Source organism: Nocardiopsis sp. TSRI0078 (assembly GCF_001905145.1).
Classification (GTDB): Bacteria; Actinomycetota; Actinomycetes; order Streptosporangiales; family Streptosporangiaceae; genus Nocardiopsis.
In genome coordinates this window covers 230,686-287,988 of sequence record NZ_LWLB01000036.1, presented here as the reverse complement: position 1 = coordinate 287,988, position 57,303 = coordinate 230,686, and the positions used below count along the sequence as shown (strand labels likewise).

General features: G+C 73.1%; 47 protein-coding genes, 1 tRNA gene and 2 pseudogenes. 38 read left to right on the top strand and 12 right to left on the bottom strand.

Annotation, left to right across the window (positions count from 1 at the left end; all coding sequences use genetic code 11):
* Window positions 1-734: 734 nt before the first annotated feature.
* The gene (locus A6A08_RS25845; RefSeq protein WP_073705242.1) at window positions 735-12,512 is read right to left on the bottom strand and encodes a hypothetical protein; all 11,778 of its coding nucleotides are present in this window, start codon (window positions 12,510-12,512) and stop codon (window positions 735-737) included.
* A gap of 372 nt (window positions 12,513-12,884) precedes the next feature.
* Here A6A08_RS25845 and A6A08_RS25840 point away from each other — a divergent pair, with 372 nt between their 5' ends.
* The 14 genes from A6A08_RS25840 to A6A08_RS25780 all read left to right on the top strand — a co-directional run bounded on the left by A6A08_RS25840 (window position 12,885) and on the right by A6A08_RS25780 (window position 25,418).
* Window positions 12,885-13,523: a DeoR family transcriptional regulator gene (locus A6A08_RS25840; protein ID WP_242422909.1), complete on the top strand. Its 639-nt coding sequence runs from the start codon at window positions 12,885-12,887 to the stop codon at window positions 13,521-13,523.
* 447 nt (window positions 13,524-13,970) lie between these two features.
* Window positions 13,971-14,504 (top strand): hypothetical protein, encoded by a 534-nt coding sequence (locus A6A08_RS25835; RefSeq protein ID WP_073705241.1) that lies wholly within the window; start codon window positions 13,971-13,973, stop codon window positions 14,502-14,504.
* Window positions 14,498-15,334: a hypothetical protein gene (locus A6A08_RS25830; protein WP_073705240.1), complete on the top strand. Its 837-nt coding sequence runs from the start codon at window positions 14,498-14,500 to the stop codon at window positions 15,332-15,334. The genes A6A08_RS25835 and A6A08_RS25830 overlap by 7 nt, the downstream gene beginning before the upstream one ends.
* Window positions 15,335-15,366: 32 nt before the next feature.
* Window positions 15,367-16,038 (top strand): SAF domain-containing protein, encoded by a 672-nt coding sequence (locus A6A08_RS25825; RefSeq protein ID WP_073705239.1) that lies wholly within the window; start codon window positions 15,367-15,369, stop codon window positions 16,036-16,038.
* A complete protein-coding gene (locus tag A6A08_RS25820) occupies window positions 16,038-16,808 on the top strand; it encodes a hypothetical protein (RefSeq protein ID WP_073705238.1) in 771 nt (256 codons plus the stop codon). The genes A6A08_RS25825 and A6A08_RS25820 overlap by 1 nt, the downstream gene beginning before the upstream one ends.
* Complete coding sequence (locus A6A08_RS25815; protein WP_073705237.1) at window positions 16,805-18,163, top strand: CpaF family protein; 1,359 nt, start codon at window positions 16,805-16,807, stop codon at window positions 18,161-18,163. Before A6A08_RS25820 ends, A6A08_RS25815 begins: the two co-directional genes overlap by 4 nt.
* Window positions 18,151-19,041 carry a type II secretion system F family protein gene (locus A6A08_RS25810; RefSeq protein ID WP_073705236.1) on the top strand — a complete coding sequence of 297 codons (891 nt, stop codon included), beginning with the start codon at window positions 18,151-18,153 and terminating at the stop codon, window positions 19,039-19,041. Before A6A08_RS25815 ends, A6A08_RS25810 begins: the two co-directional genes overlap by 13 nt.
* The gene (locus tag A6A08_RS25805) at window positions 19,038-19,931 is read left to right on the top strand and encodes a type II secretion system F family protein (protein ID WP_242422908.1); all 894 of its coding nucleotides are present in this window, start codon (window positions 19,038-19,040) and stop codon (window positions 19,929-19,931) included. The genes A6A08_RS25810 and A6A08_RS25805 overlap by 4 nt, the downstream gene beginning before the upstream one ends.
* 27 nt (window positions 19,932-19,958) lie before the next feature.
* Window positions 19,959-20,135 carry a hypothetical protein gene (locus tag A6A08_RS28400; protein ID WP_199867045.1) on the top strand — a complete coding sequence of 59 codons (177 nt, stop codon included), beginning with the start codon at window positions 19,959-19,961 and terminating at the stop codon, window positions 20,133-20,135.
* Between the two features lie 38 nt (window positions 20,136-20,173).
* Window positions 20,174-20,500, top strand: a complete 327-nt coding sequence (locus A6A08_RS25800; RefSeq protein WP_073705269.1) for a TadE/TadG family type IV pilus assembly protein — start codon at window positions 20,174-20,176, stop codon at window positions 20,498-20,500.
* Window positions 20,501-20,514: 14 nt separating this feature from the next.
* On the top strand, window positions 20,515-20,931 hold the full coding sequence (locus tag A6A08_RS25795; RefSeq protein ID WP_378699999.1) for a TadE/TadG family type IV pilus assembly protein: 417 nt from the start codon (window positions 20,515-20,517) through the stop codon (window positions 20,929-20,931).
* Entirely contained in the window at window positions 20,928-21,329 is a 402-nt protein-coding gene (locus tag A6A08_RS25790; protein WP_073705234.1) for a TadE/TadG family type IV pilus assembly protein, read from the top strand. The genes A6A08_RS25795 and A6A08_RS25790 overlap by 4 nt, the downstream gene beginning before the upstream one ends.
* Window positions 21,330-21,345: 16 nt before the next feature.
* Window positions 21,346-23,556, top strand: a complete 2,211-nt coding sequence (locus A6A08_RS25785) for an OmpA family protein (protein WP_083609285.1) — start codon at window positions 21,346-21,348, stop codon at window positions 23,554-23,556.
* A 185-nt stretch (window positions 23,557-23,741) separates the two neighbouring features.
* Window positions 23,742-25,418: a DEAD/DEAH box helicase gene (locus A6A08_RS25780; RefSeq protein WP_073705233.1), complete on the top strand. Its 1,677-nt coding sequence runs from the start codon at window positions 23,742-23,744 to the stop codon at window positions 25,416-25,418.
* Between the two features lie 262 nt (window positions 25,419-25,680).
* On the opposite strand, the gene A6A08_RS25775 is transcribed toward A6A08_RS25780, so the two are convergent.
* The 5 genes from A6A08_RS25775 to A6A08_RS25755 form a co-directional block, all read right to left on the bottom strand.
* Window positions 25,681-26,160, bottom strand: a complete 480-nt coding sequence (locus A6A08_RS25775) for an SRPBCC family protein (protein WP_073705232.1) — start codon at window positions 26,158-26,160, stop codon at window positions 25,681-25,683.
* 2 nt (window positions 26,161-26,162) lie between these two features.
* A complete protein-coding gene (locus A6A08_RS25770; protein ID WP_073705231.1) occupies window positions 26,163-26,486 on the bottom strand; it encodes a helix-turn-helix transcriptional regulator in 324 nt (107 codons plus the stop codon).
* Between the two features lie 223 nt (window positions 26,487-26,709).
* Window positions 26,710-27,108 (bottom strand): DUF2267 domain-containing protein, encoded by a 399-nt coding sequence (locus A6A08_RS25765; protein WP_073705230.1) that lies wholly within the window; start codon window positions 27,106-27,108, stop codon window positions 26,710-26,712.
* A 28-nt stretch (window positions 27,109-27,136) separates the two neighbouring features.
* Window positions 27,137-28,378: an MFS transporter gene (locus tag A6A08_RS25760; protein WP_073705229.1), complete on the bottom strand. Its 1,242-nt coding sequence runs from the start codon at window positions 28,376-28,378 to the stop codon at window positions 27,137-27,139.
* Window positions 28,379-28,544: 166 nt separating this feature from the next.
* The gene (locus A6A08_RS25755; RefSeq protein ID WP_073705228.1) at window positions 28,545-29,141 is read right to left on the bottom strand and encodes a TetR/AcrR family transcriptional regulator; all 597 of its coding nucleotides are present in this window, start codon (window positions 29,139-29,141) and stop codon (window positions 28,545-28,547) included.
* A gap of 260 nt (window positions 29,142-29,401) precedes the next feature.
* Here A6A08_RS25755 and A6A08_RS25750 point away from each other — a divergent pair, with 260 nt between their 5' ends.
* The 7 genes from A6A08_RS25750 (at window position 29,402) to A6A08_RS25720 (ending at window position 34,596) form a co-directional block, all read left to right on the top strand.
* Complete coding sequence (locus tag A6A08_RS25750; protein WP_073705227.1) at window positions 29,402-30,403, top strand: aldo/keto reductase; 1,002 nt, start codon at window positions 29,402-29,404, stop codon at window positions 30,401-30,403.
* Window positions 30,404-30,478: 75 nt separating this feature from the next.
* Window positions 30,479-30,847, top strand: coding sequence for a VOC family protein (locus A6A08_RS25745; RefSeq protein ID WP_073705226.1), 369 nt, complete (start codon window positions 30,479-30,481; stop codon window positions 30,845-30,847).
* A gap of 276 nt (window positions 30,848-31,123) precedes the next feature.
* The gene (locus A6A08_RS25740) at window positions 31,124-31,774 is read left to right on the top strand and encodes a phosphoribosyltransferase (RefSeq protein WP_073705268.1); all 651 of its coding nucleotides are present in this window, start codon (window positions 31,124-31,126) and stop codon (window positions 31,772-31,774) included.
* On the top strand, window positions 31,771-32,430 hold the full coding sequence (locus A6A08_RS25735; RefSeq protein WP_073705225.1) for a dienelactone hydrolase family protein: 660 nt from the start codon (window positions 31,771-31,773) through the stop codon (window positions 32,428-32,430). Before A6A08_RS25740 ends, A6A08_RS25735 begins: the two co-directional genes overlap by 4 nt.
* Window positions 32,431-32,515: 85 nt before the next feature.
* Window positions 32,516-33,826, top strand: coding sequence for an erythromycin esterase family protein (locus A6A08_RS25730; RefSeq protein ID WP_083609284.1), 1,311 nt, complete (start codon window positions 32,516-32,518; stop codon window positions 33,824-33,826).
* A gap of 94 nt (window positions 33,827-33,920) precedes the next feature.
* Window positions 33,921-34,532, top strand: a complete 612-nt coding sequence (locus A6A08_RS25725; protein ID WP_073705224.1) for a hypothetical protein — start codon at window positions 33,921-33,923, stop codon at window positions 34,530-34,532.
* Window positions 34,523-34,596 (top strand) — tRNA-Pro (locus A6A08_RS25720). The genes A6A08_RS25725 and A6A08_RS25720 overlap by 10 nt, the downstream gene beginning before the upstream one ends.
* Before the next feature lie 79 nt (window positions 34,597-34,675).
* Here A6A08_RS25720 and A6A08_RS25715 read toward each other — a convergent pair.
* The gene (locus A6A08_RS25715) at window positions 34,676-34,957 is read right to left on the bottom strand and encodes a tyrosine-type recombinase/integrase (RefSeq protein ID WP_083609283.1); all 282 of its coding nucleotides are present in this window, start codon (window positions 34,955-34,957) and stop codon (window positions 34,676-34,678) included.
* A gap of 292 nt (window positions 34,958-35,249) precedes the next feature.
* Here A6A08_RS25715 and A6A08_RS25710 point away from each other — a divergent pair, with 292 nt between their 5' ends.
* The 3 genes and pseudogenes from A6A08_RS25710 to A6A08_RS25700 all read left to right on the top strand — a co-directional run bounded on the left by A6A08_RS25710 (window position 35,250) and on the right by A6A08_RS25700 (window position 38,447).
* A complete protein-coding gene (locus A6A08_RS25710) occupies window positions 35,250-35,564 on the top strand; it encodes a tyrosine-type recombinase/integrase (protein WP_073705223.1) in 315 nt (104 codons plus the stop codon).
* Window positions 35,565-35,761: 197 nt separating this feature from the next.
* Window positions 35,762-36,529, top strand: a pseudogene (locus tag A6A08_RS25705) (SAM-dependent methyltransferase).
* Between the two features lie 130 nt (window positions 36,530-36,659).
* The gene (locus A6A08_RS25700; protein WP_073705222.1) at window positions 36,660-38,447 is read left to right on the top strand and encodes an immunity 49 family protein; all 1,788 of its coding nucleotides are present in this window, start codon (window positions 36,660-36,662) and stop codon (window positions 38,445-38,447) included.
* A 45-nt stretch (window positions 38,448-38,492) separates the two neighbouring features.
* Here A6A08_RS25700 and A6A08_RS27215 read toward each other — a convergent pair whose 3' ends face one another.
* From A6A08_RS27215 to A6A08_RS25685, 3 genes and pseudogenes are all read right to left on the bottom strand, one after another.
* Window positions 38,493-38,711: a C40 family peptidase gene (locus tag A6A08_RS27215; RefSeq protein WP_073705221.1), complete on the bottom strand. Its 219-nt coding sequence runs from the start codon at window positions 38,709-38,711 to the stop codon at window positions 38,493-38,495.
* A 163-nt stretch (window positions 38,712-38,874) separates the two neighbouring features.
* A pseudogene (locus A6A08_RS29005) lies at window positions 38,875-38,988 on the bottom strand (transposase); the annotation flags it as partial.
* Window positions 38,989-39,172: 184 nt separating this feature from the next.
* On the bottom strand, window positions 39,173-39,598 hold the full coding sequence (locus A6A08_RS25685; protein ID WP_242422904.1) for an alpha/beta fold hydrolase: 426 nt from the start codon (window positions 39,596-39,598) through the stop codon (window positions 39,173-39,175).
* Between the two features lie 751 nt (window positions 39,599-40,349).
* On the opposite strand from A6A08_RS25685, the gene A6A08_RS25680 reads away from it, so the two are divergent.
* From A6A08_RS25680 to A6A08_RS25670, 3 genes are all read left to right on the top strand, one after another.
* Window positions 40,350-41,375, top strand: a complete 1,026-nt coding sequence (locus A6A08_RS25680) for an arabinan endo-1,5-alpha-L-arabinosidase (RefSeq protein WP_242422903.1) — start codon at window positions 40,350-40,352, stop codon at window positions 41,373-41,375.
* 150 nt (window positions 41,376-41,525) lie between these two features.
* The gene (locus A6A08_RS25675; protein WP_073705220.1) at window positions 41,526-42,338 is read left to right on the top strand and encodes an alpha/beta fold hydrolase; all 813 of its coding nucleotides are present in this window, start codon (window positions 41,526-41,528) and stop codon (window positions 42,336-42,338) included.
* Window positions 42,323-43,621: a PP2C family protein-serine/threonine phosphatase gene (locus tag A6A08_RS25670; RefSeq protein ID WP_143181841.1), complete on the top strand. Its 1,299-nt coding sequence runs from the start codon at window positions 42,323-42,325 to the stop codon at window positions 43,619-43,621. The genes A6A08_RS25675 and A6A08_RS25670 overlap by 16 nt, the downstream gene beginning before the upstream one ends.
* Before the next feature lie 4 nt (window positions 43,622-43,625).
* Here A6A08_RS25670 and A6A08_RS25665 read toward each other — a convergent pair whose 3' ends face one another.
* A complete protein-coding gene (locus tag A6A08_RS25665) occupies window positions 43,626-44,828 on the bottom strand; it encodes an AI-2E family transporter (RefSeq protein WP_199867044.1) in 1,203 nt (400 codons plus the stop codon).
* Window positions 44,829-45,230: 402 nt separating this feature from the next.
* Between A6A08_RS25665 and A6A08_RS25660 the strand changes: the two genes are divergently transcribed.
* Complete coding sequence (locus A6A08_RS25660) at window positions 45,231-46,229, top strand: hypothetical protein (RefSeq protein ID WP_242422901.1); 999 nt, start codon at window positions 45,231-45,233, stop codon at window positions 46,227-46,229.
* Window positions 46,230-46,340: 111 nt separating this feature from the next.
* Here A6A08_RS25660 and A6A08_RS25655 read toward each other — a convergent pair whose 3' ends face one another.
* Complete coding sequence (locus tag A6A08_RS25655; protein ID WP_073705218.1) at window positions 46,341-47,282, bottom strand: carbohydrate kinase family protein; 942 nt, start codon at window positions 47,280-47,282, stop codon at window positions 46,341-46,343.
* A 75-nt stretch (window positions 47,283-47,357) separates the two neighbouring features.
* Here A6A08_RS25655 and A6A08_RS25650 point away from each other — a divergent pair, with 75 nt between their 5' ends.
* The 10 genes from A6A08_RS25650 to A6A08_RS25605 all read left to right on the top strand — a co-directional run bounded on the left by A6A08_RS25650 (window position 47,358) and on the right by A6A08_RS25605 (window position 57,100).
* Complete coding sequence (locus A6A08_RS25650) at window positions 47,358-47,957, top strand: HD domain-containing protein (RefSeq protein ID WP_073705217.1); 600 nt, start codon at window positions 47,358-47,360, stop codon at window positions 47,955-47,957.
* Window positions 47,958-48,121: 164 nt separating this feature from the next.
* The gene (locus A6A08_RS25645) at window positions 48,122-48,472 is read left to right on the top strand and encodes an NADH-quinone oxidoreductase subunit A (RefSeq protein ID WP_073705216.1); all 351 of its coding nucleotides are present in this window, start codon (window positions 48,122-48,124) and stop codon (window positions 48,470-48,472) included.
* Window positions 48,463-49,557, top strand: coding sequence for a hypothetical protein (locus A6A08_RS25640; RefSeq protein WP_073705215.1), 1,095 nt, complete (start codon window positions 48,463-48,465; stop codon window positions 49,555-49,557). The genes A6A08_RS25645 and A6A08_RS25640 overlap by 10 nt, the downstream gene beginning before the upstream one ends.
* A complete protein-coding gene (locus A6A08_RS25635) occupies window positions 49,554-50,480 on the top strand; it encodes an NADH-quinone oxidoreductase subunit H (RefSeq protein ID WP_073705214.1) in 927 nt (308 codons plus the stop codon). The genes A6A08_RS25640 and A6A08_RS25635 overlap by 4 nt, the downstream gene beginning before the upstream one ends.
* An 8-nt stretch (window positions 50,481-50,488) precedes the next feature.
* Window positions 50,489-51,052 (top strand): NADH-quinone oxidoreductase subunit J, encoded by a 564-nt coding sequence (locus A6A08_RS25630; RefSeq protein WP_143181840.1) that lies wholly within the window; start codon window positions 50,489-50,491, stop codon window positions 51,050-51,052.
* Window positions 51,049-51,429, top strand: a complete 381-nt coding sequence (nuoK, locus tag A6A08_RS25625; RefSeq protein ID WP_242422899.1) for an NADH-quinone oxidoreductase subunit NuoK — start codon at window positions 51,049-51,051, stop codon at window positions 51,427-51,429. The genes A6A08_RS25630 and nuoK overlap by 4 nt, the downstream gene beginning before the upstream one ends.
* Window positions 51,426-53,369 (top strand): proton-conducting transporter membrane subunit, encoded by a 1,944-nt coding sequence (locus tag A6A08_RS25620; protein ID WP_073705213.1) that lies wholly within the window; start codon window positions 51,426-51,428, stop codon window positions 53,367-53,369. Before nuoK ends, A6A08_RS25620 begins: the two co-directional genes overlap by 4 nt.
* A gap of 3 nt (window positions 53,370-53,372) precedes the next feature.
* Entirely contained in the window at window positions 53,373-54,875 is a 1,503-nt protein-coding gene (locus tag A6A08_RS25615; protein ID WP_073705212.1) for a NuoM family protein, read from the top strand.
* Window positions 54,872-56,281, top strand: coding sequence for an NADH-quinone oxidoreductase subunit N (locus tag A6A08_RS25610; RefSeq protein WP_073705211.1), 1,410 nt, complete (start codon window positions 54,872-54,874; stop codon window positions 56,279-56,281). The genes A6A08_RS25615 and A6A08_RS25610 overlap by 4 nt, the downstream gene beginning before the upstream one ends.
* A gap of 72 nt (window positions 56,282-56,353) precedes the next feature.
* Complete coding sequence (locus A6A08_RS25605) at window positions 56,354-57,100, top strand: IclR family transcriptional regulator (RefSeq protein WP_073705210.1); 747 nt, start codon at window positions 56,354-56,356, stop codon at window positions 57,098-57,100.
* Window positions 57,101-57,303: the final 203 nt, after the last annotated feature.

The window sequence follows — 57,303 nt, the reverse complement described above, 5'->3', positions numbered from 1 at the left end:
ACGGCATACGCGATTCCACCTTCCCACCGGGGCCGCTACGCGGGCACGAAAGTAGCACCGGGGAAGTCGCGCCGATCGGTGGTACATTCCCAGGACCGGAACCCTCGACGGCGCACTCCCGGTCAATCCCCAAAGCTCATGGGCGTGCTCCGGAGGCGGCGGGGTATTTTTGGAACGTGTTCCACCCGCTTGGCGTGCCGCGTATTTCGGTAACGGTTCTCCTGGAGCCGACCGGATATTCTTTTCCTGTTTCCCTTGCGGCGGGGTCGCGCTCGTGGGGGAGGGCTGGTCCAGCCTCCGGTCGGGAGCCTGGTGGTGGCGGGCCGAAAGCCGGGCGGGGGCGTTGGTGAACCCGTGTCAGCCGACGCCGGTCGCCGCGTCCATGGGGGATTCATCCCCGGTTCCGGGGGAGGCGGTCGTCGGCGGATCGACTTTCGCGATGGCGCCCGTGCGGGGGCAGGCCCCAGGAAGGAGGCCGTTCATTCCCTGTTTCACGGAAATCTATTTCCGCGTGTCGGATCATATGCCTTTGTGTACCGGGAAACAAAGGCCGAACGGCTCGCTGATAAACAGGAGGTGTGTGTCCGCCAGGAGAGTCGCATTTCCCGTTCCCTGGCGGAGGCGCGGGGGGAAACCCGTGCGCCCGGTGCCGCGTGTGCGGTTGCGGCCCGGCGCCGCGCGGCACGGCGCGCGTTCCCGCTCCTCACGGGGACAGCCGTGCCCCGCACTCGGGCTCAGCTCCGGCCGGGAACCGTGGAACCCGATCCGCCGGACGGACGCCCCGGGGGGTTCTGCCCGGGGGGAGGGACGCCCTCGGACGACGTCCTCCCCGGCTTCATGGCCGCCATGATCCTCTCCAGCAGCTTCCGTACGCTTTCGGCGCGTTTCCGTGCGCTTTCGGCGATTTTCTCGGCGCCGTCGCGGGCCTCCTGAGCGGTCTCCACGGCCTCCGCGGCACGCTCGGCCGCGGCCGCCGCCCTCTGAGCAGCCTGCTGCGCCAACGTATGTGCGCGACGAGCGGCGGCGAGGGCTTCGTTGGCGGCCCTCACGGTCATGCCGACGGCACTCCGGGCCTCCTCGGCGATCTTCCGCGCCTCGTCCGCGCGAGCGGCGGCCTCCTCGGCCTCCCGCGCGGTGGCGTCCGCCCTGGTGCGCAGGTCCTGTGCCCGCTCGGCCAGCTGCTTCGCGTCCTCGGCGGCCCGGGCCGCGCGCTCCGCCGCCTCGCGGGCGGTCTGCCGGGCCTCCTGGGCCCTCGCCCGCGCGTCCTCCGCGCCCCGGCGAGCGGCGTCCTCCCGGGTGTCCGTCGTCCTCCCGGGGCCGTCGGCCGTGTCCGGTGCGGTCCGCCCGCCGGGGGAGGGCCGGGAGGCGTTCGCCGCCGCCTGGGCCGCGAGGTCCGCGGCGGTGCGGGCCGCGCGGGCGTCGGCCTCGGCCCGCGCAGCGTCCCTGGCGGCGTCCGCGGCGCCGGCACGCACCTCGGCGGCCCTGTCCGCCGCCGCGTCCGCGGCGGTGCGGGCGTCCTCGGCCGCATCGGCGGCACGCTGGGCCGCCTCACCGGCGTCCCGCGCGTTCTGGGCGGCCCGGTCCGCGCCGTCCCGGTGGCCGGACGCGCTGGTGCTGAGGTCCTCGGCCCATGTCCGCAGGGCCTCGGCGTCCGCGGCCATCCGGTCGGCCGCCTCCCGCGCGGTGTCGGCGTCCGTCTTCGCTGTCCCGGCTTCCGTCGCGGCCGTCTCCGCCGCCTCCCGCGCGGTGTCGGCGCGATCGGCGATCCCCTCCAGGTCGGAGATCAGGGCATCGGCCCGGTCGCGCGCGTCCTGGGCGGCCCGGGCCCCGCCGACGGGCCGGTCCTGCCCGGACAGGCCCTCCACGGCGGTGCTGAGCTCCCGGTACCGCGACGGGGTCGCGTTGAGGTCGTTCCCGAGTCCGATGACGGTGTCCGCGTGCCTGTCTGCGGTGTTCCAGGCGTCGGTCGCGGCGGTGGCCGCGCTCTCGGCCGCCGTGGTGGCCGTCCTGAGCCGTCCGTCGAAGGCGCCGCGATCGGGTTCGGGCATCCTCGTGAGGGCGTCGCCGCGGGCGGTGTTGAAGCCGTCGCGGACGGCGGTGGCATCGGTGTGCGCCGTGTCCGCCGCCTCCCGCGCGTCACGTGCCTGCCGTACCGCCCCCGGCGAGGGGGCACCGTCGGTCCCGGGCGCGGGTCCTCCGGCCCCGGCGGCGGGTGCTCCGTCGCCGGAGCCCGTGAGGATGCGGATGCCGTCCCGAAGGTCGGCCCTGCCGCGGTCCAGGGGGGTGGAGAGGCCGCTCGCGTTATCGCGTGCGTCACGGGCCTCCCGGGCCGCGGTGTCCGCGGCGTCGGAGGCGCGTTCGACCCGCGCGTCCGCGGTGTTCGTGTTCTGCTCCTGGCCGTCCCGGGGGTTCCTGGAGCCGTCCGAGTCCAGCGCGCCGGGATCCCGGTCGGGGGTGTCGGATTCCGGCGGACGGAGGTTCAGCTCCGCCCGGAATCGGTCGACCAGTTCCTGTCGCGGTCCCGTGGGCGCGGGCGCCGGGCCCGGCGGGGTCACGGTGACGGTCGGCTGGGTCCCGCCGGTGGTCGTGGTGGTGCCGCCGGTGTCGCCGGTGGTCGTGGTGCCGACCGGGGGCACTCCACCGGGGGCGGGGGGCGCACCCGTGTTCCCGGTACTCGTGGTGGTCGTGGTGGTCGTGCCGCCGGTGGCCGGTGCGCGGGTCGTCCCTCCGCTTCCGTCGCCGCTCACCGTACGCACGGGGGGAGCGGTGCCGCCGTCCGTCCCCTGACCGGCGCCCCCCAGCGTGGTGCGCGTGTTGTTCACGGTCTCGATCAGGGCGTCGATCTGGTCGTCGAAGTCGGACAGCGCCTTTGCGTACTTGTCCTCCTGTGCGTTGTAGGCGCTCTCGGCGCTCCGGTCGCCCGGGTCGGCGGCGTACCTCTCGGCCAGGCCCTCCAGCGGGGCCCGGGTGTCTGCGTACGCGGCCTCCGCCTGGCTGAACTCCTCCCGCGCCTGGTTGATCCGGCCCATGAGGGGGGCCAGGTCCTTCGCCTGGTCCGGCGTGAGGAAGCCCATCGCGACCGCGTCGGACTCCGAGAACCAGCCGGCCATCCTGACCGTGACGTCGTCCACGCCCCAGCGGGTGGGCCGGGAGTAGAACGGGGTCGGCGCAAGGCTCGGGTCGTTCGGGTGGAAGGCGGCGGGCGCCTTGAGCTTGCTGCCCGCGGCGAACGCCCAGGTGGCGTCGTACTCCACGAGGTAGACGGGCCCCTGGCGGAGCTGGTCCGACTCCTGGTAGCCCTTGACGGCCTGGTTGGAGCCCCTTTCGGCCCCATGGGACGAGCTGGTGTTCACACCCGGCGCACCGGTGTAGATGCCCTCGTGCCCGTCGTAGGAGATGCCGCCGGTGGTCAGCCCGGCGGGGCGGAACTCTCCGCCGCGGCCCCGGCCCCCGCCGTGGGAGTCGCCGGCGCTGTTCGTCCGGGGCTGGGCACGGGAGTCGCTGAGCTGGCTGCCCGGCAGTGCGTCCAGGATCTTCGCTCCGCGGCTGCTCGGCACGACCTTGGCGCCCCACTCGGTGCGGCTGATGTCCGTGAACTGCACTCCCTCGGAGTTGCGTGAGGCCGACGGGTACACGGCCTTGACGGCCTTGTCGCTGAGGCTGTGGTCGATCTCGTTGTACACCGGGTCCTGGCCGTAGGCGTCGGCGAGGTAGGCACGCGCCGCGTCCGCCGTGGCGCGGGTGGGCCGCCCTCCTTCGGGGGTGCCGGCGGGCGGCTGCCAGCCGAGGGACTGCGCGATGACGACGTTGGCCTTGTCGCGCAGCGCCTGCCCGCCGTCCTGTACCATGGTCGGCTTGGTGATGGCGGTGTCGTTGCCGGGTCGGGGGCCGGCGTCGCCCGTCCAGGTGCGCAACGCGTCGGACACGGACGCGTGGACGGGGGCTCCGGGCCGCCGTGTCGTGCCTCCGTCCTCCGGCGGGGCGGGGGCGCGGTCGTTCCCGGTCGTGTCGGTTCCCGTCCGGTCGCCGGTGGTGTTGCCGCCCTCCGGGGACGGAGGGGTGTTCTGGTCGGCGGGAGCGGTCCCCGTGGAGCCGGTGCTGTCCGTGGACGTGGCGATGGCGGGGGGAGGCGCCGGCAGGTCGGTACCGGTGCTCTGTGTGCCTTCTCCCGTGGTGGTCGTCGCCGGGGGATCGAAGGTCATGTACGCGAACGGGTACATCGTCTCGATCCGCCCGCTGCCGGCGGTGCCCGTGTACGTCGATCGCGGCGGGTTGCCGTTCTCCCCGCCCTTGGGTTCGCCGAGTTCGAGGGTGAGGGTCAGCGTCGTGTCCGCGCCGACCTTCGCGTACGGGGTGTTCAGGTGCAGCTCGACGGTGCGGGCGTCGTCCTGGGACTCCCCGGAGGAGCGCCCGTCGCTGGTGGAGGAGGACACCGCCCCGGCGGGGGAGGCGAACAGCGGGCGGTGCTCCGGCTGTCCGTCCGGCCCCTGGTCGTCCTGGGCGTAGGGGAGGGGCTGCAGCAGCACGCCGTCCGCGCCCACCGTCGTCCCGGTCCCCCTGTTCCGCGAGTTCGCGTCGGTCGCCTTCCAGGTGTGCGACTCGATGTAGTAGCCGGACTGGCCGACGTAGGAGACGTCGGTGCGGCTCGGGTCCCTGGTCAGGTTCACGTAGACCTTCGCCGGGGAGGCCGAGCGCATGGGGTGTGGAAGCGAGTCCGAGGTGGGCTCCGGCCCCAGCGCGCGGACCTTGACCGGCACCGGGACGGTGGAGTCCGGGTTCTGGCCCAGGTGCGTGGTCAGTTTCTGTAGCAGGAGCTCCCGGCCGCCGTTCGTCAGCTCCAGTCCGTTCCCGGCGAGGTCGTTCACCAACTCCTGGATGGCGGCCTCGGGGTCGGCGGGCTGGATCTGCCTGCCGTTGTTCTCGAACCCGGGTCGCACCTGCGCGGTGTCGGGCGTCTTCGGGTTGGGCTGCGGGCTCAGGTTCACCCCCGTCCCGCTCTCGTCGCGGGTCGCCCGGTCCATCACCAGCCCCTCCTGCTGGGCGTCGCGGGAGTGCACGTAGCCCGCGAGCAGGTTCTGGACGGGAGCGGTCCACCCGTGGAACAGGGTTTTCCAGTTCAGGGGCGGGCCGATGCTCCAGTTCTTCAGGAACTCGACCGCCTGGGTGAGGTGACCGGAGGCGCGGAAGGCGTACACCTTGGTGTTGTCCGGGATGAACAGCACCGACGACGTGAAGGAGGTCGACTGGGTGTGCGACGTGCCGCGGGAGAAGAACGTGCGGGAGAGGGAGGGCCCGAGCAGCGGGATCGGTCTGACGGCCTCGGTGGGCAGGGAGCCGTCGGAGGGGTGCGGGTTCGGGTTGCGGCCCCCGCTGCCTCCGAGCTTGAAGCCGAGGCCGCCGGTCAGGGAGGAGCTGGTGGACAGGGTCACCTCGCTGCCGCCGTTCCACCGCATCTGGGCGTCGACGGGGCGGAAGTCGGTGACGGTGTCGATCTCCACCTTGGTGGCGACGGTGGCGCGGACGTCGTGCGGTGACCAGAAACCGCCGCTCATCTCCTGGCGGATGCGGGAGCCCGACGGCGTGGTCACGCTCTTGCTCGTGGCGAGTTCCTCCGCCGACAGGTGGTTCTCGAACTGCCGACCGCCCCCGGACGTCTGGGAGAGGAACGACTCGAGCTTGCGCCGATACCCGTTGTGGAGGCCGCTGCGCGGATCGGAGAAGGTCCGGTACGTCTCCTCCAGCAACCCGCGCATGCCCCGGCTCCCGGCGTCGAAGTGCGTGTTCACGCGCTCGAAGGTGCCGCCGATGCGGCGGATCGCCTGGGCACGGGCCTGGTTCAGGGTCGGCGGGCCCTGTGGGGGCCGGTTGGCCGGGGCGCCGTCCCCGCTCCGGTCTCCCCCTGGCGAAACGGTCTCCGGCGTCGTCCCGGTGGTGGTGTTCGCGGTGCCGCCGGGGGGAGGCGGTGAGGTGAGGACGACGGCCTGGCCGCTGTCGGTACCGGTGGTGTTCGTGGCGGTGTTCTGGGGAGGGGCGACGATCTCGGCGCCCCCGCCGAACAGGCGTCCCCAGGTGTGCACGACCCCGTCCCGGATGACGGTCCACCGGCCTCCCCGGTCCTCGCCCGCCGTGCCGCCGGGGGTGGTCCGCGGGACGAAGTTCCGGACGATCACGTCCCGTGCCTGTTCGGGCGTGAGCGGTTGCCGGCCGCCGGTCGTGGCGGGCGCCGTGTCCCCGGAGGTGTTCGTCTGCGTGGAGTCTCCTCCCCGTGTGCCGGTGGTGACGGTGGCCTCAGGGGTGTTCCGCGTCTCCCGTCCGTCGGAGGAGGTGGCGGTCTCGTCGTCGCGGGCCGTGCCCGTCGGGTCGGACAGGGTGTTCGGGGAGTCGGAGGCTACCGGCGGCATCCTGGGCGTGAGGAGGACGGTCTGGGCGTCCATCCCGTTCCCCAGGAGCGGGGCGCCGTGTTCGCGCTGGGGCCGGTCGTCGCGCGCCATCCCGATGTCGTCGTGCTCGAACAGCCGTGCGGTGAAGCGGGTGCGGGACGTCCACACGTCGGAGTCCCCGCTGAACAGCACCGTCTCCTCGGAGCTGTGGGAGAGGCCCTGGCTGGAGCCCTTGCCCTTGTTCAGGGACGCGCTCAACGAGACCGAGGGGTTTCCCAGGACCCGGGGGACGCCGCGTACGTCGGCGCCGGCGTCGGTGCGCACGCTGGCGCCCGTGGTGAGGCCGAGCGCGTGGTTGGCGCTCGACCCCTTCATGGTGGTGATGCCGGCCGAGCCCGCGAACCGGCCGCCGCCGCTGGCGGTCGTGTCGAACTGGTGCACCAGGCGATCGAAGTCGCCGTAGACGCGCACGGTCACGGTTTCGGGACGGCCGCCCCTGTCCTCGCGGATCATCGTCGGGTCGATCAGGGCGGATTCCTTGAGGCGGACCGGAATGCCGTTGCCGGGCAGGTCGGGCGCACCGCTCTTGAGCCCGGACTCGGAGAGCGCGTTGATGACCTTCAGGGTGTTCTCCCGCGCCACGTCCACGTTGCGGCGCAGGCCCCAGCGCTCGCGGAAGCTGTGGACCGGTCCGTCCGGGTCCATGTGGCTGGGGCGGACGGCGTAGTCCTTGCCGGTCCGCGCCAGATCCGGGATGACCAGTCCGGGGCGCTTCTCGGAGATGCCGCTGAGCACGCGGTACGCCAGGTCGTCGTAGAACGGGCGCTGTGGTGGGGGAGGCGACTGGGCATCACCGTCGGCGCTGTTGTTCCCGGTGGTGTCCGTCGTGTTCGTGGTCCCCGTGTTGCTGTTGCCTGTGGTTCCCGCCGTCCCGCCGTTGTTCGCGGGAGCGGCCGGGGGAGCGTGGCCGAACCCGCGTACGGTGGCCCCGCTCAGGTCCGTGGGGCGGTCCACCGCGAGGTTCGGGAACGGGGGCCGGGGCGGCGCGGTCGGTTCGCCGGTCGGGTCCGGGGCCTTGGAGGGTTCACCGTTGAGCTGGCGGGCGTCCTCGATCGTGAGCAGCTCGACGGAGTTCCCCTCGAAGCGGTGCGCTTCCGGCTCGCCCTGGATGCGGACGTAGTAGTCGCGCTTCACGTCGTAGGCCGCGTGGCCGGAGGGGGCGTGCACGACATGGCTGTTCGTCCCCGAGGTGTTCAGGGCGACCCCTGTGCTCCTCTCGAACGTCGCCGAGTACTCCACGAAGGGCACGTCGAGCCGGATGCTCTTGCCGTTGGGCAGGTCGAGCCAGATGCCGAAGCCGCCGCCGACCGAACCGGACGCCACGGTGGAGTGCTTCACGCTGGAGGAGGCGCTCTTGACCGCGGTGTTGCTGTGCACGAAGTCGGCCAGGCCGGGGGCGAAGTCCTTGCGGTTGTACTCGGTCGACACCGACCACATCCGCATGATGCGGGGGCGGCTGCCGGGGATCTCGATCCGGATGTGCGCGGAACTGTTGGACATCTGCGGCAGGTACTGCTGCACCCGGTCGTTGTCGAAGGTGGTCTCGATCCGCTCGCGGTAATCGTTGTCGCGCCGCTCCCGCCTGGAGGTGGTGTGGCCGCCGTCCCGGCCCCCCTCGGGGCGGGGGCCCAGGAAGTGGTCGGCGAGCCAGGTGCCGAGTGTGCTCTTCCCCGGTCGGCCGCCACCGCCGCGGCCGGTCCCACCGTCGCCGGACGTGGTGTTCCCGCCCGTGTCGCCGGTGGTGTCGCCACTCGTGTTCCCCGTGGTGTTCCCACCGCCTGAAGCCGTGGCGGGAGGCGGGGGGACCGGGGAGAAACGGGTGATCTCGATCGGGTGGCTGGTACCCGTGAACGGCCGGTTCACCGGCGGGTGGTGCCCGTTCGCGTCCGCCGGTCCGTTGTCGGGCACGATGCGCAAAGGGGCGTCCGAGGAGGAGAGCACTTCGCCCGGCAGGCTCATGACGAGGCCGTTGTACGCGGTCCCCTCCTGGACGCGCGGTGCGGTGAGGCCGGGGCCGGTGACGGACGCCCCCATGCGCAGGTCGCCGACGTAGAGGTTCGGGGTGCCGAGCAGTTCGAGGCCGCTGGCGGAGTTGGCGCTGGTCGAGGCCGACCCGGAGGTGCCACGGACCTTCGTGCCGCCGCGTCCGCCGACAGCGGCGATCGGCCCGGCGTCGTTGCCGTTGACGCCGGTCATGTAGAAGGGGCTCATCGTGAACTTGGCGCCGAGGGTCTTGCCCGCGCCGCGTGACCCGCCGTCGCTGGAGTCCACCCCGGGGCCGGTGTCGTGGAGCCTCAGGAACCTGGAGTCCCCGCCGCCGTTCAGGGCCTTGGCGTCGACGTGGTGGAAATCGCCGTCGTCGGGACGCAGGTCGATGTCGACGCTCCACGTCTGCCCGTTGTGTGTGGCGCCGACGGGGTGTCCGCCCTCGCGGAGGAAGGGCCGCGGCCCCTCCCTCGTGAGGATGTCGACCACGCCGTCCACGATCCCCCGCCGTGCGGGTCCGGGCATGCCCGGAGTATGGGTCAGGACGTCGTCGACGAACCCGGGCAGGTGCTCCGCGAAGAGCATGTGCGGCCCGAGGAGGGTGGACGTGGCCAGGTAGCCCAGGTCGTAGCTCTGACCGCTCCGGTCCGGCACGAGGCCGCCGTCGTAGGTGAGGGCCGGGAGCGGCCGGGGCGGCGGTGCGCCCTCCGGCGGGGCTCCCTCCTGGGTGCTCCGGTCCCGGTCCCCGCTGCTCCCGGTACCGGTGTCGTCCCGGTCGTCGGTCGGTCCGCGGTCGGCGGGGTCGGGGGTGTCGCCGGTCAGGCTTTCGCCCTGGGGAACGGGGGAGTCGGTGCTGAGGGGACCGAGCCGGATGTCCCTGCTGGTCCCGCCGAGGGGGACGGGGCCGGTGTCGCCGCTCGGGCCCGCGGGGGTCTCCACGACGGCCATGACGGTGGTCAGGCCGTCGGTGCGCAGCAGGTCGGCCTGCATTCGGGCGAGGTCGTCGTAGCTCCGGTGGGCCTCGTTGGCCTCGCGCTGCGCCTCGTGGGCGCGTGCGCGCAGGTCGTCGGCGTCGGGGCGGCCCTGGCTCTCGGCCTCCCTGGTCTGGTCGACCAGATCCTGGGCGCGCTGGTAGCCGCTGATCGCGTCCTTGATGCTGGCCGAGGCCAGCTCCCCGAGCCGGATGGCGGTGGTGATCCTGTTCGGCGTGGCCTGGGGGACGCGGTTCCCCTGCCCGCTGGCGGCGGCGGGCGCGGGGGCGGACGGGCCGCCCTGACCGAGTGGGGGCGCCGTGAGGGGCGGTGGGACGGGCACGGTGGGGGGAGCGCCGTCCTGCTCCCCCGTGCGGAGCGGCGGGACGGCGCCCTGGTCGCCCGGGGAGCCGGGCGGAGGGGTGGGTGCGGGGAAATGGTCGTCCAGCGCCCCGGGAAGGGGGGTGGTGTCCCCGGTCTGCGACGGCGGCCCGCTCTCCGTCCTGGCGGTGGTATCGCGGTGGTCGGCGCCGTCTTCGGCGGCGGGCGGCGGGGACGGAGGAGCGTCCTCCGACTCTGTCCGCTGCTCGGGGGTGCGTACGGTGTCGGGGTCCGCCTGCTGTTCGTCCGTCGAACTGCCCGGATCGTCCCGTCCGGTGGTGCCGTCGGTGGTTGCTGTCTGCGGAGCGGGAGGTGCGCTCTCGGTGGCGGTGCGCACATCGTCGCTGACCGACCGGTCGGTGGAGGAGTCCGGGGTGCGGGTGTCGCCGGTGCGCTGGGGAGAACGCCCACCGCTGTCCCGCTCCGAGGACGCGGAGCGCTGGCCGCTGTCGGAGGCCGGGTTCTGCGGAGCGGTCGCGGGTGGCGGAGCGGCCTGGCCGACCGGAGGCGCCACGGCGACGGGCGCGGGGGTGTGCTGCTCCGGTTGGGGAACGGAGCGGTCGGCCGGGTTCGGGTCGCCGTTGTTTCCGTTGTTCCCCGGAGTGGGTGTGGTCTGCCCCGTGCCGGGGGGTGCGTTCATCTCCGGGTTGTCGGGGACGATCGCGTTGAGGAAATTGACGATGAGAGGGTCGTCGTTCGTCCCCGGGGGGAAGAGGTCGTCGTTGAGGCCGGGGTATGCGGTGCCCGCTGTCCCGAAGGGGTCCTTGTCGTTCTCGGGGGTCTTGAGGGGGTCGGAGAACGGGGTACGCGTGTCCTCGTCGTCGTGCACGCGTGCGGTGTCGTCCGAGGCCCGGCCGAGGTCGTCGGGATCGCCGAATTCGGAGCCGGTGTCACTGCCGGTGTCGCTGACCAGGTCGGGAACGTCGTCGACGTCGGGAACACCGTCACGGTCGTACGGGGACGACCCGTCGTCCTGACGGGACGGGGCGGGTCCGTCGTCGCGGTCCTCTCCCCGCTGGGGTCCGTCTCCGCCGCGTTCGGGGGCCCGATCACCACCCTGACCGGGGTCGTCGTTTCCGTGCCCCCATGGGTTGGTGCTGTCGGGGTCGACGCGGTTGTCGGTGCCGTTGCTCTCGGTTCGGGGTGGTGGGGGTGGGGTGGTGTTGGGTTTGTCTTTGTCGTTGAACAGGTCGGTGGTGGCCAGGGTGGTGTCGGTGGCGCCTTGTTGGATGCCTGCTTGGCTGGCGCCTGCGGTGGCGGACCAGATGGAGGCTTCCCAGCCGCGTCCGTCGGCGAGGCTGCCCAGGCCTTCGCCGAGGTAGCCCTCGGTGGCTCCGCTGCCGATGCTGCCGCCGGTTTGTTGGGCGTAGGCGCTGGTGGTGGAGAAGTAGTCGGCGAGGGGTTTTTGGAGGGTGGCGGGGACGTTGGCGAGGTGGTCGCGCGTGTGCGGGGGCAGGCGGTCGCCGATGGTGTCGCGTAGGTGTTGTCCGAGGTCGGGGCGTCCCCAGTGGGTGGCCAGGGTGTTGGCGTAGTCGCGTCCGAGGTCGCGTGCTGCGGTTTGGCCGAGGTGGTCGCCGAAGTGGCGGGCGAAGAGGTCGGCGAAGTCGTCGCGTGCTGCGGCGGCTTTGGTGGTGTTGTCGAAGGCGCCCGCGCCGGTGGGGCTGGCGGGGTTGTAGGGGGTGAGGAGTTCGTCGTTGTGGCGTCCGAAGAGGGAGGCCAGGTCCTTGTTCAGGGACGGGGTGGGCAGGTCGGGGGAGGGTTCGTCCTTGGGCGCGGGCGTGCCCGGACCCCGATCGGGATCCTCTCTGGGGGGAGGGGCGTCGCGGTCGGGTCCGCCTCCGGGCGGGGGCGTGTCGGTGCCGTGGTCGGGCCCGCTTCCCGGGGGTGGGTCTTCCTTGGTGGGCCCTTTGGGGTCGGGCGGGGGGCCGTTGGGGGCGTCGTTGAGTGGTCCCGTGGGTGGTGGTCCGCCGTCGGGTCCGGGTCTGGTTACGGGTGGTGGGTCGGGGAGGTGGTTGAGGTCGTCGAGGCTGTTCTTGAGCAGGTGGTGGAGGTTTTTGCTGAACAGGCCGTCCATGCCGGCGGAGAGGACGGCGGAGAGTGCTCCTTCGATGGCGCCGCCGGTGTGGGCGCTCTTGGTGAGTGTGCCGTCCATGGTGGTGCGGGTGCCGCGTCCGATCTGGATGCGTTGGATGATGCTGTCCATGCTGGCGAAGATCTGGCTGATGATCTGGTGGCTGGGCACGGTGATCACGAGCCAGGCCAGGATGCGGCGCATGGCCAGGCTGCGGATGGCCTTGAAGATGGGGATGAACTTCAGGGTGGCGCCGAAGGTGAACTTGGCGGTGGCGATGGCCCAGGCGATCTCGGCCAGGAGTTGGATGAACTGGCCGATGACCATCATGTGCATGTACTCGACGTTGGCGCCGGCTTTGCGCAGCTCGGTGGTCATGGTGGCCGAGTTGTCCTTGGCTGAGCCGACGTAGTTGTTCTCGCCTTGGGTGAACTGGTTCAGGGAGTGTTCGTAGTAGTCGGCGGTGCGGCCGTTGAAGTTGCGGCGTACGCGGGCGCGGCTGAGTTGGATGAGTTCGTCGAGGGTGTTGAGGCGGTGGATGAGGGTGGTGTAGACCTCGGCGGCGTGGAAGAGCTTGGTGGGGTTGGCGCGGGGGACGTCGATGCCGGTGAGGACCTTGATCGCGGTGCGTGAGGAGTCGGACATGTTGTGGTCCAACGGCATACGCGATTCCACCTCCCCGGCTGTAGCGCGAGAGGCATGAAGGTAGCACCGGCAGGTCCGGATGTGGAAGTAGTTGTGCTTATGTTTGTGTTCTCGCCCTTGTGTATTGCCTTGTGTGTCTCCTGTTTGCGGTAGGACCGCAGGGGCGCGCATCTCCTCCCCGGCGCTCCGCACAGCTTCCTTGAGGAGCTGCGGGCGGACCGTCGGCGCGCGTCCCCCGCTGTCATTTCGCAACGGTTCTCCCTTCGAGGTGGGGGCATTCGCATGCCGTTCCCCTGCAGGCGAGATGTTCTCCTCGTGAAGAAGCAGATGAACCGATCGCATCCACGTGGTGGGACGGGGCGTACAGCCCTCGCACTCGGGGACGTGGACATGGACGTACCGGAGGACCTCGTGGGCGGTCTCAGCGGTGGCGCCGCCGCCGTCAGGCGCGGAGCGGGAGTGAGCGCCGCGAAGACCCCGTCCGGACCGGGGCGGCTCTCGTCCGCCGAGGACAGGATCGCCAGGGCCGCTCTGGCGGAACTGCCGCGTGACGGGTCGATCCTGCTCGACGCCGGTCCGATGGCGGAGCGGATCGCGTGGCTGATGCCCGCCGGGTGCGGGCTGAACGTCCTGACCAACTCGATCCCCGCCGCGCTGGTGCTGGCCTCGCGCCGAGACCTCTCCGTGCACCTGCTGGGAGGGCGCGTGAGCGAGGCGGCCGGGACCACACCCTCCTTCGTGCACCTGCTGGAGCAGGTTCGTGTCGACGTGGCCTTCATGGGCGCCGACGGTGTGTCCCCGGGGCGTGGTCTGACCTGCGCGGATCCCGCTGAGGTGATGGCCAGGCGCGCCATGGTGCGCGCATCGGACCGGACCGTGCTGCTGGCCGACCACACCAGGATCGGCAACGACCGCATCTCCCGGTTCGCGCGGCTGAACGAGACGGACTGCCTCATCACCGACACCGGGACGGGATCCGACGACCTCCGGAGGCTGCGCGGACGCGGCCCGCGTGTGCTCGCGGTCTGACCCCGGCCCTGCCGGTGATGTCCGTTCATGTGTGGTTTCACGTGTGTTTGTCGGATCGCTCCGAGTGCGTGTCCCTTCTGGGTCCGATGACCGGAAAATCGACCGGATCACAGCCGAAGAGGTGGTCTGGGGGTTGTTACGACAGGCAAATCCTCTATAAGCTCACGCAAAGGCAAGTAAAAACACACCTAATGCCACATGGTTTCGGTCAGGCCGAGAGCTCCGGCCCGCGCGACTCCCGGTCGCGTCGGATCCCGGCCGACCGGAACCCGGACGGGAGAAGCGGTCTTCCGTCCGTCCGCTCACCGGTTTCCCCGCCCGGTCCCGTGACCTCCCGGGCGGGGCCGCCCCGTCCCTCTCGTCGGAAGGGAGAGGGCCCGCTCGTCCGGGCCGGCTCCGCCATGCACCGCACCGTCCCCCCTTTCCATGGCAGTGGAGAACGCACGAATGACGACAGTCGCGAGAAGAGCAGGCTCCGCCCGGCACCGGGTCGCGGCCGCGGGATGGTGCGTGGCCCTCGCCCTGTCGGCGGGCTGCGCCGCCCCCGGAGAGGGGACCTCCGAGGCGGCGGCGACGGCGCTGCCTTCGGCCCCCTCACCGAACGATGAGGAGGCCGCCGCGCTCGCCGCCTACACCGGTATGTGGGACGTGGTCGTGACCGCCTCCCACGAGGGCGGCGGGGTCCCCGCCGAGCTGGAGGACCACGCCGTGGGCGGCGCGCTCGTACTCATGAGCACCGCCCTGGAGGGCGCCCGTACGGCCGGGGCCCAGGTCACCGGTGAACCCGTCCTCGACCCCAGCGTGGCGGTCGAGGGACCCGACCTCGCGACGGTCGACGACTGCCTCGACGACTCCGGCTGGAACCTCGGCGTGGGCTCCTCCTCCGGGCGGGGCCCGCGCCTCGTCGAGGCCACACTCATTCACGACGGACTCGCCTGGCGCGTGTCCGACCTGCGGATCTGGGAGCCGGGATCATGTTGAGACCCGTACGACCCGCGGCCGCGGCCGCGGTACTGACCCTGCTGGCGGCGGGAGCGGCCACCCCGGCGCACGCCGACGACGGCTCCTTCCTCGGCCAGATCGAGTGCGGCAGCTCCGGCGGCCTCGGCTGCTCGATCCTGCTGCGCTGGTGGAAGACCCATGCGGGCCAGCAGGGCTCCGGCGGCTCGGGCGGCGGTTCCGGCGTCCCGGGCGTCCCGGCCGGTTCCGGCGACGGCGTCGACTGGTCCCAGGTGGACTGGGACGCGATCGACTGGTCCCAGGTGGACTGGGACGCCATCGACTGGGAGTCCATCGACTACGGGGGAGAGGGGGAGGCCCCCACCGACCCGGTCACCTTCATCCAGGAGGCCATGGCCGCCTTCGAGCTGCCCCCGCCCAAGATCGGGACCTCCCCGGGCAGTGACTCCCTGGTCCTGGTCAACACCCCCGTGTGGCTGTGGGTGGACTCCCAGGACTGGGACACCGCCGAGACCTCCGCCGAGGTGCAGGACTGGTCCCTCACGGTCACCGCCAACCCGACCTCCACCGTCTGGAACCTGGGCGACGGCACGCAGGTCCGCTGTGAGGGCCCCGGAACCCCCTTCGACCCGGCCGTGCACGACCCCGCCTCGGCCTCCCCCGACTGCGGGCACGTCTACACCCTGCCCTCCGACTCCCAGGAGGGCGGCGTCTACCCCGTCTCCGTCCAGGTCGGCTGGGACGTGGGCTGGGAGTTCTCCGACGGGGAGGCGGGCGCGTTCGACCCCATCACCACGACCTCGCAGGTCGAACTCCGGGTGGCCGAGTCCCACGGCCTGGTCACCGACTAGACAACCGCTGACAGCGAAAGAAGACGACAGACGTGGTGGACACGAAGACGGCACCGGCACCCGCGGCCTCCCCGCGGCAGCGGGAGACCCCGCCGGTGCGGCTCCTGGGCACCGGACCCCGCCGCTGGCGGTGGCTGGTCCTGGCTCTGGGCATGATGACCGCGGGCGGTCTGAGCGGCGTCCTGGCCCTCGAACAGATGGATGACCGGCAGGGGGTGCTCGTCGCCGACACCGACCTGCCCGCGGGCCACGTGGTGACCGCGGAGGACCTGCGGGTCGCGCGGATCGCCGTCGCCGACGGGGTCTCCTTCGTCGGCGCCGAGCACCTGGAGGAGACGGTCGGCCAGACCCTCACCGTGCCCGTCACCGAGGGCGGCGTCCTGCCCGAGGCCGCTCTGGGCACCGAGGCGGCCTTCCCCGAGCCCGACCGCGCCGTGCTCGGCGTGGCCCTGCGCCCCGGCCGCTTCCCCTCCTCCCTGGTCCCGGGCACCGCGGTCTCCGTGGTGATCCACCCCGAGGAGGGCTCCACGACCGGCGTGGAGGCCTACCGCGCCCTCGTGCGCAGCGTCCAGCCCTCCGCTGTCGACGACGGCTCGGTCGAACTCGAACTCGTCGCGGCCTCCACCGACGCCGCCGCCGTCGCCTCGGCGGCCGCCGCCGAGCGGGTCAGCGTCGTCCAGGTCAACTCCAGGGGAGGCGCGTGATGCACAGGACCGTGGCGCTCTTCTCCCTGGGCGGAGCACCCGGCGTCACCTGCGCGGCCATGGCGCTGGCCGCGGTCTGGCCCGGCGGGGCCGGGGCCGTCCTCGTGGAGGCCGACGCCTCCGGCGGCGACGTCGCCACCTGGCGGCGCCTCCAGCCCGCCCCCGGCCTGACCGGCCTGGCCGCCGCCGCCCGGCACGGTGGAGTCTCCGCCGACCTGGCCGCGCACACCCAGACCCTCCCCGGAGGGCTGGCGGTGTGCCACGCGCCCGTCACCGCCGACCGCGCCGAGGGCGCGGTGCGCCTCCTCGCCCAGAACCCCGGCGTGCTCGCCTCCGCCGAGGGGCCCGCCGTCGTCCTGGACCTGGGCCGCCTGACCCCCGGCGCGCCCGCCTCCGCGCTGGCCGCCCGGGCCGACGAGACCCTTCTGCTCGTCTCCGACTCCCTGGCCCAGCTGCGCCGCGCCAAGGAGGCCTCCGAGGCCCTGGCCCGGAGCCTGCCGCGCCTGCGCACCGTCGTCGTCGGCGGCAGCGGGAGCGTCCGCGAGATCGAGGGCGCGCTGGGCCCGGGCGTGTGGGGACGGCTCCCCGCCGACGAGCGCTCCGCGGCCTTCCTGCGCGGGGAGACCAACCCGCGCAAACCGCACCGCAGGCCGCTGATGAAGGCGGCGGTGCGTCTGGCGGGCGACCTCGCCGACGGCGCCGACCGTGCTCCCGCACCCGTTCCGGGAACCCCGGTTCCCGCGCCGGAGTCGACGGGGGTCCACGCGTGAGCAGCGGACACGACGCCGGATACGACATCACCGACGGCTACTTCCTGGACACCGACCACGCCCGCACTGTGGCGGACCGGGTCGAGCGGACCGCCACCGAGGCCGCCCGGCGGCTGAGCGAGGAGACCCGCGGAGCCCCCGAGGACACGCCCGAGGAGTACCGCGCCCGCGCCGAACGCGTCATCGCCCAGATCCTCGACGAGGACGCGGGACGCGCCCTGGCCGAGGGCAGGCAGGTGCTCGACGCCACGACGGAGGCCTCCGTCGCCGCGGGCGCCCTGGCCCGGGTGTGCGGGCTCGGCCCCCTCCAGCCCCTCCTGGACGACACCGGGATCGAGAACATCAACATCAACGGCGTGCACGTGTGGGTGCGCCGCGCCGACGGCAGCCGCGAGCGGCACGACTCGCTCTTCGAGGACCCCGAGGAGGTCGTCGCCCTGGTCCGGCGCCTGGCCTCCGAGTCCGAGACGGGGGAGCGCCGCTTCGACCCGGGCGCGCCCATCCTCGACATGCAGCTGCCCGGCGGCGAGCGCCTCAACGCGGTCATGGAGGTCTCCCGGCAGCCCTCGGTGTCCATCCGCCGCCACCGCTACAGCCGCACCACCCTCGACCAGCTCCGCGAACTGGGCACGGTCGACGACACCCTGGTCGCCCTGCTGCGCGCGGGGGTGCGCTCCCGCCGCAACATGGTCATCACCGGCGGCACCGGCGCGGGCAAGACCACCCTGCTGCGCGCCCTGGCCGCCGAGATCCCCGTCGACGAGCGCCTCGTCACCATCGAGGACGTCTTCGAACTCGGACTGGACCGAGACCGCGCGGCCCACCCCGACTGCGTCGCCCTCCAGGCCCGGCCGGCCAACGTCGAGGGCGTCGGCGAGATCACCATCGCCGACCTGGTGCGCACGGCCCTGCGCATGTCCCCCGACCGGGTCATCGTCGGCGAGACGCGCGGCCACGAGACCGTCCCGCTGCTCAACGCCATGAGCCAGGGCAACGACGGCAGTCTCACCACCCTGCACGCCGCGGACTCCGCGGGCGCCTTCACCAAGCTGGGCGCCTACGCCGCCCAGTCCGCCGAGCGCCTGCCCCTGGAGGCCACCGCATCCCTGGTGGCCGCCGCCGTGCACCTGGTCATCCACGTGTCGGCCCTGCCCACGGGCGGGCGCATGGTCACCAGCGTGCGCGAGGTGGTGGGCGCGGAGGGGCAGAGCGTGGTGTCCAACGAAATCTATCGGCGTGACCGCAACGGGTTCCTGCCCTCGGCGCCACCCAGCCCCAGCACGCTCGACGCCCTGGCCGAGGCCGGGTTCGACCCCGCGATGCTCAGCCCGGAGACGGTGGGGTGGGCACGGTGACGACTCCGGTCCTGCTTGTCGCCGCCGCCGGTGCCCTGCTCGGCGCGGGGCTGTGGTTGGCCCTGGCCTCGCTGGCCGCATCCGGCGGTTCGAGTCCGTCACGGATTCCCCGGTGGCGCGCGGTCCTGTTCGGCCGTCAGCGGCCGCTGCGGCTGGTCGCGGCGATCGTCGGCAGCCTGCTCGTCTGGTTCGTCACCGGCTGGCCGGTGGCCGGTGTGCTCGCCGCCGCGGGCTGCTGGTGGGGCCCCGCCGTGCTGGGGCCCGACCGCCGCCACCAGGAACAGGTGGACGGTGTGGAGGCCGTCGCGGCCTGGACCGAGATGCTGCGCGACCTGATGGCCGGTGCCGCCGGCCTGCACCAGGCCGTCGCCGCCACGGCGCCCATCGCACCCGAGCCCGTGCGGGACGCCGTCACCCGTCTGGCTGAACGGCTGCGCGCGGGCCGGTCCACTCAGGACGCGCTGCGCTCCTTCGCTGACGAGGTGGACAACCCCACCGCCGACCTGGTGGCCGCTGCCCTGACCACCGCGGCCACCCGGCACGCCACCGACCTGGGCGTCCTGCTGGGTACCCTCTCCGAGGCCGCACGGGAGCAGGCGGCGATGCTCGTGCGGGTGGCGGCGAGCCGCGCGCGGCTGCGCACCTCCACACGGATCATCGTCGGTACGACCCTGGGCATGGCCGCGTTCCTGATGGTGACCAACCCCGACTACATGGAACCCTTCGACAGCGTCCTCGGTCAGGTGGTGCTCGCGGGCGTCGGCGGCCTGTGGGCGGCCGCACTGGTATGGCTGTCCCGCATGTCCCGCTTGGACCTGGGGCCGCGGGTGCTCGCACCCGAGCCCTCCCCCGCTCGCACCCCGGAGGCCGCACGATGACCCCCGTCCTGGCCGCCGTCGTGGCCGGAGCCGCCGTCGGGCTGGCCCTGTGGGCGCTGCTGGCCGCGCGTTGGGCCCGACCCACGCTCGCCGAGCGCCTGGCCGCACCGCCGCCTCCCCGCACTGTCCGCGTCGCGGGTCCGGACGTCGGCGTGCTGACGCGCCTGGGAAAGATCGGCGTCCCGGTCCTGGAGGGTTTCGGTATGCCGGGGCCCCGCACCCGGCGCAACCTGCGGGTGTGCGAGCGCGAACCCGCTTCCTACCTCGCGGAGAAGTTCACCGCTCTGGTGCTGGGACTGGCCTTCCCCCCGCTGCTGGGCGGTCTGCTGTCCCTGGCCGGCGCCCTGCCCGCCGCCACCGTCGCCGGGGGCATGTGGGCGGCGTTCGCCCTGCTGGCGTGGTTCGCTCCCGACATGTCCCTGCGCGACGAGGCGGACAAGCGCCGGGAGCGCATGCGCCGCGCCCTGGCCGGTTTCGCCGACCTGGTCGTGGTGTCCCTGGCCGGGGGAGCGGGTGTCAACGGGGCCCTGTCCGATGCCGGGGCCGCGGGCAGCGGGTGGGCCATGGCCCGCATCCGGGAGGGCCTGCGCGAGGCGGCGCTGACGCGTCAGCCGCCCTGGACCGCGTTGCGCGACCTCGGCGAGCGCTACGACACACCGGAGTTCGCCGAACTCGCGGCCAGCCTCCAGCTGGCCGGGGCCGACGGCGCGCGTATCCGCAGCTCCTTGGCTGCCAAGGCCAAGACGCTGCGCAACCAGTTCCTGTCCGAGATGGACGCCGAGGCCCAGTCCGCCACCGAGCGGATGAGCCTGCCGGTGGTCCTGCTCTTCGCCGGGTTCCTGGCCCTCCTGGGCTACCCGGCGATGAGCCACATCCTGTTCAGCTCATGAGACCCCGACACATCCAGGAGACCCCCGATGCAGCGCATCACCGCCTACCTCAGCTCCCTGCTGCTCAGCCGGAGGGACGACGGCTACTCGACCGAGACGGTCATCGTGACCGCTGTGCTGATCGGTGTCGCCATCGCGGCCGCTACGGGCATCGGGACCTTCGTGAAGACGGAGGTCGGCGGTCTTTCCGCGGAGATCCCCTGAGCGTTCACCCCGCTCGGGACGATCGCGGCAGCGCCGAGCTGGCCGTGGCCGCGCCCGTGCTGCTGCTCCTGGTCCTGCTGGTCGTCCAGACCGCCCTGTGGATGCACGGTGACCACGTCGCCGCCGACATCGCGCGCAGGACCGCCGAGCAGTCGCGCACCGCGGGCGGCGCCGCGTCGGTGGCCGAGGGAGGCGGAGGCTCCTTCCTCTCCGGGCTCAGCGTGTCCGTCGACCGAGGTGCTGAGGAGGTGCGCGTGGTGGTGGACGCCGAGGTACCCAGCATCATTCCCGGCTTCAGCTGGCCGGTGGGGCACGAGATCACCGCGCCCGTGGAGCGCTTCGTCCCCGCGGAGGCCGCCCCGTGAGTCCTGCACACTCCATGGGCCCCGGGCGCGGCGACCGCGGGTCGGCCTCGGTGGAGCTGGTGCTCCTCACCCCCGCCCTCCTGGCGTTCGCGCTCCTCATGGTGCTCGCCGGGAGGGTGGTGGACGCCGGCTCCACCGCCGACCAAGTGGCGCACTCCGCCGCGCGCGCGGCCTCGCTGGAGCGCACGGCGGCCGCCGCGGAGGCGGCCGCATCGAGTACCGCGGCGAGTTCCCTGGCCGAGAACGGCCTGGCGTGCGGCGACCACACCGTCACCCTCGACCACGGCGGACTGACCCCCGGAGGGGCGGTCACCGCCGTGGTCGAGTGCCGCGTCGGACTGGACGGACTGACCGGCCTGGGCGTTCCGGGGACCTACACGGTCACCGGGGACGCGACGGTCGTCGTGGACACCTTCAGGGGGCAGCCGTGAGACGTACGGACGACAGGGGCCAGGTCTCGGCGTTCGTCGCCGTCATGGCGTCGGCCTTCCTGCTGTGCCTGGGCCTGGTCACCGACGGCGGAGGCGTGCTGCGCGCCCGCAACGAGGCCGCCGTCCTGGCCCAGGAGGCGGCCCGCGCGGGCGCCCAGCAGCTCGACTGGTCCGCCTACCGCGAGGGCACGGACGAGGTCGCCCTCGACCCCGCGGCGGCCTCCGCCGCCGCGCGGTCCTTCCTCAGCGCCGCCGGTGCCACCGGGACGGTCGCGGTCAGCGGCGACACGGTGACCGTGACCTGCTCGGTCCCCTACTCCTTCACCCTCATGCCGATGGGTTCGACCACCGTCGACGCCACGGCCACCGCACGTCCCCACACCCAGCCGATCCCCTAGCTCCTGTGAGGCGGACATGTCCCACATCCGACGGCTGAGCGCGGTCCTGCTCACCGCAGCGGTCCTGACCGGTGTTCCCTACCTGCTCCTGTGGCACCTGCCCTGGCCGGAGCTGCCGGATTCGTGGGCCCTGGCCGCCGCCCACCTGCGCGGATGGCGGCTGCCGCCGGGTGTGCCCACCGCCCTGCTCATCACCGTGCTGTGGGCGCTGTGGGGCCTGTACGCGGCCGGTCTGGCCGTGGAGGCCCTCGCCCGCCTGCGCGGTGCCCCCCGGCGGCTGCGCCCCCTGGGGCCCCTGCAGGTCGTCGCGGCGGCCGCGGTGGGCACGGTGGCACTCGCCCCTGCCTCCGCGTTCGCCGACACGGTCGTCTCCGAGGACCGGCAGGAGGAGGGCGGCACGGAGGACGACGCGGAGCCCTCCGCCTCCGAGGAGTCCCTCCCCGCGCAGCCCACCGAACGGGTGCGCACCGTCACCGGCTTCGCCGTGGGGTCGGCCGACCTCACCGAGCAGATGCGCGAGGACCTGGCGCCGGTGGCGGAGATGATCGCCTCCTACGGGGACTCCGGCACGGTCGTCCGGGTCACCGGCCACACCGACCCCAGCGGAAGCGCGTCGGCCAACATGGAGCTGTCCGAGCGCCGGGCCCAGGCGGTCGCCGACCACCTCGGCGGGTTCCTGGGCGAGGACGCACCCGAGATCACGGTGGAGGGCGCGGGGTCCGGCGAACCCCGCGACGGGGGAGCCGCGGCCCAGCGCAGGGCGGAGGTCGCCTACACCGTCGTCCCCCAGCAGCCGGCGCCCGCCCAGCCCCGGAACGCGGACGCCGACACCGGCCCCGTGGAGGCCGCTGCCGGCACCGCCGCGGACGCGGGCGGAGGAGGGGTGCTGGTCGTGGAGGTTCCCGACGGCGCGCTCACCGGCGCGATGGCCTTCGCCGGCCTGGCCGGGGGATACGTCCTGGGGCGGGGCGGCGTCCGCGTGCCCCGCGTCCGCCTGAGCCTTCCGCGTGTGCCCACGGTGCCCCGGCAGCGGCGCCTCGCCCTTCCGGCCCCGCCGCCCCGGCCCGTCCCGGGGGAGGACATCGACGAGCGGGTGACGGTGGAGCTCGACCACGTGCCCGGGCTCGGGATCACCGGCCCGGGGGCCGCCGGCGCCGCCCGGCGCCTGATCGCCAACGCGCTCGACCGCCTCGACCACGACGCCGTGCGCGTACTGCTCACCGAGGCCGACGCCGTCCGCCTGCTGGGGGAGCGGGGGCGCGACCTGCTGCGCGCGCACCCCTGCGAGCCCGTGCGGATGGTCGGCACCATGGAGGAGGCGCTCACGGTCCTCCAACGCGAACTGCACCGGGGCACCGAGGAACCGCGCCCGCCCCTGGCCCTGGTGGCCGCGCCCAGCCCCCGGCACGAGACCGCGCTCTCCGGCCTGCTGCTGCACGGGCAGCACCGCGGCATCACGGCCGTGGTCCTGGGCCGCTGGCCGCTCGGCGGCAGCTGCGTCATCGAGGAGGACGGCCTCATCACCGAGACCAGTCCTCCGCTCAACCTCGTCTTCCACCACTCCTGGCCCGGTTCCACCGCCGACCAGGTCATGAACGCGGTCCGCGCCTACCGGCACTCCTCGCCCGCGGAGGAGGAACCGGTGGAGGTCCCGGGCGGGGCGCCGCGAGCGCAGGCCGCGCCGGCGCCCGTGACCCCTGTGTCCCCCGTGGCGTCCGTATCTCCTGCGGCGTCCGCGGAACCCGCGGAACAAGCAGAGCCCCCAGAACCCGCGACGCCTTCGGAGCCCGTGGCATCCGTGCCTCCCGTGCCTCCCGTGGCGTCCGCGAAGCCCGTGGAACGGGTAAAGGCCGCGGCACCCGCGGCACCTCCGGAACCCGCCGAGGCTCCCACGCGCGCCCCGCGAAGCCGTCCCCGCACGGGGAAACCGGGCAGGGCCGCGACCGACGGACCCGCCCGCGGGCCCGCACGGCCCGACGACCTGGACACCCCCGGCACCCCCGCCGAGTCCGCCAAACCCGCCGAGTCCGGACGGCCCGCGCTCACCGGCCGGATGGAGCGTCTGGAGAGGCTGGAGGGAAGGAAACAGCAGCCCCTCCGGGAGGAGGGCGGCACCGGGCTCCCCGTCGCCACGGAGAAGGACGGGGCACAGCCCGCCCGGCCCCTGGTCCGCAAGCCCAAGAAGGCGGGCCGGGGCAGGAGCTGGAGGCCCAGGGAGGGCGGGTGAGGGGCCCGGCCCGGTCCGCGTGACCGCGGCGGCCCGGCCACCGCGGTCACGCGGCGCACGGTGCTGTTGGCGTCGGGGCCGGTAGGAGTGGGACCCTGGGTAGTCGCAGAGTGCTGACGTCCCGCAGGCGGGGCGGGGCACCAGCGTGGACCCGTGTGGAATCTTCCGGTACAAGGAGCTCGACCATGACCCCGACCCCAACCGATGACACGACGGGTTTCTCTGATCTGTCACTACGGACCGAGCTTTTGGACGCGCTCGCCGACCTGGGCTACGAGGAGCCCACGCCGATCCAGCGCGAGGCCATCCCGCCCCTGCTGGAGGGCCACGACCTGCTCGGACAGGCCGCGACGGGGACCGGCAAGACCGCCGCGTTCGCGCTTCCCATCCTCCAGCGGCTGCCCCAGGGCAACAGGGGACCGGATCCGACGGCACTGGTCCTCGCGCCGACGCGCGAGCTGGCCATCCAGGTCTCGGAGGCGATTCACCGCTACGGCCGGGTCCTGGGCGCGCGCGTCCTGCCGATCTACGGAGGGCAGCCGATCGGACGGCAGATCCGCGCCCTGGAGCGCGGCGCCGACGTCGTGGTCGCCACTCCGGGACGTGCTCTTGACCACATGAGCCGGGAGACGCTCTCCCTGCGCTCCCTGGAGATGGTCGTCCTCGACGAGGCCGACGAGATGCTCGACATGGGGTTCGCCGAGGACATCGAGGCGATCCTCCAGGAGACGCCGGAGGACCGCCAGACGGTGCTCTTCTCCGCGACCCTGCCCCAGCGCATCAACACGATCGCCCAGCGCCACCTGAGCAACCCCGTCCGGGCCCAGGTCAAGCGGGAGACGACCGCCCCGGGCGAGAGCCCGCTGGTGCGGCAGAGCGCCTACATGGTTCCGCGGGCGCACAAGCCGGCGGCGCTCGGGCGCGTACTGGACGTGGAGGCGCCCAAGGCCGCGATCGTCTTCTGCCGTACGCGTGAGGAGGTCGACGTACTCACGGAGACGATGAACGGACGGGGCTACCGGGCCGAGGCGCTGCACGGCGGCATGAGCCAGGAGCAGCGCGACCGCGTGATGGGGCGCCTGCGGAGCGGGACGGCGGAGCTGCTCATCGCGACCGACGTGGCCGCGCGCGGGCTCGACGTCGAGCAGCTCACCCACGTGGTCAACTACAACGTGCCCTCCGCGTCCGACACCTACGTGCACCGGATCGGCCGGATCGGCCGGGCCGGACGCGAGGGCGTGGCCATCACCCTGGTGGAACCGCGCGAGCACCGGATGCTCAAGACCATCGCCCGGGTGACCAAGAGCCGGATCCCGATCGAGAAGGTACCGAGCATCGCCGACATGCGGACCCGGCGCCTGGAGCTGACGCGCGCCGCGCTGCAGGAGAGCCTCATGGAGGACGGGGACTCCCTGGAGCACTTCCGCGTCGTGGTCGAGACGCTCGCCGACGAGTTCGACGTCATGGACGTGGCGCTCGCCGCGGTGAAACTGGCGCACGAGGCCTGGGGCCCCGCGGCCGAGGAGGAGGAGATCCCGGAGATCACGGTCAGGCCCGAACGGGACCAGCGCGGCCGCCGCGAGGCGCCCGGACGTTCGGGAGGGCGCGGCCGTCCGCCGTCGGGCGGGATGGCGCGCCTCTTCGTCGGCGCCGGGCGCAGCGCCAGGATCCGGCCGCAGGACCTGGTCGGCGCGATCGCCGGGGAGTCCGACCTTCGGGGACGCGACATCGGTGCGATCGAGATCGCCGACCGCTTCTCGCTGGTGGAGGTCCCCGAGTCCGCGGCCGACGACGTGATCGCCGCCCTGCGGGGCAGCACCATCAAGGGGAGGAAGGCGGTCGTCCGCCGGGACGCGCGGTGACCGCTGAGCTCGGACGGCACGGACGCCGACCGCGCGGCGCCGCGCGGCCGAGGCCCGTGGGCCCCGGAGGGCTCCCCGTGCTGGGCGGTCTCTCCTAGGGCCCGCGCTTCGCTCGGGCCCGTGTCCGGGCGCACGCAGAGTGGGAGCCTTCGGCGCCCACGGCGGGTTCACGGGGAACGGGTGAACCCGCCGCTGCCTCCGGTGGCCCCGCGGGTGCTCGGACGACCCCATGGGCGGAAGACCCGGTTCGAAGAAGCGGGCCCTAGCCGGTGCCGAGCACGGTCCGGTAGTGGGCGATGCGTTCCTCGTCCGGGCCGTCCCCGGCCAGCGGCGGCCGCCCGTCGAGGACCGCGTCGAGCACGTCCAGGCACACGTCCCACCCGGCCGCCGTGTTCGCCGTCCACGCGGGGTCGGCGACGGTGTTGGAGAGCCTGAGCACGCACCCGTCGCCGTCCTCCTCCAGGGTCCAGCGCAGGTCCTCCCCGGCCCACCGGAACGCCAGTGTGCGCGGCGGGTCGAACTCGGTGACGGGCACGGTCTCCGGCTCCTCGTCGGGGAAGGCCAGCGTGAGGGAGCCGCCCTGGCGGGCGTCGATCTCCACCTGGCAGGGGAACCACCGGCTCAGCGCCTTCCCCGTGGTCAGGGCGGCCCAGACCGCCGACCGCGGATGCGGGTAGCGGCGGGTGAAGTGCAGGACGGGCGTGCCCGGAGTGCTCGTGTCGACGCGGACCTGGGTGGCCATGGCTACGGCTCCTCGTGTGGGTGGGTGGAGTCGAGGTAGTCGCCCAGATCGTCCAGCCTGCTCGTCCAGAACGCCCGGTAGGGGCGCAGCCAGTCGTCCATGCCGCGCAGTGCCTCGGGCCGTAGCCGGTAGCGCCGTCCCTGCCTCTCGGCGGTCTCGGCGACCAGCCCGGCGGTACGCAGCACGCGCAGGTGCTTGGACACGTTCGGCTGGGTCAGTCCCAGCTCGGCGACCAGCTCCTTGACGAGCAGCCCCTCGCTCTCGCGCAGCGCGTCCAGGATGCGGCGTCTGCTGGGATCGGCGAGGACGGTGAACAGATCGGGCACACCTCTAGTATGCCTCGGTGGTTATATAACCGTCAAGGCATAACAGCGGGTCGAGGTGCGCGGGCCGCCTTCCGGCGACCGCGGCCGCCGCGTCGGGCGTCCCCGCGTGGAGCACCCGTGTGAAGGGCCCCGTGCGGAGTGTGCTCCGTGTGGAGCGCCCACGCGCCCCACCGGACACGCCCCGGTGCCGCGGGCGCTTTCCTCCGGTGGGGCGCGCGGTGGGTCAGTCGCTCAGCTCCGGCTTGCCGAACAGCACGGCGAAACCGGAGGGGAGCTGGCTCAGGATGTGGTTGAGCTGGCCCCCGGTGATCCTGTGGGCGACGGTGGTGAGCACCGCACTGGCGTCCCACTCCGCGGTCTTGGGACGGGCGCCGGTGGCCGCCGCCACCCGGGTGAGGAACTCCTCGACCCCGAAGGACTCCGCGTCGAGGAGCTCTCCCTGCCGTACCGCGTCGCTGAGCTCGTCCGGGAGCTGGGCGACCAGGTGTTCGGCCCCGTTGGCCGGAAGCCGTGGCGCCAGCACTCCGAGTACCGCACGGCTCACCTGGTCGGCTTCCTCGCGGTCGGCGTACTCACCCAGCTCGCGGACCTCGTTCAGGAACTCGTCGTAGCTCGTGCTCATGTCGACCTCCTCACCGCGTGTCGGCTGGTCACTGTCCAGGTCCCCTGCCCGCTCCCCGGGAAAGCGAACCTCCGGGTACCGGCCGGGGTTCGGACCGGTCCGGGACGCGGGCGTCGGCGGCCTCGTGCCCCACCCTGCGCGCGGACAGGGCGGCGGGCACCATCGCCAGCAGGGCGATCAGGGCCAGGGCCGCGCCGACCCACAGCGGCGCGCGCAGGCCGAAGGCGTCGATGCCCATACCTCCGGCCCAGGACCCGACCACCACGCCCAGGGTGATGAACGAGGAGTGCGCGGTGTTGACCAGGGCACGGGCGTTCCCGGCGCGCTGGACACGGGTGACCATCGCCGGGTTCAGGGTGATGCCGACCAGGCCGACACCCGCCATCGCCAGCAGCGCGGGGACCGGCAGGTCGGCGAACAGGGCGAAGACGACCAGGAAGACCGTGTTGAGCGCGAGCCCGGCGACGATGACGGTGACGGTGTGGGACATCGCCAGGCGGCCGACCACGGTGTTGCCGACCACCGTGGCGGCGCCGTAGCCCAGGAGCAGCAGCGGCACGACGTCCCGGGAGAAGCCGGTGACCTCGGTGAGGATCGGCGTGAAGTAGGAGAAGGCCGCGAAGGTGGCGCCGATGATGAGGGTGGAGGTCGCCATGACGGCCCACAGGTGCGACGTGCGGAACACGGTGAGTTCGCCGCGCAGGTCACCGGCCTTCCCGGCCCTTTCCAGCCGGGGCAGGGCCAGCGCGGTGGCCACCATCACGACCACGGTCAGCACGCCGACGGCGACGAAGGCGGCCCGCCACCCGAGCCGGCCCCCGATGAGAGTGGACAGGGGCAGGCCGAGCAGGGTGCCCACCATCAGGCCCTGGAGCGCGGCACCGGTGGCGCGTCCGCGCAGGTGCGGCGCGGTGACCTGGGCGACGGCGGACAGGGCGACACCGAAGAACGCGCCGGAGGCGGCTCCGGTGACGACCCGGGCGACGAGCATGAGCCAGTAGGAGTGGGAGACGGCCGCCAGGGCGTTGCCGACGAGGAAGACGAGGAACAGCACCAGTAGTGCGCGGTCGGTACGCAGCCGCAGTACCGCGAGGGTCGCCGGCGGACCGCCGAGCGCCATGGCCAGCGCGAACGCGGTGATCAGGTAGCCGATCTGCGGGATGGTGACCCCCAGGTCCTCGGACATCTGCGGCATGAGCCCGCCGACGAGGAGTTCACTGGTGACCATGGCGAAGATGCCGAGCGCCAGGAGGTGGACGGATCTGGGCATGATTCTCTCTCTTGTTTTGGATCGATCAGAACAAAACTGGAGCGCACGAGGAACCACGGCGGGAACAGGGCCGGTCGCGCCGGCACCGGTCGCCGACACGGGTCAGGGCGTCAGCGTGTGCGTGTCGGCGGGGGTGGGAGTGGGGAGAGAGGGCGGTGGGGCGGGGTCAGGGCCTGAGCGCCGCGATCCCGGTCGAGGCGATGCCCTCCAGTGCCCGGCGCCCGGCGCCCGACTGGGCCGCGACCCTCATGCCGGAGACGAGCGAGGTCACGTACCAGGCCAGGTCCGCGGGGTCGCGGTCGGCTGCGATGGAGCCGTCGAGCTGGCCGTCCATGACGGTCAGGCGCAGGGAGGACAGGCGCTTGTCCAGGTCGGCCTCCACCACCCGGGCGATGTCGGGATTGCGGGAGGCGATCGTGGTGATGGTGTTGACGGTGAAGCACCCCGCGCTGCGACCGCTCTCTTGGTTGGCCGCCTCGTCCTCCACGATCACGGTGAGCAGCGACCGGATCCGGTCCAACCCGCTGCCCTCGGAGGAGTCGAGAACGGCCCCCTGGCGTGCGGTCATGGAGTTGACGTAGTACGAGAGCGCCCGGCGGAACAGGTGCTCCTTGGAGTGGAAGGTGTTGTAGAGGCTGCTGCGGGGCAGTCCGGTCGCCTGGCACAGGTCGGCGGTGGAGGTCCCGTCGAAGCCCTTGGCCCAGAATTCGTGGCAGGCCGCGCGGACCACGCTTTCCTCGTCGAACTGTCGGGGTCTTCCCATGGGGCAGACGCTACCACTTTATGGACTGATCGTCACAGAAATGGCGCGTGCCGGGGATCCGGGCTCCACGGAGGAGCCGCGCCCCTCGCGGGACCGCCTCCGGCGCCCCGGCCGCCGCCCGCCCGGTGCGACGCGCGGCCTGCGACGGGGGCTCCGGGCCTTCCCGCCGGGGGCGCGCGGTGGTAGGGAGGGGACGCGACGGATCCGCCGGTCCGGTGACGGCCGCAAGGCCGGGGGACCTCGACGGCAGGGGAGACGGGATGGCGTTCGACGCCGGTACGCGGACCAGGCTGGGACGCTCGGAGGTGTTCCTCGGCCCGCTCGGGCTCGGCACCGCCCCGATCGGCAACGGTACGGACCGGGAGGTGGACGAGGAGACCGCGCTCGGCGCCGTGCTCACCGCATGGGACGCGGGCGTGCGCTACTTCGACACCGCGCCCCACTACGGGCTGGGCCTGGCCGAGCGCCGCCTGGGCCGGGCCCTGGCCGGCCTGCCCCGCGACCGGTACGTGGTCTCGACCAAGGTCGGCCGCCTGCTGGAGCCCGCTCCGCACGGTGCCGGACGCCTTGACGACCAGGGCTTCGCCGTCCCAGCCTCCCACACCCGCCGGTGGGACTTCAGCGCCGACGGGGTGCGGCGCTCCCTGGAGGAGAGCCTGGAGCGGCTGGGCCTGGACCGGGTGGACGTGGTCCTGCTGCACGACCCCGACCACCACTGGGAGCAGGCGGTGGGAGAGGCCTATCCGGCCCTGCACGAACTACGGGACCAGGGCGTGGTCGGCGCGATCGGCGCGGGCATGAACCAGGCACGGATGCTGGAGCGCTTCGCCGTGGAGACCGACATGGACGTCGTCCTGCTCGCGGGTCGGTACACGCTGCTCGACCAGCGGGCCGCGGCCACGATGCTCCCCGCCTGCCGGCGCGAGGGGGTGTCCGTGATCGCTGCGGGGGTGTTCAACAGCGGGATCCTCGCCGTGGACGAGCCGCCCGGCGACGCCACGTACGACTACGGGGCGGCCCCCGACCGGCTGCGTGCCCGGGCCCTGCGGATCGCTCGGGTCTGCCGTCGCCACGGCGTGACCCTGCCCCGGGCGGCGATGGCCTTCTCCGCGCGGCATCCGGCGGTGGCCGGGGTGCTGGTGGGGGCGAGGTCGGCCGAGGAGGTCGCGCGCAACGCCGGGCTCCTCGCCGACCCCGTGCCCGAGATCCTGTGGGCCGACCTGGAGGCCGAGGGGCTCGTCGTCCCCGGCACGGCGGGCTGAGGAGGGCCCCGCGCCCTTCCGTAGGATGGGGCCCACGGCCGCGGGCCGCGGCCGTGTCCGCCGAGGGGGTTCCACGTGCGTCTCGTCTACGTACTCGACACCAACGACCTGCAAGCAGCGGCCGACTTCTGGTGCGCGGTGCTCGGCTTCGAGCGGGAACGGGACCAGCAGCACCCCAGCTACCTGGCGCTCCGGGACCCGGGCGGGCAGTGGCCCGGCCTGCTGCTCCAGAAGGTGCCCGAGGCCAAGGCGGGCAAGAACCGGATGCACCTGGACGTGGTCGTTCCCGACGTGGCGGGCGAGGTCGACAGGGTGCGCGGGCTGGGCGCCGAGGTGCTGCGCCCCGTCCACGAGGAGGCCGGTCACCTGTTGGCGGTCATGGCCGATCCCGAGGGCAACGAGTTCTGCGTGGTCCAGCAGCTCGGCGGAGGCGCCGGGGAGTGACCCCCGGCCGACCGGGCATGTGTGCGTACCAAGCATCGGGGTAACGCTCACCACAGGGCCCGCGCACGCCGGTGGACCGCGCGGACGCAAGGCGGCCGCGTGCCGGCGGGGGACGTCCCCCGGGGCACCCGGAGCGCGGGGGCCGGTCGCTCCGAGGACCACGGGCGCCCGGTCCGCGAGGCCGCGGCGCGGGTGCGCCCGCGCCGTCGGACCCCGCTCACCCGGGGGCCGACCACCGGGCCCGTACACCGCGACGACGCGACTGGGGTGAGGAACGTGTTCCGGAACCGGCGAGACGCGGGTGAACGACTGGCCCGCGTGGTGGAGGGACAGAACAAGCCGCGTCCGCTCGTGCTGGCACTGCCGCGCGGCGGGGTCCCCGTCGCGGAGCGCGTCACCGAGGCCCTCGGAATACCGCTGGACATCGTGGTCGTGCGCAAGATCCCCGTGCCCGGGAGCCCGGAGACGGCGATCGGGGCGACCACCGCCGAGGGCCCTCCGCTGTTCGACAGGAGGGCGCTGAACCTGCTGGGGCTCTCCGAGGAGCGCCTGACCGACGCGGTCGAGGCGGAGCAGGCGGAGGCGCGGCGACGGATCCGGGCCTACCGCGGGAGCGGACCCGGGCCCGAGGTCGCCGGACGCGACGTCTTCGTGATCGACGACGGGCTGGCGACCGGCATGAGCGCGCGTGCGGCCCTGACCGCGCTGCGCGAACAGGACCCCGCCTCCCTCGTGCTGGCCGTCCCCGTGGGGGCGCCGAACGCGGTCCACGCGCTCGCCGACGTGTGCGACCAGGTCGTCTGCCTGGAGACGCCGTCGGACTTCGGCGCGGTCAGCCTCTGGTACGAGGAGTTCGAACAAGTCGGCGACGAGGAGGTGCTGGCCCTGCTCAACCGCGCCGGCGCCGACGAAGGGAGAGCACCATGACCGCTCAGGACGTGACGGTACGGACCCCCGACGCGCGGCTCGAAGGGCAGCTGTCCATGTTCCCCGGGGCGACCGCGGTCGTGGCCTTCGCGCACGGGAGCGGGAGTTCACGGCACAGTCCGCGCAACCAGGCCGTGGCCGAGGAACTCCGCCGGACGGGTGTTGCCACGCTCCTGTTCGACCTGCTGACCCCGGAGGAGGAGCGCACCGACAACGTGACCGGGCAGCAGCGCTTCGACATCGACCTGCTCACCCGGCGCCTCACCGGTGCGGTGGACTGGCTGGCCGCCCAGGAGGGCACCGAGGGGGTGCCCATCGGCCTGTTCGGCGCCAGCACCGGGGCCGCCGCGGCACTGCGGACCGCCGCCGAGCGCCCGGACCTGGTCGCGGCGGTCGTCTCGCGCGGCGGCCGTCCCGACCTCGCGGGCACGGAGGCGCTGCAGCTGGTGCGGGCCCCGACGCTGCTCATCGTCGGCGGGGCGGACACCGACGTCCTCCGGCTCAACGAGGACGCGGCCGACTGGCTCGGCGGACCGAGCCGGATCCACGTCGTTCCCCGCGCCACCCACCTGTTCGAGGAGGAGGGCGCGCTGGAGGAGGTGGCCGACGCCGCCTCCGGCTGGTTCGCGGGCATCCTCGGCGAGCGGGAGAGGTGAGCCGTGCCGCCCCCGTTCCGGACTCCGCTCCGGGGCCAGGAGGGCACACCCGACCGGATGGTTCCCGCGCTGGGAGGACGAAGAGATGGTGACGGACGGAAGGCCGGTCGACTCGGACGCGGTCCTGCCCCTGCACGGGCCCCGCTCGCTGGATCCGCTCATGGAGCGGATCGGTGACGCGCGGTACGTACTGCTGGGCGAGGCCTCGCACGGCACCGCCGAGTTCTACCGCTGGCGCGCCCGGCTGACCCGGCGGCTGGTCGAGGAGAAGGGCTTCTCCTTCGTCGCGGTGGAGGGGGACTGGCCGGACTGCCAGGCACTGCACTGCGCCGCCGTGGGCGCACCGGGGGCTCCCGAGGATCCGCGCGAGGCACTGGAGGGCTTCCAGAGGTGGCCGAGGTGGATGTGGGCCAACACCGAGGTCCTGGAGTTCGCCCGGTGGCTGAGGGAGCACAACCTGGAACTCCCGCGGGAGCGGCGTGTGGGCTTCTTCGGCCTGGACGTCTACAGCCTGTGGGAGTCGCTGTACGCGGTGCTGGGGTGGCTGCGCGAGAACATGCCCGACCAGGTGGAGCCCGCGCTGCGGGCCTACCGCTGCTTCGAGCCCTACGGCGAGGACCCCCGGTCCTACGCTCAGGCGACGCGGCTGGTGCCCGAGAGCTGCGAGGCCGAGGTCGTCGGCCTGCTGGCCGGGCTGCGGGAGCGGGCGCGGACGGAGGGCGCCGTCGACGACGGCCTCGCCGACTTCGCCGCGCGCCAGAACGCCGAGGTGCTCGCGGGGGCCGAGCAGTACTACCGGTCGATGGTGCGCGGAGGGCCCGAGTCGTGGAACGTCCGCGACCACCACATGGCCGACACGCTCGACCGCCTGATGGAGCACCACGGTCCGCGGGCCAAGGCGGTGGTGTGGGAGCACAACACCCACATCGGCGACGCGCGGGCGACCGACATGTCCGCCGCGGGCATGGTCAACGTCGGCCAGCTGGTGCGCGAACGCCACGGGGACGAGGGGGTCGTCCTCGTCGGCTTCGGCACCTACGAGGGCCGGGTGGTCGCGGGCAGGTCATGGGGTGCGACCCCCGAGCCGATGCCGGTCCCCGCGGCGCGCGAGGGCAGCGTCGAGGCCCTGCTGCACGGTTCGGTCGAGGGGGAGGCGGGCCTGCTGGTCCTCACCGGCGAGGAGGCCAACGATCCGTTCGCGGACGAGATCCTCCCGCACCGCGCCATCGGGGTCGTCTACCACCCCGGGCGCGACCAGCTGAGGAACTACGTCCCGACCGTCCTGGGGGAGCGCTACGACGCCTTCGTGTTCGTCGACCACACCCAGGCGCTCACCCCGCTGCACTCGGTCGAGGTGGACTCGGGCGAGGAGGAGACCTGGCCCACCGGGCTGTGAGGCCGTGGCTCCCGCCCCGGAAACCGGTCCGGACGCCCCGCCCGTGTGAGCGGGATTTCGCTCGCTGCCAGGTTGTCGGCGGACATGGCGGGCGATGTGGCCGTGGGGACGCGACACGGCCGTATCCGGAACGCGGACCGGGAGCGGGGGCGGCGCGGAACTGCTCCTGCTCGACGCCGCCACCGGGGAGCGGCTCGACCGCCTCCCCGGCTTCGTGCTGGAGGAGGACGGGACCCGCTCCCCGGCCTACGGGGGCGTGGTCCGGATCGGCACCGGGGGCAGCGTGGTCCACGAGGTCCTCCGCGACGATTCGCCGGTCCACCGTGCCGACGCCTCCGGAGAGATCACCGCGACGGCGGACCTGGGCGACATCAACGCGGGGGCCGTGGTGGACGACGTCGTCGCGTTGGAGGACACGGCGCTCGTCCCGCGCATGCGAGGCCCCCTCAACACGGACGAGCAACAGCTCGGGCTGGTGGTCGCGCCCTTCGGTGGGACGGTGAACTGGAAGACGGCGCGGTCGTCGTGCACACGGACGGCGACTACGGGGATCTCCGCGACGGTGAGGGGCATCTCGTGGAGGGCCTGGTGCCCTGACCGAAGCCGTGCGCGTGCCGGACGGCGGTTCGAGCGCCCCGCCGAATGCGATACAGTTTCACCTGTTGGCGGCGCCGGAGACGGCGCCCGCGCGGCGACCGGGACGTAGCGCAGTTTGGTAGCGCACTTGACTGGGGGTCAAGGGGTCGTGGGTTCAAATCCCGCCGTCCCGACAGAGGAACAGCAGTTCAGCGAGGGGTTCGCCTGAGAGCGGGCCCCTTTCCGCGTTCCCGGTGGGGTTCGGATGGGGCATCAGTCCGCGCCGTCGAGGACCTCGTCCATGGCCTTCGCCGCCGACCGGCGTATCGGTCGGAGTTGGTGGCGGTAGACGCGTTCGGCGGTGTCGGTGCCGTCGTGTCCGACCAGGAGTGAGATCTCCTCGATGCTCACGCCGTGGTCTGACAGCAGCGACACGAGCGTGTGCCGCAACCCGTGTGCGGTCCAGTCCTTGTGCGCGTCGATCCCGACCACCGCCGTTGTCAGCCTCCCACCTGTCGACTCCTGGTGACGGCGACGGGACTCGCAGACGGGCACGCCTCAGTCGGGCAGGTCGAGCAGGCAGGCTCCTATCAGGCCACGCCCGCGAACCCCGAAGCAGGGCCCGGCCGCGCGGCACATCGCGGAGAAGCCATCGCAGTGCGAAGCAGCGAAAAAACGAGCCAACCCCACCGGGTCCGTCCTCATCGCGGTACTGACGCGAAGAAAGCCGACGCGGACTTCAGGATCGCGTTGGCCCTCTTCAGTTCGCGGTTCTCGCGCTCGAGTTCGGCGATCCGTTGTGCTTGGCCGGTATTGGTATCGGCGATGTCCAGGGAACCGGCGGCACATGGAACTCTACGAACCGGCACCCGGGCGGGTGCTGATCAGCAACACGTGGAAGGCCGTCGCCAAGCCCTCGGCGTTCAACTCCGCCTGGTCCAAGGCGGTGACCAAGACGGGATTGCCCAAGGGCACCCGGTTCCACGACCTGAGGCACTTCTACGCCTCGGCGCTCATCGCCGCCGGGATGAATCCGAAGGCCGTTCAGCACCGGATGGGGCACACCTCGATCACCGAGACCTTCGACACCTACGGGCACCTGTTCCCCGACCATGAGGAGCTGGGACGCGGGGCGATAGACCTGCTCCTGCGCTCCGGCTGATCCGCCGGAGCAAACAGGGAGCAAACACGGCCGACTCTCGCTCGCTGCGCCGCAGGTCAGAGGCTTGGAGGAGGGGGAGTCGGCCGATAAGCCGGATTCCATCGGCTCTGGCCCGGGAAAGCGGGGTGGTCTAGGTTGATCGTGCACAACGGCCTACGCGTGAGGGGGTCCATGCCCACCCCTCCCCCGAACCACCCCTGGACACCTCCGTGCCGCACTCGGCCCGGGTGGGGAACTACTGGCTGGGTGGCAAGGACAACTAGCCCGCGGACCGCATGGTGGGCGACCGGATCCGCTCCGCCAACCCGATGATCGCCGAGATCGCCGTCGCTCAGCGCGCCTTCCTCGTGCGCACGGTCCGCCACCTGGTCACCGAGGCCGGTATCGACCAGTTCCTGGATGTGGGCACCGGGCTGCCCACCGCCAACAACACCCACGAGGTCGCCCAGGCCCACAACCCCGCGGCCCGCGTGGTCTACGTCGACCATGACCCGCTCGTCCTCACCCACGCCCGCGCCCTGCTGACCGGAACCTCCGAGGGCGCAACCGACTACGTCGACGCCGACCTGCACGAGCCCGGGCGGATCCTCCAGGAGGCGGCCGGAACGCTGGACCTGTCCCGCCCGGTCGCCCTGGTGATGCTGGGCACCACCGCGCACGTGGTCGAGGACGAGGAGGCCTACGCCGTCGTCAGCCGGCTCATGGACGCCCTGGTCCCGGGCGGTTACCTGGTGCTGTGCGACGACACCGACGTCGTCGCCCCCGCCGAGGTGATCCGGCAGTGGAACGAGGCCGGGGAGAATCCACGGATCAACCGCGCGCCCGAGCGCATCGCCGGGTTCTTCGACGGGCTGGAGTTGCTGGAGCCGGGTGTGGTCTCGGTGATCCAGTGGCGCCCGGACCCCATCGAGGTCGGCGCTCCCCGTCCCCTGGACGACTTCGGGGGAGCGGGCCGCAAGGCATAGCGGTTTGTCCGCCTGGCTCTTGCTGACACTTTCCTCGCCATGTCGTCACGCCGTGCCAGACTTCGTCACGCATAACCGGCCCAACGACGGATGGCCGGTCCGCCATGCAACGAGAGGGACGCGGGAACCAGTGCGTATCGAGCGGCACAACGTGCGGGACGAAGCCCTGACCAAGGCCACGGAGGACTTCACCGACCGGATCGGCGGGGCCGTCCACGGCCAGCAGCACCACGGGCGGGACGGTATGGGCTGGCAGGACATCGCCCGGGACCTGCACGAGTACGCCGGGGCGCGGTCGGCGGCCGATCCCGCCGTCGACACCGATGCCTTCACGGCCCTGTACTCGGCGGCCGAGGCCCGGATCGGAGCGCTCAAGCTGGACTGCGCGCCCGCCTCCGCCTCGTTCCCGGTCCATCTCACCTACACGGGCACCGGATACTCCTACGAAGGGGAGGGTGAGGACACCGACCACAGCGGTGCCCCGACGTGGGACTGGATCCAGACTCTGTACCTGTGCCTGGTGGCCGGTCTGCACGAGCAGAACGCGGGTGCCTTCCTCTCGCTCGCCTCGGCCTTCGACGAGGGGGAGGTCCTGGCCCGCGGCCTGGCCTACTATCTCTTCCCCGAGCTGGGCGCCCAGCGGGGCCAGGTCCTGGGCTATGTCGACTCCGCCATCACTGGTATGGCCAACGCCGGTGAACTACCCCACCCCGACCTCCTCCAGTTGTACACGTTGCTGTCACGCGACGAGAAGCTCTTCTGGAAGATGATGGCAGCCCGGCTGGAGGCTTACCACGACAGCGCCTCCCAGGACTCGCCCTCCTCCCTGCTGCCCATCGCCGAGATCGCCTTCGCCGCGATGGCCGTGCGCGTAGAGGGGTGGGAGCAGCCCTTCGCCTCCGACTACCTGCCCCACCGCCTCACGGCGGGCGAACAGGGGCGGAGCGGGCCGCGGGTGGGTGTCTACGGCGCGGACAAGGACACCGGAGCGCTGCGGGAGCTGGCCCAGGGGACACTGGGGGTTGAGCGACCGGTCACCGTTCCCGACCACATCGACCGGCTCCTAGAGACGCTGGATGGGGAGTCCGAGGAGGACCTCAGGGACGCCTGGAGTCCCGACACCGTGCCGGACATGCTCCCGACCGCGCTCCAGTGGCACGCCCGCGACGAGATCACCAGGTTCCGGTACCGCTCGCTGGCCGATCCCCAGGCGCGCGATCCGCGCCAACTGGAGGCCCTTACCCATGCCTCCCAGTACACCGCGGCGGCCTTCGCCAGTGTGACCAGCCAGGGGGAGACGGTCGAGGTCACCCTCGGACCGACGACCGCGCCCCTGCGCAGCGTGGCCCCCACCAGCGACATCAGCGAGGGAGCGCGCATGGTCGCGATCGAGTACGCCGTGCTCTCCGGATCGCGGGAGCGTCTGGACGCGTTGTTGAGCTATCCCACGGGCGCCTTCGCTTCCAAGGACGACGCACAGGGCACCAGTGTCTACGGCCGGTATCCGGTGGCCCTGCTGGCCTACCTGCGCGCGCAGTCGCCGCGGTCCCGTGCGGACCACGACGGAGACCACGACTCCGCGCGGATGGCAGAGGAGGCGCGTGCGGCCATGGACGGGGCTGTGGCGGCCCTGGAACGGCACCAGGCGTTGCCCGGTTACCCGCCGCCACCGGTGGTCCTGCTCTCCCAGTTGGTCGCGGGGGACCGCGAGGGTTTCGCCCTGGCCCTGGCCGACGCCCTGGAAGAGCACCGGGAGGCCTTCAGCGTCGGTAGGAGCCAGGGGGACTGTGACGGGTTCGTCAACACACGTATCCTCGCCTTGGCCTGCCTGGCCCGCGTACGCGGCTGGGACGTCCCCGTGGAGAGTGACTACCTGCCTCGCGGGATCCTGGACCACGCTTCCAGGCTCTTCGACTGACCCTCGGCAGGGGGTAGGGAACCGGGGCATATGTGTTCTCCTTGGTCAAGAGATGGGGCGCACAGCTCCCATGAACCGCGGTGAGTAGAAGCCCGAGTCCACCGACTCCACACGCACGGTCTTTCCTCTGCTGGGGGCGTTGACCATCTGTCCGTCGCCGACGTACATGGTCACGTGTGAGGGGGTTGGGCCAGGAGCACCGATATCGGTGGTGTCGTAGAACAGCAGGTCCCCGGACTGGACCCAGGACGGGCAAGGGGACACGGGTTCCGGCCTGGTACTGGTCGGTGGTCGCCCGGGGAATCGTGACTCCGGCAGCCTCCCACGCCTTCATCGTCAGCCCTGAGCAGTCGAACCCGGCCGGACCGGTGCCACCCCACACATAGGGCTTGCCCACCTGCTCAAGCGCCCACTGCACAGCAGTCTGCCCGGCATCGGCCACCACCACCTGATCCTCCAGTCCCCAGGAGCAGGCCTCGTCGAGCATGTCCAGGGCCAGCCGCCACTTCTGGCGGTGGCCCACCTGGCGGGGTGCTCCGGTCGATGGTGGGCTGATAGTCGGATGTGGTTCTGAGGGTGAGGGTTCGGGTGGGGCGTCAGCCCGCGTTGCTGAGGACGTCGTCCACGGCCTCGGCCGCGGAGCGGCGTGCCGAACGCGTTTCGGGTTGGTTCACGGTGGGGCGCCCCCCACTGTGCCGGTGGGGCGCGCCGCGCCGTGCTGGTGGTCAGGGTGTTGCGAGGAGCGCCTTGAGCGCGTCGGCGAACTGCGCGGGGCGTTCGACCGGGCCGAGATGGCCTCCGGGGAGTTCGGTCAGGGGGAGGCCGAGCCGGGTGGCCAGGGCGGCCGCGGTCCGATAGGGCAGTTGGCCGCGGGAGTCGATGCCGGCCACGGGGACGAGTCGGCTGGTGTGCGCGTCGAGTGCGGCCAGGTCGGCTTCGTGGGTGGTGAACGGGACCAGGATGTGTTCCAGGAACGTCGGCTGAAGGTCACCGAGGCGGGTGAAGAGCTCTGCCAGCGCGGGGGTGGGTGGTTCGGGGCCGGTGTCGGCGTAGCCGTCGAGCCAGGAGCCGGTGTGGCGGAGTTCGGGGAGCTCTGTGCCGGTGCCGGGGGAGGTCATGGCGGCGGTCATGCGGGCTTGGGCCTCGTCCATGTCCCGGGTGCGGGCGGTGGCGCGGACCGATGCGAGCGCGGCACGGTGGCGCGCGGCATCCGGCAGCAGGTTGACCAGCGGCGGCCTCCCAGTGCGCGCGGGTGTAGCCGGTGCGGGGGCTGCGCTCCCGGTCCTCGCCGGGCAGTGTCAGGGGGTTCATGCGATCCGCTCCAGCGGTGATCGGTGTACGGGATGGGCGAACCCGGCGCCGGAAGGCCCACCGGGCGAGCTCGGCCCCTTCGTCTCTCGTCGGCGCCCTGCCCAACCCACGGTGATCGCCCGGATTCGAAAGGTGTGCATAGGAGGGTTGACGCCGGAAAACCGCTACTTTACGATGCATGAACAATTACTAAGCGTATTCATACTATTCAACGACGACCGCTGGCGCCATCCCCGTCCCGCGGCGCACGACCCCCTGTCCGTCCGGGCGTCCGGAGGGGTATCGGGCCGGGCCGGGGCGGGCCATGGCGCACGAAACGCCCTGCGGCCGCCCTTCGCGGCCGGTGTCCGCACCCCCCTTGCGCAGTCCTCGTGCACGCATCTCCCGAGGCGCTGACCGTTGGCGCCGGAGTCCTTTGCGTGCACAGAATGTTAGCGCTAACAATGCGCGTTTCCCCGGGGGTTCCGCCGCGTCCGGCCCCCTGGCCTCGGCGCTTTCGGACACCTTCCCGGTGCCGCGTCCGGCCCCGTGGTCCACCGACCCGCCCCCGACACTCCTCACACCCCCGACCGAGCCCGAGGAGGCTTCCCCGTGACCGAACACCCGAACATCCCCTCCGCGCCCCCCGAGCCCCTCTCGCGCCGCAGAATGCTGGGGGCCGTCCTGGCGACGGGAGCGCTGGCCGCGGTCCCGGCCGCCGCCGACGCGGCCGCGCCCCGGCACGCCGCGGCCGCCGCCTACCCCGGCCCCGGCCACGTGACCGGGGACGTCCGGATGCACGACCCGTCCTTCGTCAAGCGGCCCGAAGGCGGCTACCTGGTCGCCCACACCGGCGACGGCGTGGCCCTGAAGACCTCGACCGACCGGACCGCCTTCGGCAACGCCGGCGCGGCCTTCCCCGGCGGCGCCCCGTGGACCGGTCCCTACACCGGCGGCGCGCGCAACCTGTGGGCGCCGCACCTGTCCCACCACCACGGGCGGTACCACCTCTACTACTCCGCCTCGACCTTCGGCTCCAACCGGTCGGCGATCTTCCTGGCGACCAGCGCCAGCGGAGACTCCGGAGCCTGGCGCGACGAGGGTCTGGTCGTCGAGTCCTTCCCCTCCGACGACTTCAACGCCATCGACCCCCACCTGCAGGTGGACGACCAGGGCCGCTGGTGGCTGGCGTTCGGCTCGTTCTGGTCGGGGATCAAGATGATCCGCATCGACCCGGCGACCGGCAAGCGCTACGACGGCGCCCTGTACTCGATCGCCGGCCGCGGCGGCGGCGCCATCGAGGCCCCGACCCTCTTCCACCGCGGCGGCTGGTACTACCTGTTCGTCTCCTTCGACCTGTGCTGCCGCGGGGCCGACAGCACCTACCGCGTCATGGTCGGCCGTTCCAGGAGCATCACCGGCCCCTACCGCGACCGCGCCGGCACCGCCATGACCTCCGGCGGCGGCACCGAGGTCCTGGCCGGCCACGGCGGTGTCCACGGGCCCGGCCACCAGGACGTCTTCGCCGACACCGACAACGACATCCTCGCCTACCACTACTACACCGACGACGGCACGGCGCTGCTGGGCGTGAACTGGCTCGGTTGGGACTCCTCCGGCTGGCCCTACGTGCACTGACACCGGCCCCGGTCCCCGAGGACCCCGACCCCCGACCACCCCGGACACGGCGGGCCCGGCGCACGGACGCCGGGCCCGGTCTCCTGACGTGGCGCGATGTGACCGAGTACCCTTTTTGGACGCACTGGGTCGGGGGAAAGGATGATCGATATGGACATCCTCAGCAGGAACAACGTCACGGTCACCGGGGCCGCCGAGGGGCCGGTGGTCGTGCTGGCCCACGGATTCGGCTGCGACCAGAACATGTGGCGCCTGGTCGTCCCGGCCCTGGCCGAGCGGTACCGGGTGGTGCTGTTCGACTACGTCGGCTCCGGAGGGTCGGACCCGTCCGCCTGGAGCGAGGAGAGGTACTCCTCCCTGGAGGGCTACGCCCAGGACGTGGTGGAGGTCTGCCGGGAACTGGACCTCGACCGGGCGGTGTTCGTGGGGCACTCGGTCAGCGCCATGGTCGGCGTTCTGGCCGCGCGGGCGGTGCCCGAGCGGATCCGGGCGCTGGTGATGGTGGCCCCCTCACCCCGCTACATCGACGACGAGGGCTACCGCGGCGGCTTCACCGCCGGGGACATCGACGAGCTGCTGGACTCGCTGGAGTCGAACTACCTGGGCTGGTCATCGGCCGTGGCGCCCATGATCATGGGCACCCCCGAGCGGCCGGAGCTGGAACAGGAGCTGACCGACAGCTTCTGCGCCACCGATCCCGACATGGCCCGGGTCTTCGCCCGCACCACCTTCCTGTCCGACAACCGCGCGGACCTGCGGGGCGTGGAGGTCCCGACGCTGGTCCTGGAGTCCGCCCGGGACCTCATCGCCCCGCGCGAGGTCGGCTCCTTCGTCCACAGCGCGATCCCCTCCTCCCGGCTGGTCACCCTGGACGCCACCGGCCACTGCCCGCACCTGAGCGCGCCGCAGGCCACCGCGGAGGCGGTGCTGGACTTCCTGGAGGACCTGTGGCCCGCCGGGTGAGCGGAGGGCCGGAGCCGCTCGGGGCCGACACCGAGGCGGCCCTCGCCGCGCTGCCGCAGGACAGCGCCGAGGAACTCTACGAGTCCGCCCCCTGCGGGTACCTGTCGACGCTCATGGACGGCACGATCGTCAGGGTCAACGCCACGCTGCTGGAGTGGCTCGGCCTGGAGCGCGAGACCGTGGTGGGCCGTATGCGCTTCGCCGACCTGCTCACCGTGGGCGGCAGGCTCTACCACGAGACGCACTTCGCGCCCCTGCTGCACATGCGGGGCGAGGTCAGCGGCGTCGCCCTGGAGATGAGGACCTCCGAGGGCGGCCGCCTCCCGGTGCTGGTCTCCTCCGCCGTCAAGCGGGGCGGCGGGGACGAGCCGTCGCTGGTCCGCGCCACCGTCTTCGACGCCACCGACCGCCGCTCCTATGAGGAGGAGCTGCTGCGCCGCCGCAAGGAGGCCGACCACGCCCGCGCCGAGGCGGAACAGGCGCGTCGGCGGGCCGACGCCGACCGGGCCCGTCTGACGGAGGCGCTCACCATCCTGCGGAGGTCCTTCCTGCCCGACACCCTGCCCGACGTACCGGGCATGGAGACGGCCGCCTACTACCACACCGCCTCTCCCGACCAGTTGGGCGGCGACTTCTACGACCTCCTGCCCCTCGACGACACGCGCTGGGTGTTCTTCCTCGGCGACGTGTCCGGAAAGGGACCCGAGGCCGCGACCCTGACCTCCCAGAGCCGTTACGCCCTGCGTGCCGCCGCCCTCCACTCGCCCGAGCCCGTCGACGTCCTGACCACGCTGAACACCGTCCTCCTGGACCGCTACGCCGACAACGGCGACCCCCGCTACTGCACCGTCGTCTTCGGGGTCCTCGAACCCGACGGCGACACCGGCCACGTCCGTGTCCGCCTCGCCTCCGGCGGCCACCCCCCGGCCCTGGCCATGCGCGCCGGCGGAGGGGCCGACTTCCTGCACACCCCCGGCGGGATGCTCGTCGGCGTGCTGCCCGACGCCCACTTCGCCACCGCCGAGACCACCCTCGCCCCCGGCGACACCCTCGTGCTCTACACCGACGGCCTGACCGAGGCCCGCACGGGACCCGGGAGCGACACCCTGTACGGCGAGGACGCCCTGCGCTCCTTCGCCGCCGACCACGCCCCCTCCACGCCCCGCGGCATGGTCGACGCCCTGACCGAGCTGCTGCGGGGCTTCGGCGAGGGCCTCGGCGACGACACCGCCCTCCTCGCGCTCGGCGTCCCCGCGTCCGACACCCCGCCGGGCACACCCTGAGACCTCACCCGCCGGGTGGCGGCTCCTTCGGAGCCCGGTCGCCGCGAGGCGTGCGCGGACCCGCCTCGTCCCCCTCGCCGGCCTCACCGCCTTCTTCTCCCGGCGGGGGGCCGTCCCCCTCCTCCGAGCCGGCCTCCGCCCGCTCTCCGTTCCCGCCGCCGTCCAGCAGGGGATGCTCCTCGACCTCGTAGCGCCTGATGTAGATGCTGAGGAAGGTCTGCAGGCTCGCGCCTATGGGGAGGGCGAGCAGCGCGCCCGGGGCGCCCATGATCGCCATGCCCGCGATCACCGACCCGAACGCCACCGCCGGGTGCATGTCGAGCGTCCTGGCCGTGATGCGGGGCTGCAGCACGTAGTTCTCGAACTGCTGGTAGACGATGACGAACACGAGCACCCACACGGCCTGCCACGGGCCCTGCAGCAGCGCCACCAGCACGGGGACGGCGCCGCCGATGTAGGTGCCGATCGTGGGGATGAACTGCGACAGCACCCCCACCCACAGCGCGAGGGCGAAGGCGAACGGGATGTCCAGGAACGCCAGGGCCAGATAGTGCGCGACCGTGCAGACCAGCGCCATGAGCGCCCGGGAGTAGAGGTAGCCGCCCGTCTTGTTGATCGCGATCTCCCACGCCCGCAGCACCTCTCGCTGCGTCCGCGGCGGCAGGACCGAGCAGGTCACACGGCGAAAGCGCGGGCCGTCGGCGCACAGGTAGAAGGTGAAGAGCGCGATCGTCAGCCCGTTGAACAGCAGGGCCAGGACCGTCGTCCCCGCTCCCCAGACGTTGTTGGCGATGCTCGTCGCGTACTGCTCGACCAGGCCGCTCGCGCTGGAGACCTCCTCAAGCAGGTTCGTGGGGGAGAAGGACGTGTCGAACGTCGTGTTGACCCACCTCAGCGCGGCGCGTGTCATGTCCGGCAGTTCGGCGGCGAACGCCAGCACCTGCCCGATCAGCATCGAGCCGAGCAGGCTGAGGAAGGCCAGGACCAGCAACAGCACGAGGGTCATCACCGCACCCGTGGCCGGACCGCGGCGCCACCGGTGCTGGTGCAGCCAGTTGACCGCGGGCTCCAGCGCCAGAGCGAGGAACAGCGAGATCAGCAGCAGCATGATGAGGCTCTGCAACTGGAGGAACAGCCACAGCGCGATACCGAAGGCCGTGACGGTCCACATGGTCAGCATCAGTGCCCGGGGAAGCCATTTCGGCACGGTGCTTCCCTGCTCGGGGCGCGGCGCCCGGTGCGGTTCCGGTGGAGTGCTCGTGCGCAAGCTGGGACTTCCTTCTCTCAGCGGCCCTCGGGGGCCTTCCCGCGTACGGCGGACGATATCCGCTCCCTCGGGGCCGGAGTGCCTCGTGGACGTCCGACACGGCCGGGACGCGGGCGCGTTCCGCGGTCTCCCTCACGGCCGGCGGAATCAGGTCACAGGAACGGCATTAGGTATATGACGGTTAGATCTCGTATTGTCTCCTGAGCACCCGCCGACCCGTAGGCACCTTCCCGTTGGTGCCATGCGATGGGCACACCGGCGCCGGGCTCCCTCCGCCCCGCCCCACCATCCTCTCGCCCCTCGCCCGTCGGGCTCGTCCGCGGTACGACCCATGGAGCTCGCATGAACCGGAACTTCCTCCCCCTCCCCACCGATGCCCCGGCCCGTCGGGACGCGCGTTCGGGCGCGGGGGCCCTCGCGCTGGCCCTGGCCGCCGTCCTCGTCGCGCCGTCGGCCGCCCACGCCGCACCCGACGACGTGGACATCGACGAGCTCAACGAGAGGGCGGAGGAGCTGGAGGAGACCTACGAGGGCGAGCTCCTCCAGTACAACGAGATCAAGGAACGCGCCGAACAGGCGGAGGAGGACCTGGAGGAGGTCGAGGAGAAGCTGGAGGGCTCCCGCTCCAGCGTCGTCCAGATCGCCGCCGGCCAGTACAAGAGCTCCGGCCTGGACCCCACGCTGGAGGTGCTCTTCACCGCCTCTCCCGAGCACCTGTTCCAGGACACCTCCACCATGGAGCAGCTGGGACGCCAGCAGGCCGGCCGGATCTCCGAACTCGTCCGGCTCCAGGAGGAGAGGAAGGAGATCTCGGAGGAGGCCGAGAAGGAGCTCTCCGAGGCCGAGGAGCTGCTCGACACGCTGGAGGAGGACCGCGAGGAGGTCGAGGAGGCCATCGAGCGCTACGAGGCCGAACAGGTTCCCGAGGAGCCGGAGGAGACCTCGGGCGCGAGCACCGGCGGCACCGTCCCCGAACACCTCAAGGGGTGGGGCTTCGACGGCGCGACGCCGCGCATGGCCGCGATCCGCGACGAGATCATCCTCAACGTCGGCTCCCCCTACGAGGTGGGCTGCGCGCGCAGCAGCAACGACGACCACGGCACGGGGCAGGCCTGTGACTTCATGGTGTCGGTGATCGGCACGCACCCGAGCGCGGAGAACCGGGCGGCCGGGGACGCGATCGCCCAGTACGCGATCGACCACGTGGACCGGCTCGGCGTCAAGTACGTGATCTGGGAGCAGCGGATCTGGCACTCGACCAACCGCCAGTGGGTGGCGATGAACAACCGGGGCAGCGTCACGGAGAACCACTACGACCACGTGCACATCTCGTCCTACTGATCTCCGCCCTCCCCGCGCGGACCCCCGTCGCCCACCTCCCGCGCGTGCGGCCCGGTCCGTCCCGCACCGGCCGTTCTGCCGCCGCCGCGCCGGAGCGGGAGGGCACGGTGCTCACGACTCCACCGCCTCGGAGAAGAAGGCCGTGCGGGCCCGCTCCCCGGCCGCTCGCAGCGTGGCCCGGTCCGCGAACTCCGTGTGGGTGCCGGCGCTGCCGCAGGCGAACGCCCCGGCCACGGCCCCCGACAGGGCGCACTCACCGACCGTCCGGCCCGCCAGGTAGGAGTACAGGAAGGCGGCGACGAAGGAGTCGCCTGCGCCGTTGCTGTCCACGACCGGGCGTTCTGGGGACGTGGCGGGATAGTGCCTGGGGGCCGGCTCCCCGCGTACCAGCACGTGGCAGCCCCGCTCTCCGTCGGTGGCGACGGCGACCCGCGCACGCCCGCGGTCGACGATGCCGTGCAGCACCCGGGGGAGGCGGTCGCGGACCGCCGCGGCGCTGAGGAACACCAGGTCCGAGCGCAGCGCGTAGAAGAGGTGGTGCGGGTTCTCCCCGTCCCAGTCGTGCAGGTCCGTGGAACTGGAGAGGCCGAGCGCCTCGACGTCCTCGTACATGTCCCTGTTGTGGCCGACGATGGACATGTGCACGTGCCGGGAGCGCTCCAGGTGGGGCAGGTAGAACGCCCGGGGCAGGCGCAGCTCGGCCGGGTGCCGGGCGTCGTAGAAGGAGAAGCGGCGGCCCTCGGGGTCCACCAGGTTGATCCCCCGGGGCGTGCCGTGCGCGGAGACGACCCGGCTGAAGTCGAGGCCGATCCCGGCGTAGGCGTCCATGACCATCCGGCCCTGGGCGTCGTCCCCCAGGAAGTCGATGAACTTGGTGGCCATCCCCAGCGTGTGGCAGCCGACCGCCACTCCGTTCCCGGTGTGGGCGACGTAGTCGTGTACCGGCGGGACACCGGCGGAGTCGCCTTCGGGGACCCCCAGGGATTCGACGCGGACGATGGTGTCCACGCCCGCTCCTCCGGCGACCAGGACGTCGTACTTCGGGTCGTTCACGGGTTCCGCTCGATTCTCTCGGGGCCGGCGGCACGCGCCGCGGGAGTGCGCGCGTCAACGCATAGAGTCTCCCGTATGCAGATTCCGACCGACGAGGAGATCCGCTCCCTGCACCTGGAGCACGCGCCCACCCGCGAGGCCTTCGACCTCGTGTACACGCACTGCCGGATCGTGTGCGATCTGGCCGAGCGCGTCGTCCGCGCCAACGACCTTCCCGTGGACGCGGACCTGGTCCGGGCGGGCTGCCTGCTGCACGACATCGGGGTGTACCGGCTCTTCGACGGCTCCGGAGGGCTCGACCACGCGCGGTACGTGCGCCACGGGGTGCTCGGACACGGGCTGCTGGCGGGGGAGGGCTACCCCGAGGCGCTGTGCCGGTTCTGCTCCCACCACACGGGGGTGGGCATCACCAGGGACGACGTGCACCTGCAGGGGCTGCCGATCCCGGTCGACGACTACCTTCCCGCGACACCGGAGGAGGAGGTCGTCATGTACGCGGACAAGTTCCACAGCAAGGCGGACCCGCCGGTGTTCCTGACCGCCGGGGCCTACACGCGGAAGGTGGGCCGGTTCGGTCCGGACAAGGCCGCGCTGTTCACGGCCATGGTGGACCGGTTCGGCGAACCCGACGTGACGGAGGTCGCCCGCGGGTACGGCCACACCGTCCTCGACTGACCTCCTCCCGCCGTCCTTTCCCGACGCGGACGCGCTCCCTCGCGCGTTTCTCCCCGCTTCCGGCCCCGCCCGCTCCTACCCTGAGGGCTGGTGTGGACCGTGGTCATGCCGACGGCGACCGCCGGGGGGCGGGCAGAGGCGCCCCGGCGGGGGAGGGGGAGCACGTGGACTCGTTCGTACCGGCGCTCGTCCTCGCCGGGATCACCGCCGTGCTGGTCACGGGCCTCTACGCGCTCTCGGCTGCGGTACGCCTGCGGAAGCCGCCCGTGGCCTGCGAACCGTTCCTGTCCGGTACGGCCGCGACCGAGCACGCCGCCTCCCGCTACCACGTGCGCTGGTACGCGGTGACGCTGCTCTTCCTGGCCTTCGACATGGAGATGGTCTTCATGTACCCCTGGGTGCTCGTCGTGGCGGACAAGGGCGTGCCCGCCGTCGTCGAGATGTTCGCCTTCCTCGCCGTCCTGGTCGCGGCCGTCCTCTACGCCTGGCGGGAGGGGGCGTTCCGGTGGACGTGACCGGATGGCTGCTGCGCCGCGCCGTGCCGTGCGCCTTCGTCGTCACGGCGATCGGCGGCACCGGGGCGCGGCTGGCCGTGGAGAGGGCCGTACGCGAACGCGGCTGGCGCCAGGCGCTCGCCCCCGCCGAGGCCGACCTGCTGGTGGTGTGCGGTCCCGCGGATCCCGAACTCGACGAGATGCTGGACCGGGTCTGGGGACAGATGCCCGGACCGCGCGCCCGCGCGGGCGTCCCCTCCCCGGAGGGAGCGGACGAGGCCCTGGACCGCGCCCGCGCCGACCTGCTCGACACCGCCGCCCAGCGCCGCGACGCCGACGGGCGCGACCGGGCCGCACGTGAACGGGCCGGGGCCGGTGACGACGAGCACATGCCCGGAGGCCTGGCCATGGCCGACCGGGGCGAGGACCGCGACGGCCTGGCACTCGACCGGCTGCACCTCGCCCTCGGCCCGGCCCTGCCCGACTGGCCGGCCGGACTGTCCCTGAGGACGGTGCTCCAGGGGGACGTGGTCCAGGAGGCACGGGTCCACCTGGTCGGGGCACGGGAGGGCTCCTCCTTCTGGACCGCGCCCCGGAACACGCCGCGTACCGCCGACCCGAGCCCCGAGCACCCGCGGACCACGGCGGCGGCCGCCCTGGACGCGGCGCAGCGCCTGCTGTTCGTCGCGGGCTGGCCCGCCGCCGCCCTGGCGGGGCGCCGGCTGCGCGACGCGCTGCTGGAGCCCGAGGCCGGTCCGGGGCTCGGGGCGGAACTGCGCCGTTGGGCGCGCGGGGTGCGCCGCTCACGCCTGCTGCGCTGGGCCACCGACGGCCTCGGCGCGGTCGGCGACCGGGCCCCCGAGGAGCTGCGCGGCGACGCCACCGACCGCTGGTCGCGCTGGCTGGACCGGATCGAGGCGGCCGCGGAGCCCGGCCGGTCCGCCTCCGCGCCGGCTCCCGCCGGCTCCGGCACGGCCCGTGCCGCCCTGGACCTGGTGCCCGAACTCGTCGTCGGCCGGGAACTGGCGGCGGCACGGCTCATCGTGGCCTCCCTGGACCCCGACACCGAGGCCGTCGGCGCCCACACCCCGGAGCGTGGCGCGTGAGCGGGGCCGCGCCGCTGTGGACCGCCCTGCTCGTCCCCGTGCTGCTGCTCGCCTTCGGCTACGGCGCGGCGGCGGGGACGGCCGCGCTCCGCGCGCGTGCGGCGGGGACCGCTCCCGGAGCGGGGCTGACCGCTCCGGCGCGGGAGGCGGCCCGTCTGCTCGTGCAGCGGCGCAGGACGATCCCCGGCGCGGACACGCTGCTGTGGCGGCTGGGAGGGGCGCTGGTCCCGGCGGCCGCCGTCCTGGCGGCACTGGTCGTCCCGCTCGGCCCGGCATCGGTCGGCGACCTGTCCGTCGGCGTCGTGTGGTTCAACGCCATGGAGGTGGTGGTCTGGGCGGCGCTGTGGATGCTCGGCTGGGGAGCCGACTCGGCCTGGGGCCTCGTCGGGGGCTACCGGTTCCTCGTCCAGGGACTCTCCTACGAGCTGCCGCACATGTTCGCCCTGACCACGGCGGCCCTGGGCGCGGGCTCACTGCGCGTGAGCGACATCGTCGCGGCCCAGGAGCAGGTCTGGTTCGCCGTGCTGATGCCCGCGGCCTTCGCGGTCTACCTGGTCTCGGCGCTGGCCATGGCCTTCTGGGGGCCCTTCGGGACGCCCGTGGGCCGGGACCTGGCCGGGGGAGCGGCCGCGGAGCTGTCGGGGGTGGACCTCCTGGTCCTTCGCGCGGGGCGGTACATGTTCCTCGCCGTGGTGGCCGCGATGGCGGTGCCGCTCTTCCTGGGCGGCGGCGCGGGCCCGCTCCTGCCCGGCTGGGCGTGGACGCTGGCCAAGACGGCCGGGGTCGTGGCACTCCTGGTCTGGCTGGGGCACCGGCTGCCCGCGGTGCGGATGGACCGGTTCACCGAGGTGGGCTGGGTGGTCCTCGTCCCGGTGACCCTGCTGCAGGCCCTCGTGGTGGCCGTGTTCGTGCTGACGCGTTAGGAGGAGCGGTGACCGAGACGGTGGTGTTCGCTGTCTGCGCCGTGGGCGCGGTGGCCTCGGGCGTCATGGTGTTCGTGGTGGACTCCATGGCCCGGGCGACCTTCGCCCTGCTGGCGTCGTTCGTCCTCACCGGGGTGGCGATCCTGCTGCTGGGGCTGTCCTACCTGGGCGTGCTAATCATCCTCATGATGGTCATGGAGATGATGGTCATGGCCGTCTTCATGATCATGTACATGATGAACCCGGCCGGGCTCATGCCGATGACCATGGTGCACAACAAGGTCGGCTCCCTGGCCGTGTCCGTCGGGGTGTTCCTGCTGCTGGCCGCGGGAATCGTGTTCGTGCCTTGGCCCGAGCGCACGGGCGGGCCCCCCGCCGACCCCACGCTCGCGCTGGGCGAGGCGATCATGGGGGAGCACATGCTCGTCATGATGCTCGTGGGCCTGGTGCTGTTCGCGACCATGGTGTCCGCCACCGTGCTCACCACGCACCGGGGCCGCTACGACCGCTACGGCGACGACCTGCGGCGCGGGCGCCCCGACGACCCGATCGGCGGTGGGCTCGACCGATGATCCTGGAGGCGTACCTTCTCCTGGCGGCCGCGCTGTTCGCGGTGGGGCTCTTCGGCGCGCTCAGCCAGCAGTCCGTCGTCATGGTGATGATGGGCCTAGAGCTGATGGTCAACGCCGTCATCGTCGCCGCGGCGGCTTTTTGGCTCTACACCTCACCCGAGCGGCCCGACGGCCAGGTCCTCGTCCTGGTCGCGGTCACAGCGATGGCCGTGGAGATGGCGATGGGCTTTGCCGTCACCACAGCCATCTTCCGCGCGCGCGACGTCGACATGGTCGACATGGCCGCCGATCTTGCCGATCACAGTGGTTCCGGCGACCACGGGCACCATGGTGGCCACGGGGATCACAAGCACCACGGGGACGGTGGCGACCGGTGACGGCCTCCCTGTGGGCGCTGGTGGGCCTGCCCGCCGCGGCGGGTGCGGTCCTGCTGGTGGCGGGCAGGCGCGCCGATCCGGTCGCCGCGCCCTGCGCCGTCGCCACCGCGGGCCTGACGCTGGTCGCCGCCGCCGTCGCGGCGGTGTCCCGGCCGAGCACGTCCGCGCCGATGCTCGCGGGCATCGGCGCGGGGGCGGCCGTGGACGGGCTGTCGGCGGTCGCGGTGCTCACCGTGGCCACCGTCGCCGCGGCGGTCGTCCTCTTCGCCTCCGCCGAGATGGGATCCGACCAGGCGCGCGGCCGCTTCTTCGGCCTCATGCTGCTCTTCACGGCGGCGATGCTCGCCACCGTGACCGCCACCGGCCTGTTCACGCTGCTCGCGGCGTGGGAGGTCATGGGCGCCCTCTCCTACGCCCTCATCGGCTACTGGTGGGGCGAGACCTCCCGCGTCCGCTCGGCGACGCTGGCCTTCGTCACCACGCGGACCGGTGACCTGGGCCTGTACCTGGCCGCCGGGGCGGCCCTGGCCGGGGGCTCCGGCGCGCTCCGGCTCTCCGAGCTGGCCGCCCTGGACGGCGGATGGCGGGACGCGGCCGTGGCCGGGGTGGTCCTCGCCGCGCTGGGAAAGTCCGCGCAGCTGCCCTTCAGCTTCTGGCTCTCGCACGCGATGGCCGGCCCCACCCCGGTCTCGGCCCTGCTGCACTCGGCCACGATGGTCGCGGCGGGGGGCTACCTGCTGCTGCGGATCGAGCCCGCGCTGGCGGCCACGGCGTGGGCGGGCCCGGCCCTGGTCTGGGTCGGTGCGGCCACCGCGCTGCTGCTGGGGGCGGTGGCCTTCCACCAGACCGACCTCAAACAGCTGCTGGCCGCCTCGACCTGCTCGCAGCTGGGCTTCGTCGTCCTGGCGGCGGGCGCGGGCAGTGTGGGCGGGGGAATGCTGCAGTTCACCGCGCACGCCGCGGCCAAGAGCCTGCTGTTCCTGTGCGCGGGGACGTGGCTGGCGGCCCGGGGCACCCAGGAGCTGGGCGGTCTGCGCGGGGCCGCGCGCGGAAGCCCCCCGGCGGGGGCGGCCTTCGCGGTCGGTGCCCTGGCGGTCGCCGGGCTGCCCCCGCTTCCGCTGTGGACGGCCAAGGACGAGGTGCTCGCCGCGGCGCTGCACCTCGGGCCCCTTCCGTACGCGGCGGGCCTGGCGGCGTCGGCCGTGAGCGCGGCCTACGCCGCACGGGCCCTGGCCGCGGTCTGGGCCCCGCCCCCGGCGGGGGAGGGCGGTGCGCCCCGGCGCGGGTCCGAGCACCGTTCGCCCCCGTCCGAGGTACTGCCGCCGGTCGCGCTGGCCGCCGCCACGGTGGGACTCGGCGTCCTGGTCCTTCCCGCGGCGGCGCGGTGGTGGCGCGCGCTGCTGGGAGCCTCGGCGGAACCGGGGCCCGCGGGGTGGGAGACGGCGGTGTCGGGCCTGCTGGCCGCCGTGGTGCTCATCATCACCTGGCGGGCGTGCGCACGCGGCCGCGGGGAGGCCGTGCCGGGCCGTCGGTGGGCCGGCGGCTGGCTCGGCCTGGAGGCGGCGGCGAACACCCTGGTCGCCAGGCCCGTGACGGCGCTCGCCCGGGCCCTGGCCGCCCTCGACGACCGCGTGGTCGCGGGCGGGGCGAGGGCCGCCGCCCACGCGACCACGTCCTTCTCCGCCGGCCTGGCCGACCTCGACGACCGGGTGCTCGCCCGGGGCGTGCGCTCCTGCGCGAGCGGGGGGAGGCGCGCCGCGGACCTGGCCCGCGACCGGGGCGAGGCGTGGGCCGACGGGGCGGTGCGCGCGGTCGCCTCCGGCGCGCGGATCCTGGCCGGGTGGGCGCTGCGCCCCCAGACGGGGCTGCTGCACCAGTACTACGTCCAGGCCGTCGTCGCACTCGTCGTCCTGGCCGCCGTCGTCGTCCTGATGAGGTGAGGCGTGCTCTCCGTCGTCGTGTTCCTGCCGCTGTCCGCGGGCCTGGTGCTGCTGGCCCTTCCACGCCCGCGCGATGCGACGGCGGCCTGGACCTGGGTCGCGGTGGCCGCCCTGGACCTGGTGCTCGTCCTCGGCCTGTGGGCGTACTACCCGTCCGTGTCCGGCCCGGGCCCCGGGGGCTTCGCCTACGAGGAGCGGGTGCTGTGGATCCCCAGCGTGGGCGCGTCCTACCACGTCGGCGTCGACGGGTTCTCCCTGCCGCTGGCGGCCATGACGGCGGTGCTCTTCCTGGCGTGCGCGGTCCACTCCCTGCGCCGCCCCAGGCGCGTCCGCGCACACGCCGTCCTCTTCCTGTTCCTGCAGACGGTCTCGCTGGGGCTGTTCAGCGCCCTGGACCTGCTGCTGTTCTTCGTCTTCTTCGACCTGTCCATCGTCGGGATGTACTTCGTCATCGCCGGCTGGGGGCACGGGCGGCCGGCCCGGTCGGCGCTGCAGTTCTTCCTCTACACGTTCCTGGGGTCGCTGGCGCTGCTGCTGGGCTTCATCGGCCTGTACGTGGCCTCCGACCCCCGCACCTTCGACATGGTGGAGCTGGCGGGGCAGACCCCGCTGGAGGGTCGCGGGCTCGTCGGAGGACTGGTGCTGCTCGCCATCGGCGTGGGACTGGCCGTCAAGACGCCCACCGTCCCCTTCCACACCTGGCTGCCCCCGGCGCACACCGACGCGCCCGCGGTCGGGTCGGCGATCCTGGCCGGGGTCCTGCTGAAGATGGGCACCTACGGGTTCGTGCGCATCGCGATGCCCATCCTCCCGGGCGCCTGGAGCGCCCACGCGATGGTCCTCGTGGTCGTCGGCGTGGTCTCGGTCCTGTACGGAGCGCTCGTCGCGCTCGCCCAGACCGACTTCAAGCGCATGGTCGCCTACACCTCCGTCAACCACATGGGCTACATCATCCTGGGGCTGGGCGCCGCCGGCCTGGCCACGGGCACGCAGTCCGACGCGGCCTCGCTGGCGATCACCGGCGGGGTCACGCAGATGGTCAGCCACGGCCTGCTCACGGGCGCGCTGTTCCTGCTGGCCGGCGTGCTGCACGACCGGGCCGGCACCTACGACATGGGCTCCTACGGCGGCCTGGCCGCGAGGGCTCCGCGCTTCGCCGCCCTCGCGGCCGTGGCCTTCTTCGGCTCCCTGGGCCTGCCGGGACTGTCGGGGTTCATCGCCGAGTTCCAGATCTTCGCGGGCAGCCTCGGCCCGGTCCCGGTGCCCACGGCGCTGGCGCTGCTGGGCATCCTCGTCACCGCGGCCCTGTTCCTGCGCGCGCTGCAGCGGTTGTTCCTGGGAGGCCCGGGACCGTGCACGGACCGCGTCGGCGACCTGTCCGCACGGGAGGGCGCCGCCATCGCGCCGCTCCTGGCCCTGTCCGTCCTCATCGGCCTCACGCCCCGCTTCCTGCTCGACCGCGTCGAACCCGCGGCCCGGGCCCTGGCCGCCCTGGTGGCCGGATGAGCGGTATGGAGGGAGTCGACCCGGTCACCCTGCTGCCCGAGCTGGTCCTGGCGCTCGCCGCGGTGGGCGCGCTCCTGCTCGGGAGCTGGACGCCGCGGCGCCGGCAGGGGCGCGTCCGCCTGTGCGTGGTCGCGGCGCTTCTGGTCGCGCTGGCCGCCGCGGTCGCGGCGGCGGCGACCGGGACCGGAGCGGCCTCCGGCGGCCACACCGTGGACACCATCACGCACGCGGTCCGCGTCGTGGTGCTCGCGGGCGTCCTGGCCACGGTCCTGCTCGCCGCCGACGCCTTCGCCGACCACCCGCGCGAGTCGGAGTTCCACGTCCTGCTGCTGCTCGCGGCCCTGGGCACGATGGTGCTGGCGGGCGCGAGCGACCTGCTGGTGCTCGCCGTGGCCTACCTCCTGGCGAGTATCCCCCTCTACGCGCTGGTCGGCTTCGCCAAGGACGGTACGGGGACCGAGGCCGCGCTGAAGTTCTACCTCCTGGGAGCCCTGTCGGGGATCCTGCTGCTGACCGGGACCACCCTGCTGCTCGGGGCGGGCGGCACCACCGGCTACGAGGGACTGGCGGCCGCCCTGCCCGGGGCGCCGCGCGCCCTCGTGGCCGCCGGCGTCATCGCCGTGCTGGCGGGGCTGCTGTTCAAGGCCGGGGGAGTGCCCGTCCACTTCTGGGTGCCCGACGTCGCCGAGGGCGCCCCGGCGCCCGTCGCCGCCTTCGTCACCACCGTGCCCAAGATCGGTGCGCTGGCGGCCCTGTACCGGCTGGGCGACCAGGTACTGGCCGGGGCCGCGCTGGACTGGGTCCTGCTGGCCGCGCTCCTGTCCGCGGCGTCGATGACCCTGGGCAACCTGGGCGCCCTCCTCCAGACGGACGCGCGCCGCCTGCTGGGCTACTCCACCGTCAGCCAGGTCGGCTACCTGCTGATGGCCGTGGCCGCTGCGGGGGGCCAGTCGGCCCAGCCGGGGCTGCTGTTCTACCTGGGCGCCTACCTGGCGGCCAACCTCGGGGCCTTCGCCGTCGTGTGCGCCCTGCGGACCCGGACGCTGGAGGACCACGCGGGCCTCTTCCGCGACCGCCCCTGGCTCGCGCTGAGCCTGGTCGTGTGCCTGCTCGGTCTCGTGGGCACCCCGCCCACGGCGGTGTTCGTCGGCAAGCTCGCCCTCTTCACCGCGGCCCTGGACGCGGGCCTGGGCTGGCTCATGGTGCTGGCCGCCGTCAACACCGTCGCCAGCCTCTTCTACTACCTGCGCTGGATCCTGCCCCTCTTCCGCGCCCCCGGGGAACCGCCGGAGGCGGGGGACCGGCCCGGGGCGCCGGACCGGTGGAGCACCGGGGTCGCCGTCACCGCCGCGGCCGCCTCCCTGGGGCTGGGCATCGCGGCGGGTCCGGTCCTGGACCTGCTCTGACGCCCTCCCCGGGGCGAGCCCCCGGAGCGCCCCCGGTGGACTCGGCCGGGGCCTGGGGTGGACACTGCTGTCGTGGTCAGAGCAGCGAACGGGGAGTCCGTGCTGTCCCGGGTGGTGCGCGTCCTGGAGGCCTTCGACTCCGAACACCCGGCACTGCGGGTCTCCGAGGTGGCGCGGCGCGCAGACCTGCACGTGGCCACCGCCTCCCGCCTCGTGGAGGGGCTGGTCCGGCACGGGTGGCTCGAACGCGATCCCGACCGCCGCGTCCGTGTGGGCGTGCGCATGTGGGAGGTGGCCGTGCGCTCCTCGCCCGCACTGGACCTGCGCGAGACGGTCGGGCCGTTCATGGAGGACCTGCACGCGGTGGTGGGCCAGCACACCCAGCTCGGCGTCCTCCAGGGCGAGGAGGTCCTGTTCGTCGAGCGCCTCTCCGCCCCGGGAGCGGTCGTCAACATCACCCGGATCGCCGGGCGGCTGCCGCTGTACGTCTCCTCCTCGGGCCTGGTCCTGCTCGCCCACGCCCCCGCGCCGCTCCAGGAGCGGGTCCTGGAGGGCCCCTTGCGCGCCCACACCGCGAACACGGTCGCCGACACCCGGCGGCTGCGCGCCCTGCTGGCCGAGATCCGCAGGTCCGGCTACGTCCTGTCCCGGGGGTTCATCGACGAGGAGACGGCCGGTATCGCCGCACCCGTGCGCGACTCCACCGGCGCGGTGGCCGCCGCGCTGTCGGTGGTCGTGCCCAACGACGAGCGCGCCGCCCTCGCGGTCCCGGCGGTGCGCACCGCCGCGCGCTCCGCCTCCCGTGCCATGGGTGCCTGAGGGCGCCCGGGCCGGTCCCCTCCGTCCCCGGCTCGGAGACGGCCCGTTTCTCAACCAGTGAGAAGCGTGTGGTGGGGGCGGTCACACGTGGTGCATCGTCGACACACCCGGGTTCCCGGGGAGCGCCGTCCGGCGCCGCTCCCGCCCGGCCGCCGGGGCGCAGCCGACCGCGCCCGCCGGGGCGGGCGGACCCGAGGCCGTCG

Bases quoted from the DNA above. Each gene is read 5' to 3' on its own strand.
- A6A08_RS25845 (WP_073705242.1), bottom strand. From the start codon at position 12,512: ATGCCGTTGGACCACAACATGTCCGACTCCTCACGCACCGCGATCAAG.
- A6A08_RS25840 (WP_242422909.1), top strand. From the start codon at position 12,885: ATGGACGTACCGGAGGACCTCGTGGGCGGTCTCAGCGGTGGCGCCGCC.
- A6A08_RS25835 (WP_073705241.1), top strand. From the start codon at position 13,971: ATGACGACAGTCGCGAGAAGAGCAGGCTCCGCCCGGCACCGGGTCGCG.
- A6A08_RS25830 (WP_073705240.1), top strand. From the start codon at position 14,498: ATGTTGAGACCCGTACGACCCGCGGCCGCGGCCGCGGTACTGACCCTG.
- A6A08_RS25820 (WP_073705238.1), top strand. From the start codon at position 16,038: ATGCACAGGACCGTGGCGCTCTTCTCCCTGGGCGGAGCACCCGGCGTC.
- A6A08_RS25805 (WP_242422908.1), top strand. From the start codon at position 19,038: ATGACCCCCGTCCTGGCCGCCGTCGTGGCCGGAGCCGCCGTCGGGCTG.
- A6A08_RS28400 (WP_199867045.1), top strand. From the start codon at position 19,959: ATGCAGCGCATCACCGCCTACCTCAGCTCCCTGCTGCTCAGCCGGAGG.
- A6A08_RS25795 (WP_378699999.1), top strand. From the start codon at position 20,515: ATGGGCCCCGGGCGCGGCGACCGCGGGTCGGCCTCGGTGGAGCTGGTG.
- A6A08_RS25785 (WP_083609285.1), top strand. From the start codon at position 21,346: ATGTCCCACATCCGACGGCTGAGCGCGGTCCTGCTCACCGCAGCGGTC.
- A6A08_RS25780 (WP_073705233.1), top strand. From the start codon at position 23,742: ATGACCCCGACCCCAACCGATGACACGACGGGTTTCTCTGATCTGTCA.
- A6A08_RS25775 (WP_073705232.1), bottom strand. From the start codon at position 26,160: ATGGCCACCCAGGTCCGCGTCGACACGAGCACTCCGGGCACGCCCGTC.
- A6A08_RS25765 (WP_073705230.1), bottom strand. From the start codon at position 27,108: ATGAGCACGAGCTACGACGAGTTCCTGAACGAGGTCCGCGAGCTGGGT.
- A6A08_RS25760 (WP_073705229.1), bottom strand. From the start codon at position 28,378: ATGCCCAGATCCGTCCACCTCCTGGCGCTCGGCATCTTCGCCATGGTC.
- A6A08_RS25755 (WP_073705228.1), bottom strand. From the start codon at position 29,141: ATGGGAAGACCCCGACAGTTCGACGAGGAAAGCGTGGTCCGCGCGGCC.
- A6A08_RS25750 (WP_073705227.1), top strand. From the start codon at position 29,402: ATGGCGTTCGACGCCGGTACGCGGACCAGGCTGGGACGCTCGGAGGTG.
- A6A08_RS25735 (WP_073705225.1), top strand. From the start codon at position 31,771: ATGACCGCTCAGGACGTGACGGTACGGACCCCCGACGCGCGGCTCGAA.
- A6A08_RS25730 (WP_083609284.1), top strand. From the start codon at position 32,516: ATGGTGACGGACGGAAGGCCGGTCGACTCGGACGCGGTCCTGCCCCTG.
- A6A08_RS25725 (WP_073705224.1), top strand. From the start codon at position 33,921: ATGTGGCCGTGGGGACGCGACACGGCCGTATCCGGAACGCGGACCGGG.
- A6A08_RS25710 (WP_073705223.1), top strand. From the start codon at position 35,250: ATGGAACTCTACGAACCGGCACCCGGGCGGGTGCTGATCAGCAACACG.
- A6A08_RS25685 (WP_242422904.1), bottom strand. From the start codon at position 39,598: ATGGACGAGGCCCAAGCCCGCATGACCGCCGCCATGACCTCCCCCGGC.
- A6A08_RS25675 (WP_073705220.1), top strand. From the start codon at position 41,526: ATGGACATCCTCAGCAGGAACAACGTCACGGTCACCGGGGCCGCCGAG.
- A6A08_RS25660 (WP_242422901.1), top strand. From the start codon at position 45,231: ATGAACCGGAACTTCCTCCCCCTCCCCACCGATGCCCCGGCCCGTCGG.
- A6A08_RS25650 (WP_073705217.1), top strand. From the start codon at position 47,358: ATGCAGATTCCGACCGACGAGGAGATCCGCTCCCTGCACCTGGAGCAC.
- nuoK (WP_242422899.1), top strand. From the start codon at position 51,049: ATGATCCTGGAGGCGTACCTTCTCCTGGCGGCCGCGCTGTTCGCGGTG.
- A6A08_RS25610 (WP_073705211.1), top strand. From the start codon at position 54,872: ATGAGCGGTATGGAGGGAGTCGACCCGGTCACCCTGCTGCCCGAGCTG.